Origin of the sequence: Microcoleus sp. MON1_C1, from assembly GCF_036701945.1 — a bacterium.
Classification (GTDB): Bacteria; Cyanobacteriota; Cyanobacteriia; order Cyanobacteriales; family Microcoleaceae; genus Microcoleus.
In genome coordinates this window covers 1-57,671 of sequence record NZ_JAUBRO010000043.1, presented here as the reverse complement: position 1 = coordinate 57,671, position 57,671 = coordinate 1, and the positions used below count along the sequence as shown (strand labels likewise).

Below are 57,671 nucleotides of genomic sequence, written 5' to 3'. Positions count from 1 at the left end.
ATTATAAATCAATGGGTAGTTGAACATTTCACTACTCAATAAATGGGTAGAGATACGGAAGTCTCTCGATATCATCTCAAATCAGGTGACATCTGGAGACTTTCCGTATGTCATCCGCTTACAGAAACAGCCTTGGACGCATCAAAATCCAAGCAACGGGGTTTTAGCCGTTGAGGCGGGCTGTAACGAATTATTCTCGCAAAAAAACCCGGTTTCTGGCCACCCGGGATTCCACTACTAAGAAAAAGTTGCGGAAACTTGATGTTATATTTTAGTTGTTGGTATATGAATTACCTAAATTTTAGCTACATAACGGGTTGATTACGAGAATGCTTACCAAAACCCATTTATAGCAATCATTTGCGTAAACGATATTAGAGGAGGAGGGAAAATGCGTGACTCAGCCTTCGACGGGTTAGACGAAAAGAGCTTTTTTGAGCGAGTACAAGCGAAATTTGTGGAAAAAGCACCTGATTTATCGCAATCTCTCAACATTGCGATAATCGGCAAGGTAAGTTCCGGAAAAAGTTCCCTCATTAATGCTTTGTTGAAACTGAGCAGAAGAAAAGCTTTAGAAATTGCCAAGGTAGGAGCAGTTTCGGGCGTTACTAAAGATTTAACAATTCTAAAACTTGATGAAAAGGTTTATTTAATTGACTCACCAGGTCTTGACGATGTGCGTGCAGAGAATAGTGAAGTCACCAAGAATTTTTTGAGGCATATTGATGTTGGCATATTTGTAGTAACTGGTTCCTCAGATGCTTCACAAAAGAAAAGCCTAGATGACTTGAGGCAGCATTGTGATGAATTTTTTGTCGTTCTTAACAAAATTGATGAGTGGGATGATCTCGCTCCAACGGTTGTAGACGATGTAGTCAATCAGTGGAAAAACCATTTAAAGGTAGACAAGATTTATCCAACTTGTACGAAGGGTTACGATCCTAAAAGCCGTAATCCCAAGATGGATATTAGAGGAGTTTTTCCGCTACGCACTGACATTGAGGAATTTCTAGAAAAAAAGGGAAAAGACCTGCTGCTAGCAAGACACATGGCTGAAAAGCAGTCTTATGGAGTCAAAATAATTGCGGTAGCTTTGATAGCAGTGGCAGGTCAAGCATTTATTCCGGGCAGCGCAGCATTTATTACCGCCACACAGGCAGTTGCCATAGGGTCTTTGTATTACTTATACACTGGCAAAGTTTTGTCTTCTAAAGCTGCGCTCGCTATCCTGCCAACATTTTTAGCTGAAACAGCGGGTTCCAGCCTCTTTTTGTTTGTTAAATCATTTCTTCCACCTACAGGTGTTTTTGATGTGGCGGCGGCTGGGGTCGCAGTTGTTATCACTCTTGCACTATTGGCAACCGTTAATTCTATCCTTTCTAGTGATGCTAAGCTTGAGCAGGAAGAGCTTCTACGTTCAAAATTTAGAAGCTACCATGAACAAGCTAAAGATGTGTTGAGGGATTTAGCATTGACTGACATACGCGATCTGCCTGAATGGAAAGTGCTTGTTAGCAAATTTTTGGGTGGTCTCTAGTTTCCGCCTAGTCCAGCGAGAAGTTGTGGCACCCACTCCACCCCCATCAACGACTCCTAATATTCCTTGCCCTTTCCTAGAACTCTCCTAACAAGTTCCGCAAACTCTTTGCCTATAATTAAATTTAAACATCGACTCCCAGCAGCGCTCAAAGGTGCGAGGAAATAAAGGGTCGGGCGATCTGATATGTCAAAACCAGGACGATGGGGACGAGAATCGGAATAGCAACTAGCAGTCCCCATTTGCCAAACCTAAGTTTTTGACCGTCCGATTTGAACAGGAAAATCACAGCGGCAATTCCCATAAGTATCCAGAGACCCCCGAACCCCATGAAGACTGTATAGCCTGCATCTTGCATTTTTTTTGACCTTTAATAGTAGTCCATCTTTAATGTTAGTTGCAGTCTGTTTCTGCTGACATCTTCTGATAGACCGATCGAACTTATTAAATATGACTCATTTCGAGTTGGGTCGGCAGCGGCCTTGACTTTCGCACTCGATCCGCTGAGTTCGATCGCTCATAATAGTTGCTAAATCCGGCCTTCCTGTCAGCTTCAGCCGCCAGTCTGCCCAAATTCCGTACAGCCAATTGGCGATCGCCCCGATCACTGGTAACTTAGTCACAGCATAAACCCAGCCCATACCTAAAATCTCGTAGGTGCGGCGAAAAACCTCGACATTTTTAACCGTCGTACCGTCGGGTAACACCGCGTGAATCCGCCCCATCGCCGTTTCGTAGTCGATTCCGCCGTGAACCTCCGGGTTGTAGCCATCATCCGCAATATCCACAAACGACACTAAACCTCGCCCCGCGTCCTGTTTTTTCAAGAAATTAACCTCCCGCACGCACAGAGGACATTCACCGTCGTACAGTAACTCAATCTGCCAAGCAGGCGCAAAAGACTCGGGTGAGGGCGCAACAGATTCGGAAAACTCAGTTTTAGCAGCAGACATAGGGAAATATATTTTAATGTCGTCGATCGCACACAAACATTTTACAAGCATCAATAGTTATCAGGTACGCCTTGGGTACTCCTAAAGCAGTTATTTGTGGTGTGAAAAATAGTCCCAAAGGTGAATCCTGTCTTGCCCGCCCGCAATGCTAATATCATCAAGATGCCTTCTAGTGCCTTGCCGGAGACTTTCGCCCGATGGCTCGTTAGCTCCGCGATCCGAAGGAAAGCCCTCGAAGAGGATCGCGTATTATCAAGTAATTCGAGGCAAAGCACCTGCCAAGCACAAATTTTAAGTCGGCAACAAAATATAATAAAATTTGAAGTCTTAAACATCAGCTATTCCCCCAACCCGTAAATCGCCCAATCTAAAAGCAAAAATCTACATGAATGTCAGAGTCCGTCTAGCCCCCAGTCCCACCGGAAACCTACACATCGGTACCGCCAGAACCGCCGTATTTAACTGGCTGTTTGCCCGCAACCAAGGCGGAAAATTCATCCTGCGGGTAGAAGACACAGACGTAGAACGTTCTAAAAGCGAATACACCGATAACATCCTCGAAGGACTCACCTGGCTGGGTATGAACTGGGACGAAGGCCCGAGTTTTCAGTCCCAACGTCTGGAAATATACCGCCGAGCAGTCCAAACCCTTCTAGACAATGGACTCGCCTACCGCTGCTACACCACGTCGGAAGAACTCGACGAAATGCGGGAAGCACAAAAAGCCAACAAACAAGCCCCCCGCTACGACAACCGGCACCGCAACTTGACAAGCAAAGAGCGCGCAGCTTTTGAAGGCGAAGGGCGACAAGCTGTGATTCGGTTTATCATCGACGACGATCGCACGATCGCGTGGAACGACATGGTACGCGACACCGTAACCTGGAAAGGTAGCGACCTCGGCGGCGACATGGTAATTGCCAGGGCATCCAGCGGCGGCGTCATCGGCCAACCCCTCTACAACCTCGCAGTAGTTGTCGATGACATCGACATGGGCATCACCCACGTCATCCGCGGCGAAGATCACATCGGCAATACTCCGAAACAAATATTGCTCTACGAAGCTTTGGGCGCGACAATCCCAGAATTTGCCCACACGCCGCTGATTTTAAACTCCCAAGGGCAAAAGCTTTCTAAACGCGACGGCGTAACCTCGATTTCTGACTTCAAAGATATGGGCTACCTGCCCGAAGCTTTAGTTAATTACATGACTTTGCTGGGCTGGACGCCGCCGGATTCAACGCAGGAAATATTTACACTGTCGGAAGCAGCAGAATTATTTACATTCTATCGAGTCAACAAAGCCGGTGCAAAATTTGATTGGGATAAACTCAATTGGCTTAACAGTCAATACCTGCACAAAATGCCAGTGCCGCAATTGACAGATTTGCTGATACCTTATTGGTGGCAGAAAGGCGGTTATGAGTTTGACTTGCAGGCAGACCGGCCCTGGCTCGAACAAATAGCTGCTTTAATCGGCCCGAGTCTCGTTCGCTTAACCGATGCTGTGGATATGTGTAAGGTATTCTTCTCCACCACGGTGGAATACGAAGAAGAAGCACTCGCACAGTTGCAGCAAAAAGGGGCTGCACAGGCTTTACAAGCAGTTGTAGAAGCTATGGAAAGTCATTCCTCCCTGACATCAGCGGAAGCTCAGAAAATCACTAAAAAGCTCAGTAAAGAGAAAAATCTTAACAAAGGGCTAATTATGCGATCGCTCAGAGCCGCTCTGACAGGTGCAATGCACGGCCCCGACCTGATAGAATCTTGGGTAATCCTTCACCAGCGAGGAACGGCTAAAACCCGTTTGCTTGATGCCATTAGCAACTTGAATGGGCCGGCTGTTGGTGTCGCGGACGAAACTCCTACCCCAGAACAACCACACGCAGAAACAGTCGCCGAAAGTTCTGCTACAGAACAGTCAGCAGTGGAGGTTTCAAAAGTCGAAACACCGACTCTTGAAACAGTAGAAACCCCGGTTGTTGAACCATCAGCAGCAGAGGTTTCAGAAGTGGAAAAAGTTGCGATCGAAACAGTCGAAACGCCGACTGTCGAACAAGCAGTGGAAGTTACAGCAGTCGAAATACCGACTTCAGAAACAGGCGAAGTGTCGGCTCTTGAACCAACCGACGGGGAGGTTGCAGCAGTCGAAATACCGGCTCTTGAAACAGTCGCAGCAGCAGTTGAAATACCTGCCGCCAACCAGCAAAAAACTATTGCGAGTGGAGAAATGACTTCATCAAACGAACCAGAAACAACCGTTATCATCACCGAAATTCCTGCCGGAAATGAAGCAGAAAGTTCGATGGGTACAACACAAGTCATAATTACCGACGAACCGCCAAGTCAGACCCAGCAGATCAAAGAACAAATTATCTCAATTTTGTCCGAGTTTCCCGCTTACATCGGCAGCTTTTACGAGCAGTACAAAAGTCCCCTGACTGTTATCGGTGTAATTGTAGCCTCGATTATCTCTTTGAAAGTGCTTTTGGGGATAATAGATGAACTCAACGACATCCCCCTGCTAGCACCCACATTCGAGCTAATTGGTATCGGATACACCGGGTGGTTTGTCTACCGCTATTTGCTGCGATCGTCCAACCGGCAACAATTAGGTGAAGAAATTAAAGCCTTGAAAGAACAAATTTTCGGCAAAAAGTCCTAAACTTTTGTTGGTAATTTGTTGAATTTGTGCCCGGCACTGACAATTTTAAATAAGTTGTTAGTGCCGGGTTTTTAAATGACTAATGACTAATGACTAATGACTAATGACTAATGACTAATAACTAAACCCCAGTCGCCGTAAAAGCCGCCCAATAATAAGGATTGGCAAAAGGATAGGGTTTGCGGTTGCGAATTTGCTGCAAAGATGCCTCAGCAATCAGGCGAGAACTTTGAGAAAGCCGATCGAACATTTGCGAAATTTGAGGTTGAAAATCCGCCAGCAACACCTCCAATTCCTCGCCACTCAAATCCCGCAGCCACCTTTGAGCGTCCGCCAGCGCGATCGCCACATCTCCCACCTGCAACCGAGAAAACCGTCCCAGATTTTCATAAAACTTGCTCGTCAGCAGCAGCGTAGAAACATCGTTCACCTTCCAAAGACTGCTAACCACACTAGAGGTGCCAGCATACAACAAACCCGCCGACAAACCCACAAAATCTCCTCCAGCACCGCTAACTCCGCCAGCGGCAATTTCGCAACCCGATAAAGTAACTAAAAAATATTGCCGAAAATCCAGATTAAAAATTTCCTCCAAACTCAGAGAATCATTCCTCAAAAACACTGCCGATTTCAGCGGCCAAGCCAAATTAAGCAAACTCAAACAAGCAAAATGAGCGCATTTTTTCTGCTGCAACTGCCCTATTTGCTGGGGCAAATTCCCATTATTAGCAGAGATTTCTTGCGAAAAAGCCTCTTTAATTGCCGGCTTATGGCGCACCACTTCTGCACTGGCAAAATACTGGGAAATATTGCCGATTTCAATGTTGCTGTAGAACGAATCTCTGGTGAAAGTTGGAATTGCCAAAAGGTGCTGCAAACCGGGTCTGTACCGACCAATAGCTGCTCCGCGTGCACTTTGTCTCAACAGCAATAGCTGACAGCTAGGAGCATAGCGAATTCCTCCGGCAAATCGATCGATCAAATAAGCAGCAGGCGCTGCAACGTCGCCAAAAGACGAACTTTGAGAAAAATCCGAAAGGCTGTAGGTTTCCACATCAAAACCGCTGCGATCGCTCCACCCAGACCTAAAAATTCCCCCACCGTCCTCAAACCCGTCTCTCCCCGCCACAGGCAAAGCGTGGAGTGGCAAAGCGTGCAAAAATCGGTGCGGCACAAAAATCAGCCGATCGCAATTCTCCGGAATCAGCGCCACCACTCGATCAATTTCCAGTATCGCAGCCAAGCGTTTGAGGCGAGCCGGGAGATGATTGATCCAGCGACCTTTTTGTTCAGAATAAGCGCTGAGGTACTCCTGGGCCCAAGTTTCGGCAGCCAAAGCATTTTGCGGGGAACACAGGTGAACGGCGGGATATTGTGCGCTCTTTACCACCACAAAAGCAACCAGCAACTCCCCCAAACTCGCCCACACCACAGCAGCGCAATTGTCATCAGGCAACAATTGGCGAATTTGCTCGAAAGCGATCGGTTCAACTTTGTGAGCTAGGCTGAAGAAAGGATCGTTTGCCTGCACCTCCCGCGCAATCAACCTATCAAACTGCTTCCACAATCGATTTAAGTGCATGAAGTCCGAGTTCGGCAGCAGAGAACCGCTGTTCCAACCTTGGCTATCGCCCTCAGAAATCAAGGTCGTGTTCGGCTCAGGTTCTCCCTGTTCTTGGTGCCGCTGTTCCCCCGCTATTTCCAGTCGCAGCGACTCCAACTCGCTTCGCACCGCTGCAGGAATTTCGGCTTTCGGAGTCAACTGGCATTTAACCAGCAGTTCTACCAAATTCCGATTTTTGTGGCGTTCGGCATATTCCAGAGCCTTAGCGTAATATTCAGGTTGGCTGGCGCCGAGTTCCAAGCAAACTTGCACCAGGCATTTATAGAGTCCAGTCCAAGTGCGGGTTAATTTGACTTTTTCGGTACTCGTCCGATCGCCAAAATCGACTGTATCAACCCCAACTTCGCAACGCAAGAATTCAACAGTATCGACTGCAGCAGTAAAAACCCCGTACGCGCGAAGCAAGTCGCCTCGAACTCGGTAAGCTTGACCCAAATAAAATAAAATTTCAGCCCAGCGGTGGGGATAGCTTTCGCGAGTGTAGACTTGACAGGCGCTGTGATAGCAGCCGATCGCACTTTCCATGTGGGACAAGTTTTCCGCCTCGGTCAGTTGCGAATAAGCCCTGCCGAGATAAATTTGCAGCATTGCCCAGCGGTTGGGATAGGCCTGCCTGGTGTAGACTTCGCCCGCATTTTGATAGCAGGCGATCGCGCTTTTGAGGTTGCGGTTTTTTTCCCCTTTCACGTGTTCGCAGAAAGCGCGGCCGAGGTAAGCACACAGCATTGCCCAGCGTTCGGGAGTTTTTTGGCGGTTGCAAAACAGCAAAGCATTTTGATAGCAGACGATCGCCATTTCCATATTTTCGGCTTTTTCCCCTTTCACCCGCCGACTGTAGATCCTACCGAGGTAAGTTTGGATCGAAGCCCAAGCTTCGGGAAATTTAATGCGGGTGTAGACTTGTAAAGCATTTTGATAGCAGGCGATCGCCATTTCCAAATTTTCCACCGGATCGCCTTTGATGCGATCGACAAACACCCGGCCCAAATTCCTTTGAGTAGTCGCCCACTGCTGCGGAAAAGCTTCCCGAGTCCGCACCTGCAAAGCTCTCTGATAGCACGTAACCGCGTATTCGAGATTTTCAGCTCGGTTGCCCCGCAGCAACTCGCAGTAAGCATTTGCCAAATTATTTTGAGTTGTAGCCCAACGCCGGGGAAACACCTTGCGGTTGTAGACTTGCAAAGCATTCTGGTAGCAAGCGACTGCCTGTTCCAGATTTTCAGCTCGGTTGCCCCGCAGCCGCCGGCTGTAAGCACGGCCGAGATTGTTTTGAGTGCTCGCCCACTCTTCCCCGAAAGTTTCGCGGGTGCGAACTCGCAGCGCGTTTTGATAGCAGGCGATCGCCTGTTCTAGATTGTCTGCCGAATCTCCCCTGAGACGCTCGCTGTAAGCGTTGCCCAGATTGTTTTGCAGCGTCGCCCACTGTTCCGGGTACTGTTCGGGCGTGCGTACTTGTAGGGCATTTTCAAAGCAAGCGATCGCCTGTTCGATATTTTGAGCCTTATCACCTTTGGGACGATCGCTATAAGCGTTGCCCAGATTGTTTTGCATCACCGCCCATTCTTGGGGAAAGTCTTTGCGGGTAAACACCTTGGCAACTGTTTCGTAACCGGCAATTTCAATTTCCAAGTTATGAGCCTTGCTGCCGAGGGGAAACCGCCCAATTTTGTTGCTCAGATTGCCGATTAACGCTGCAATGCGCCTAGTCTCGGATTCTTTGGCAGCAGGGATCACCAAAGTGGCCCAGTGGCGCAGCAGTTGTGCGAAATTTTGGTCGAGTTTGTCTAAATTGTTTCTCAGCAGCGAGTACAGGTGCTGCGAATCAGCGCCGCGCGCGACTGCCTGCAATACTTCTGCTAAAAAAGCCAGATAGGCTGCCCCGGTTGCGGGCAATTTATAATTCCCTTTTGCAGATTCTAAGGGTGCGATCGCCTTTTGGAAAAATTTTGCAGCTTTCAGCAAGCTTTCTCGCGTCAGTGCCACTTCTTCCACATAAAGCGTTTGCACGAACCCAAAGTCGATCGACTTTGGGTTCGTCCTCAAAATCAAATCTATTCCTGAGTCGCCAGGATTTTCCAGCAGCGCTTGGAGCATATTAACATCAGTTTTGCGACGCTGTTCGTCCATCGTGCATTCCGCCAAACTATTAACCATAGGAGCGCTGCTTCCGTGCAACCAAGTGAACTACCCACCGCTAAATCGCAGTACCGAATATAGTAGGGGCTTCTGTACTCATAGGCGAGTGCCTTAGCTTAGACTTTCGTCCTAGCTTGGGTATTACCTCGCATCCTAAAGCAGAAACAACTGAACCTTCCGCCTTTAGTATTTTGATACCTTCTGCTTTCATATTTATCGCTGCTTTCTTGTCGCGCTCCCGATCGCGATCGGTAGCACAGTGAGGACAAGTCCCTTCCCTCATATTTAATGGCATCTCGGCCATTTGATGGAAACAATTAGAACCAAGTTTGGAACGGGAAACCCCTCTATCAATCTCGACTAAGTTCCCGCTTTTGCGTTCCAACTTGTAGGCTAAGAAGTTGGTCAAACTTTCCAAAACCTCATCCGATCTTGCTTTCGCCACATTTTGATTGCGAATCCTGTTCCACAAATGAAAGTTTTCTACTATGACAGCGAGGCGATCGCTGACCAACTTATAACTAAGTTTATGTAGAAAATATTGCCGCGAATTTCTAAACTGTTCGTATAGCTGGGCAACAACTTTTCTATATTTGTACCGAAAATTATTTCTTGTCTGCTGGCGCCTTAACTTTTGCTGCTGGCGCTTCAAGTTCTTCTCGTGCTGGGCAAAATGTTTAGCCTTGTCATATTTAGATTTTTTTTCGCCCTCGTTGACAATAGCAAAGTGTTTCACTCCTAAATCAATGCCATAAATCCTACCTTCTTTTGTTGTCGGGTTCTCACACTCTATTTCATTCACTCTAATAGATACCAGAGCTTTTTCTGAATAATTTTTTTTACTAATAATTACACTCTTATTTTTACCCTCAATTAATCTAGGTATTTTGGGTTGACCTATTCCACTATTGCGACTAACTTTGACACTATCCTCAACCATCTTGACGTTTTGACGATACTGAATAGACTGTTTTTTATGGGGCATTTTGAACTTAGGAAACCCAACAAGTTTATGGAAAATAATTTGGTAGGCAGTGGTTAACTTGAGCGTAGTAGCTTGCAAAACTTGGCTGTAACACTCACCTAGCCATGCACTTCTATATGATTTTTTGAGAGCGGGTAAAAGTGTGTTGAGTTCGGAGCAGCCAAGTTTCTTACCAGTTTTTTTATAAAATTCAATTGATTTATTTAGACCATAATTCGAGCACCAAGGCGCACAACCCAAAGCGGGAGCTAATTGTATTTGTTGCTTTTGGGTAGGATACAAACGAACTTGGATAGCCCTGTCTAGCACTCAACATCACCTCCTTGGTTCTTCTATTCTCTCACAATATACAGTTGACGAGCACAGCATTAGGGAAAAATTTGGTGATGACGATTGCATCTTGTATGTCTTGAAAGCTGTCCCAAAAACTGCTCAAAGATGCGATTGTCGTCACCCGCCCTTCCCACTATAGCGGTACTTCGTTTAGTGGGAAGGGCGCGAAATAGTTCAACCAGGATTCACAAGTCCCAACAGACACGCAGATAGCGAAAGTAGCACCTACAATCGCTTAAAGGCGCCGTGTGTCTGTCGGAGCGGGTTTCACAGACAGTTCTAAACTTGACAAACCCGCCCCGACAGATTTGCAGCGGGACGGGTTTACTTTTACCCCGATCGGACTTAGGCTAAGAAACCCGGTTTCTGGGAAACTATGGGGTTTAGTAACGAGAAATCTCGAAATAAACCCGGTTTCTGAGGAAGAGTGTGTCCTGGACTAAGTGAGTTTAGGATATTGGGCGAGCTTCAGCGCTACAGCTAACAAAAATCAACTCAGTAGATTTTACTGTACCGCTTGAGAGCGCAAGGCTGACTCCACTGCCAGCAGAGCTCGATCGACTTCAGCGGCGGTGACAATCAGCGGCGGGACAAATCTCAGCACTTTCGGCCCTGCAGGAACCAAGAGCACTCCTGCGGCGATCGCAGATTTGACAATATCGCCCGATGTCAGTTCGATGTCAGCTTGCAATTCCATCCCGACAATCAAACCCCAGCCGCGCACTTCGGCAATTAAATGCGGATATTCGGCCGCCAACTTGTTGAGGCCTGCTTTCAACTGTTCCCCGCGCTGCTGCACGTTTTCTAGAAGGTTTTCCCGTTCCAAAGTTTGGCAAACGCACAAAGCTACAGCGCAAGCAAAAGGATTGCCACCGAAAGTGCTGGCGTGACTTCCCGGTTCAAATACATCGCAGAAAGATTTGCACAGCATAGCGCCGATCGGGATACCGCCGCCCAATCCTTTGGCAGACGTAAAGATATCCGGTTCAATGCCGAGGTTTTCGTAGCCCCAGTATTTGCCGCTGCGTCCCATCCCGACTTGCACTTCGTCGAGAATCAGCAAAATGCCTTTTTCGTCGCAAATTTCCCGAATTCGCTGGAAGTAGGCAATATCTCCGGGGCGAACTCCGCCTTCGCCTTGCAGCGCTTCCAGCATAATTGCTGCTACTTGGCGTTCGTCTTTGTCGAGTTGCTCGATCGCACTTTCGATCGCACTAATATCGTTGTAGGGCACGTAGTGAAATCCGGGAACCAAGGGGCTAAAACCCTTTTGGTATTTAGGCTGTCCCGTTGCCGTAATTGTCGCCAAAGTCCGCCCGTGGAAACTCGCAACGGCGGTAATGATTGTCGGATTCGAGATATTTAATTTTTCGTGGGCGTACTTGCGGGCGAGTTTAATTGCCGCTTCATTAGCTTCCGCGCCGGAGTTGCAAAAGAAGGCTCTGTCCGCGCAAGAATGGTCTACAAGCCACTTCGCCAGCTCCCCCTGTACGGGGATGTAATAAAGATTAGAAACGTGGTGCAGGGTCTGAATTTGCTGAGTTACCGCTGCAATCATTGCCGGGTGGGCGTGTCCCAGAGTGCAGGTAGCAATACCAGCCACAAAATCGAGATATTCGCGGCCCTCGGTATCCCAAACGCGGCAGCCGAGGCCCCGTTCTAGGGCGATCGCAAAACGCCCGTAAGTTGTCATTACATAGCTGTCGAAGCTCTCAGAACTGAAGGGACTGGCTTCGGCTTGCACGTTTGGTTCTTTTAGTAAGGTTTCTGGACTCACGAATCGCTCCTTAACACATAATATGCAGACCTCGATTGTACGGTAAAAATCCAGGTTAGCGGTGCAGCCTGTTAGTTTTGTCATAAAATCATAACAGTAAACTCAATTAATCCCTCACAAATCTACTGATGAGTTATTACATTTCTCCTAACTTTCTCGATAAAGTTGCGGTGCACGTCACTAAAAACTTTTTAAATTTACCCGGAGTAAGAGTTCCCCTAATTTTGGGAATTCACGGCCGCAAAGGAGAAGGCAAAACTTTTCAAACCGAACTGGTTTTTCGGCGGATGGGCTTTGAACCGGTGATGATATCTGGTGGGGAATTAGAAAGCCCGGATGCCGGAGATCCGGCGCGTTTAATTCGCTTGCGCTACCGGGAAGCGGCGGAGCAAATTCGCGTGCGCGGCGAGATGTGCGCCATCTTTATTAACGATTTGGATGCGGGTGCTGGCAGGTTCGATACTACTACTCAATATACTGTCAATACTCAGATGGTCAATGCCACTCTGATGAATATTGCTGATAATCCAACTAACGTGCAGTTACCGGGAAGTTACGACAGTACGCCTCTGCACCGAGTGCCGATTATTGTCACCGGAAATGATTTTTCTACGCTGTACGCGCCGCTGATTCGCGACGGGCGGATGGAGAAGTTTTATTGGGAACCCAGCCGGGATGATAAAATTGGCATTGTTGGGGGAATTTTTGAGTCGGACAAATTGTCAAAAACCGATATTGTCGCGTTAGTGGATAATTTTCCCGATCAGGCGATCGACTTTTTTAGCGCTTTGCGATCGCGCATTTACGACGAACAAATCCGCGAATTCATTCACAAAATAGGAATTGAGCGAGTTTCCAAGCGTTTGGTAAACACTTTGGAAGCAGCGCCAGATTTCCAGAACCCGAATTTCAGCCTCGCTCATTTAATAGAAATGGGCAGTTTGATGGTGGGTCAACAAAAGCGGATTAAGGAAATGCGCTTAGTAGATGAATACAACCAATCGCGCCTGTTCAACCTTCAAGGAACCCCCAATGCTGCGGCGGCTGGGCCAACGCAAAGTCAATTAAACGACCCGTCATCCAAATATTATAAGGCTTACGTTGAGCCAACTTCTGAAGGTGGTAACGGTCATGCGGCGCGGCTGAGTTCCGAGGTATTGGAACAAGTGAAGCAGTTATTAGCAAGAGGCTGCAAAATTGGCATGGAATATGCAGATAATCGCCGATTTAAAACTGGTTCTTGGCAAAGTTGCGCGACGATTAACAGTGCACAGGAAAAAGATGTGGTTGCATCTTTAGAAACTTGTTTGGCGGAACACGGCGGCGAATATGTGCGGCTGATTGGTATCGATCCAAAAGTCAAGCGGCGGGTAGTTGAAACAATTATTCAGCGGCCGCAGGGTTAAAGCTAAAGTAGTTAAAGTTATCAAGGACACAACAGTGTTCATAGGTGTCAACTTAAGCTGTCAGCCGGCCCACCCGGTAGTCCGCCAGTCCGCCAGGGAATGAATTCCCTGTCTAATAGCTAAAGTCCTCTGAAGAGGACTAATGAGTTTAAAAATTTTTATTCTCATATCATGTCCGGTCGAGCGACTGCGATTGTTGTAGGGGCGGGTTCACCAACAATACCTGCCAATAATTGACCATCTCAAAAACCCGCCCCGGCCGGGATATTATGGTTAATCGATCGGACATGATATAATGAGTTTAAAAATTTTTATTCTCAGTCCTCTTGAGAGGACTTTAGCTTTGAGGCAGGGGTTTCAACCCCTGTCGGACTATCGGACTATCGGTTTAACGTTAAGTTGACACCAATGAACACTGTTGTGTCCCTACAGGCAATATCTTCTTACTCTCGCCGTAGGCTACATGACAGACAGAGATTATGCAAACCAGCGGCGAATTAATTCAACTTGGAAACGGTAGCCCTCACTAACTTCCTCAATCAATTCGCGTTGCAGAAGTAAATTGAGAGCATCAGATTTATCGGGAAAGTGTTGCAAAATAGTTAATCTGCTGACTATTGCCCCTTCTCCTTGTGCTGCCAAAAACTGCAAAATAGCTAATGCTGCTGCATCTGCTTGATTGCTTTGAATATCGGCAAAAAAGAAACTGCCAACACTTAAAGCCTCTGGTATTGCTGCTTCTACATCGGCTAAAGTTGCGAGTCGGCGGATAGATGGATCTTGCTCGTTTTTTAGAGCGATAATTTCAGTACAGAGGAGTTGTATTAGGAAAGGGTGACAGCGGGTGAGTTGCAAGACTCGCTCAACCCCATTGGGTTCGTAACGCAGGGTAAAATCTTTGACTGGTTGCTCAATTAGTTGACGCGCTTCGGCTTGTTTCAGGTAGCTGATATGAACGACTTGGACATTGATTAAATAGCTAGCCCAACGCTGAAATTCTTCTATTGTATGGGAACCAGCTAGCAGGACTTTGAAGCGGGGACGATGTTGAATCAGGTGACGCAACATTCCCAGAACATCTTGCTCGTCGAAACGTCCTTTTCTGATGGCATCATCTAGCGCCTCGAATTCATCTAAGGCAAGCAGGGCAATATTTTGTTGTAGCACTTGTTCTACTTCGTCCAGCCATTCATCAAAGCGGGTGAAAGGATCATCTTGCAGTGTTTCGCGGTCAAGAGATGGAAGAGTTAACGCACTTTGGCGCTGGGCTGACTTTGCCATATCCCGGGCGATATTGTAGAGAAAACCAGCATAATCAGTCGTTGATGAAACTGGGCCTTGGAAGTCTACAAACATGGGAATGATAGTGCTGGGTAGCAAGCGTCCCAGGTTGTTGAGGAGGGAAGTTTTGCCCATGCGTCGCTGACCGTAAAGTAGCAAGGGAGGGCGGCGGCGGTCTAGGAGTAATTGCTCGATGCGCGTGCCGATATCAGTACGCCCGGTGAAGATTTCCTGCTGTTCTGTAAGGGGTACGCCGGTGATATAAGGGTTGTCGATTTCTTGGCGTAGTTCGACAGCTTCTGCTAGTTCTCGTATCTGGTTGGTGACAATTTCAGACCAATAGGTAGCAATAGGGCGAAAACGAACAGAATATTTATCGCTGCTGCGGGTTAATTCTCGTATTAAATTGTTTAATTTTTCTGCTACCGCACAGAGGGCTAAACGCTGGTTGTAAGGACTTTTCTGGTTGAGGGCTGCATCTACGTCTTGGCTGATATAACTGAAGCTACTGAGTAGGGCGCTGACTGGACTGTTTAATTCGCTAATTGGTATACTGCGGTGAGCGTTACTGATGGCTCTTACATCTGTACAGTTTTCTAACTCCCTTGCATCTAGTTCAATTTGTACCGCTTGTGCTGCCCAACGCTGGAGGCTTGTACTTACATAGGTGAGTGCAGCTTTGCCCTCTTCTGGATTACGCTCTATTACTAAGAGAACGTGCTTGTCTAAGCCTTGTAGGGGAAGGGGCTGCCACTCATCCCAAAAAGCGGAATGCCAACGTAAGAAACTAAGTTTAGTAGCTGTGCGTCCTTTGTCGAGTAGGTAGAGCAGAATATTCCATCCCGTGAGGAAAGGATACAGTAACACTGGCAGCCATAAGTTGATACTTATTCCGAGGCTCGACGCCACGGGCGACACCACGCCCGACGGCAGGCCCGACGCCACGCGCAACGCCATGACCAACGCTAGGCCCAACGCCACGCCCAACGCCACGCTCAACGCCACGGGCGACACCACGCCCGACGTGGGGCGCGACGCCACGGGCGACACCACGCCCGACGTGGGGCGCGACGCCACGCCCAACGCCACGCTCAACGCCACTCTAAACGCCACGCCCAACGCCACGCCCGACGCCACACCCAACGCCGCGCCCCACACCACGCCCGACGCCACTCTAAACGCCACGCCCGACGCCACGCCCGACGTCACGCCCCACACCACGCCCGACGTCACGCCGAACGCCACGCCCGACGCCACGCCCGACGCCACGCCCCACGCCACGCCCAACGCCACGCCCAACGCCACGCCCCACGCCACGCCCAACGCCATGCCCGACGCCATGCCCGACGCCACGCCACGCCCCATGCCTGACGCAATCTTTTCTACTGGCGCACCTAGTAGCCAAAGCACTAAGGCAACAACAATTGAATTAGCTAGGACAGGCAAAACCAGGAATGCTTGTATTAGTAGCTTCCACAAAGCTGGATTTTGCCATCTTAAACCTCTGTTCCTGTTAGATTGGGTGTCTAAAGCAGGGTCAATACGCTTGAGATGATTTTGCCAAGCCGAGGGATGAAAGAAAATCCAGAACAGCAGTTGCAGGCTACCCAGAATTAGGTTGGGATGCTGTTCTGGTGAATCGGTGTAGGCGTTGCGCGGTACATTTGGCGAGATCATCCGATTTTAGATTTTAGATTTTAGATTTTAGATTGAACCCACAGATAAATGCGAGGGCTTGCGATCAAATTGCTTTACGTACTTAATTTTGAGTAGTTTCATAAATATAACGATCGCTAGACAAGTTTCTCAAATAAATGAGTGAAGGGCTGCATCTGTTGTAACCCTTCTTCATGCCAATCATCCCCCATTTCCCCATGTTCCAGACTAAATAATCGTTCTCGACAAAGAATTTGCAGCAGCAGAGGCCAGCATTTACTTTGAGTCAAAATCCACTCGACATCCTCAGCCGGAAAAGGCATGGGCGAACTGGCTATCAACTCCCGCGCTTCAGCTTCAGTCAAAGCACCCAGAGTTGTGGTATATCCAAAGATATTGAAAAAAGGCGAACTATGTCCCGTACTGCGCGCTAATTCGATCGGCGATTCAGGAGTTGCCAAGACAAACCCTAAATTCCCATTGGTTTGGTTAGTCGCCAAAGAGCGCAAACTCTCCCAAAACCCATCATCTAATTCGGGACAGCGTTGCAATCCTGCGCCAATTTCATCTAATAGGATGACTGTAGGCTGACGTAAATTACTGCTAACCACATCCATAAATCTATCTAAGTCGCAAGGGCTGGGAACTGACATTTTTAGGGATTCTAAAATGTAGCGCAGCAGCCCTTCCCGACTCTGCCGTCGCGCATCTTGAAAATCTACGAAAATCCAACGATAGTTTTCTGGAGAGGGCAACCAGTCAGATTTTTGACCGGGACGCAACTGTTCTGTTGGGGTGGTGGTAATATTTTTCAAGTATTGCAGCAAAGAAGTCTTGCCACTTCGTCGCTTGCCGATAATCGCAGCATTTTGCAGGGGACGGCGTTTCAGTAAGTCGAATAGGCGTTTGAGTTCCTTATTCCGCCCGAAAAAGTAGCGCGGATGGGTGATGGGAGTACCAGTGATGAAAGCTGAGGTTTCCTCGAAGATAGGCGTAGGGATAGTTTCGTCTTGATGCGCGATATTTCTCCACTCATACCCCAATCTCTCGCTAATTTCCAGAAAATATGAGTAATCAACAGGTTGTCCCGTCAGAAATTTCTTGACTGTGGATAGCCCAATGTCCAATTCTTCAGCCACAGCCTTCTGACTCGGAAAGCCGTTGCGTGCTAAAGCCGATTTGACTTGTTCGATACACCCTGGAGAAACTTTGAGCGATCGCCCCATGATGCCTCTACAGAAAATTACTCATCAGAATTATAGATTTAATCTCAACTACAAGTCAACCAACAAGTCAACTCGCTCAACCTTCTCGATCGACTCTGAACTCAACCTTGCTTGATTTTTAATAGGATTGTAGAGTTCAATTTAGAGAAATGTCGGACAATAAATTACATCCCAAGCAAGCACCATCCTCCGATGATTCTGCCAAGCTCGATCGCAAGATTATTGAAGACAGTTGGCGTCAACAAGCGCGTTTGAGTTCTCACGCAACTCTTGGATTCATCATTGTCAGCACTTTTGTCAATATTTTAGGCATCGGATTGTTGTTTTTTGGCAAAGTTCCAGAAGGAACAATTACCGCCACTAGCGGCTTAACAACAAATATTGTTAGCTTGCTGGTCATGTTTGCGAAAGAAAATAACGCTCGACTCGATCGCTTAGCCAAAGAGTTCAAAGACGACGATTAAATAAACATAGTTAAAGTAGGGTGCTCTGCGGCGCACCTTACAAATTCAAATTAAATTCTGCAAAAATTTATCAAAAGTTGCCCGATCGCACATAGCACCTTGAGCACCCACTTTAGTTGTGCACAGAGCACCCGCTGCTGCGCCCCACCGCACCGCCTCTGACAAGGACAGACCGGCATCTAAGGCGGAGGCCAACCCGCCGTTAAAAGCATCGCCAGCAGCTACAGTGTCGATCGCCTCCACAGCAAAAGCCGGTACAAAAAACGTTTCATCCGCAGTAACAGCAACAGCCCCACGATCGCCCAATTTGACAATAACATTCTTGACCCCGCGCTCCTGCAAGTGTTTGGCAGCTACAATCGCTGTTTCCGTGTCATTCACCCGAAAACCGACTAACTGGCCCGCTTCCACTTCATTCGGCGTGATAATGTCAATGAGCGGATAAAGTTCGATCGGCAAATCCGCCCTAGCCGGTGCTGGATCGAGAATAACTCGCACCCCCGCTTGACGAGCAGCTTTCGCAGCTTTTTGGACAATTTCCAGGGGAATTTCTAACTGTAACAGCAAGGATGTAGCTGCTGTTAACAGTTTTTGGAGACGTTCTATATCTGCTTCACCGACATTATTGTTCGCGCCCGGAATCACAATAATATTATTTTGACCTGTCTCGTCTACAGCGATAATTGCCACTCCTGAATGAGTGTTTTGGTCTATTAATACATTGTCTGTATTTACACCATAAGATTGTAAACTTGTCAATAATTCTTCAGCAAATTTATCGTTGCCGACGCGACCGATGATGTGGGTAGAAGTGCCGAGACGGGCGGCCGCGACGGCTTGATTTGCTCCTTTGCCGCCGCCGGCTGTGAAAAAATTGCTACCGATGATTGTTTCCCCTGGCTGCGGCAACCGGGGAGTTTTTGCTGCTAGGTCGATGTTGATACTGCCGAATACGATGAGGGTCATAAATTATTCAATTTGGTAATTGGTAAGCTGTAGCGCATTTAATTTGTAAGCTACTTTTTACTTAAACTCTGGTGGGGCGGGCAGGATAGCCCGGCGCGAGCAAGCTTCAATTTAAATGCCAAATAGCTTAATTGGTAATTGGTAATTCTCCCATTCTCCCACTTTCCCCCTCTCCCTCTCTCCCCCTCTCCCTCTCTTCCTTAAGACGTGCTAGAACAGTTATGGTCTTCACAGGTCAATTCAATGGCAGCAATTACTCTCGATCGCAATCCCTGTGTCCTGCTAGTTGAAACAGACGAAGTTCTCGCCGGACACTTGAGTCTAGACTTAAAATCCTCCGGCTATGAACCCGTAGTAGCTTCTAACACCGCCACCGGCCAAAATTTAGCTCATGAATTGCAGCCTGCTTTGATTGTAATTGACCGGATACTTGGCGCTGAGTCGGGGCTGTCACTGTGTTCTTACCTCAGAAGTATTGGCAATCGGGTGCCGGTGCTGCTACTCGTCGGTCGTGATACAGTTGACGATCGCGTAGCTTGTCTGGAAGCTGGCGCGGATGATTATTTTCTCAAACCTTACCGCACTGAGGAGTTTTTGCAGTTGGTGCGCTTGTATTTGCAGCCGGATAACAGCAGCAACGAACAATTGAGGTTTGGCGATTTAGTTTTGGATTTGGCCTCTAGGCGGGCTCTACGCAATGGACGGGCGATCGACCTGACGATGAAGGAATTTGAGCTGCTAAAGTATTTGATGGAACATCCCCGCGAGGTTTTGACTCGGGAACAAATTCTCGAAAATGTTTGGGGTTACGACTTTTTGGGCGAGTCGAATGTAATTGAGGTTTACATCCGCTATCTGCGGCTCAAGATTGAAGATGAGGGCGAAAAGCGCTTGATTCAGACGGTGCGCGGTGTTGGCTATGTGATGCGGGAAGCTTGAAGCAGTCAGTTGACTGTTGACTGTTAACTGTTGACTGTTGACTGTTGGCTAGTTCCAATGTCCAATTGTCAATTACCAATCTAAAATCTAAACTCTAAAATCTAAAATCATTATGAGTTATTTAACTAATTTGCTCGGTATTGGAGTAAGTATATTTTTGCTGGGATGTTCGCCGACTTTACCTGTCGCGAATGCTGGTGCTACTGGTATTGTGGCGGATCGGTCTCCGACGGCGACAACATCGGGTCAAGTGCTGCCTGTTTCTGCTAGAGCTCGGATAGGCGATCGCCCAATCGAACTCGAAGTGGCGAAAACAGTGGAACAGCAGGCTATGGGTTTAATGTACAGAACTTCTTTGCCGGATGACAGAGGAATGCTGTTTGAGTTTAAAGCGGCGCGGCAGGTCAATTTTTGGATGAAAAATTGCAAGATTTCTTTGGATATGATTTTTGTCCGGGATGGGGTGGTTGAGGCGATCGAAGTTTCTGCACCTCCTTGTACTGCCGAGCCTTGTCCTACCTACGGGCCCGATACTGTTGTCGATCGAGTTATTGAACTCCGGGGCGGGCGGGCTGCTGAACTCGGTGTCAAAGTGGGCGATCGTCTTGCAATCGAGTTTTTTCAGTAAAACTTCGGACTGTTTCCGTAAAACCTGCAGACAGACACAATCCCCCGCTTTCCCTCGCCCAGGGAGCCCCCTACCTTCGGAATACCGCAGAAAATTTAGAAACTTTACAAAAATTGATTAAATCTATTAGAATATTAATGTAAGATTCAGTACAAACACCGAAAGATTTGCTACGATGTCGATCTCAGCCAGTCAGGACTTGAGCTTGTTTCCGGAAGCTGTAGATTGTTGGTCGCAGGTATGAGACGAGTCAGCGACTCGTTACCAATCCTGAGAGACGATACTCAGCCTCAAGGTATAGCAACACGAAAAGAAATTCTCTGGAAGTTCTGGCGAGCGAGGTAAATCTACTAAACCTATCTAAAGTAATATGCTACGAGCCAAGTTAATTGGCGGTAATTGGCAAACTTAACTTCTGGTAGCAGTTTCGGGTTTGATCGAAATATCTAACTAATTTTGCCGAAGTAGATTTGCGGATTCTGCATTTCGGCAGATGAAGTTAAACTCTGAACCTGGTTTAGTAGTTTTAGGTAGCAGAATAAATTCTGATTCGCGCTGCAAAGATGCCGAGGTATTCAGTTTAAGTTCGATCGCGATCGCAAGTCGATCGGGCCGACATCAGTAAAATTGCAAAACCTTTCACTTTTTGGGAAAGGTTAGCTTTACAGTCGCACTCAGCATTACGTTTGGCAGTTCAACCGCTAATACTGTTTTAACAGCTATCGACGGTTAAAAGACAAATTTAAAACTGGCTTATTACTCATCAAAAACATCAGGTTCACATCAGAAAATGGTGTCCTATACTTAGAGGTGAAATCACATGGCACCCGCTACATACACTCGATTAATTCGATTTTTACAAGAAGATTTGGCAATTTCTCCCGCGTCAATTGCTGTCGCCGAACGTGTCGGCGGTGACAAACAGCGGCAGCGCGATAAAGACCCGAATTCCTTGCCGATGGTTCTGTGGCAATACGGTTTAGTCACTCTCGACCAGTTGGATAAAATCTTTGATTGGTTATCCCAAGCATATTAAAAGGATTTTAGATTTTAGATATAAATAATCAAAAATCCAAAATCCTTTCATAACTGGGATTAAGATTCAGCCAAAAGCTTCGCAGCAGCGGCAACGCCGGCACCAGGAGTGTAGCCTTCATGACCCAATTCTCGCAACACCACTTCTAAAGAGGAAATTGCTGCTAGAATATCGCGATCGGACACAAAGCCCAAATGGCCGATTCGGAAGATTTTACCTTTCAAATGGTCTTGTCCGTCGGCGAGAGCAATGTCAAATCTCTTTCGCATCAAAGTCCGCACTTTTTGAGCATCTACGGATTCTGGTGGCATAACCGAAGTAATCGCAGGACTCGCGGCTTCATCAGCGGCAAACAACGGCAAACCTAAAGCTTTGACAGCACCCCGAGTAGTTGTCATTAAGCGTTTGTGCCTTGCGAAAACATTTTCCAACCCTTCTGTTTTCATCATCTGCAGCGATGCTTGCAGGGCAAAAAACATATTGACCGGTGGAGTAAAAGGAGTGGTATTTTTGGCAGCGTCTTTGCTATATTTACCCAAATCCAAATAATAGCGGGGCAGTTTCGCAGTTTTGTAAGCTTCCCAAGCTTTGGGACTGACGGCCACAAAACCTAAACCGGGAGGAATCATGTAAGCTTTCTGAGAACCCGAAGCAATGACATCGATTCCCCAAGCGTCCATCGGAATATTGACAGCGCCTAAGCTAGTGACAGCATCGACCATAATTAAAGCTTCACCGTGGGCTTTAACGTGGCGGTTGATGGTTTCGAGGTCGTTGAGGACGCCGGTAGAGGTTTCCGAGTGCGTGATGATGACAGCTTTGATTTGCTTCTCTGTATCTGCTTCGAGTTTTTCGCGGAAGTTTTCGGGGTCTAAAGGTTGGCCCCACTCGGCTTTAATAATCTCGGCGTTTAAACCGTAAGCTTCGGCGACTTCAGCCCAGCGTTCGCCAAATTTGCCGTTGGTACCGACTAAAACTCGATCGCCCGCACTCAAGAAATTAATTATCCCAGCTTCCATCGCGCCGGTACCGGAAACGGTTAAACTCAGCACGTCACTTTTAGTTTGGTGCAGCCATTTCAAATTTTCGGTACATTCTGCAAAAATCCCGTCAAATTCCTTGCTGCGGTGGCCCATCGGGTGTTTTGCCATCGCTAACAAGGCCGCTTCAGGTACCGGCGTCGGGCCGGGAATCATCAGCATTAATTTGTTGTCCATGATATTGTCCTAAGTTTTTCTGTGGGAGTTATATAGAATAAATCAAATACGATACGTCACGTCGCTACTCTAACTTTTTTAACTTTTAACTCCCTTCTGGTTAATTTCATTGAGAGACCAGCGGTGTTCTACCGCTAAGTTCGATCGCTCGCAGCTTTGTTCTAATTGCTTTTGAATGGCCAGGGCTTTACGCAGTGTAATAATAAGTTGGTGAACTTGTTGCTGCTGCGGCGATTGTGGACTGACAGCAAACATCGTTTTGCGTTCTAACAATTGAAGTAGCAATTCATAATGAATGTACGAAGGAAGGGGAATTGGCTCCATGAAAGCTAATATACCTCAGCGAACCGACACCCCATGGCAATTGCATGAGGCATCACAGGTGAACATTAGATGCCCGATTTTTTATTTGTTTTCTAACCGTACAGCAACCCCTGCTTTGCCGATCGAATTTTCGGGGCTGGGTGCGTTGGACACGCTAAATTTTGCGATCGACAGGCTTACAGAATAGATTTAATTGCTTTCTGGCAAAATATTTCTATGCAATATAGCTTTGAGTGCTATTTTTTTTTACAGTCAAGCGCTTGAGTCGATGCAGGCTAGAAATTCTCATTATTTACCTACTTAATCATTTTTTATCAGAATTAAGGGTGGTTTGTCAAGCGGTCTCGCCTTTCACAGGCTGGGAGGGCGATCGGCAAGCGAGGCTAAAGCTGCACCCGGATCGGGCTGTTTGACTAGAGATTCGCCGATGAGGACGGCTTGGGCACCGGCGCTGGCAACTTGATTTAAGTCGTCGGGAGTGTGGATTCCTGACTCGCTGACGATGAGGATGCCTTTTGCTTGGATTTCGGTTTGTCGATCGGCTAATAGTTGACCCGTAGTTTCTAGGCTGACGGAAAAGTCTTCTAGGTTGCGGTTGTTGATGCCGATTAGGTTGACGCCTTGTAGGGTTAATACTCGATCAAGTTCTTCGAGAGTGTGAACTTCTATTAAAGCTGTCATGCCCAAGGTCTTGACAATTTTTACAAAGTATTGTAAGTCTTTGTCAGATAGAATAGCTGCTATTAACAATACAGCATCGGCGCCGTGAATCCGGGCGAGATAGATTTGGTAGGGATAGATAATAAACTCTTTGCAAAGTAAGGGTAAATCGACGGCGGCACGGATTTTAGCGAGGTTGTCGAAGCTGCCTTGAAAGAACTTTTCATCGGTGAGTACGGAGATGCAGCTAGCGCCGTTTTGTTGGTAAGCTAGGGCGATCCCCACTGGGTCGAAATCTTCGCGAATTACGCCTTTGCTGGGAGAAGCTTTTTTAACTTCGGCGATGATAGCGGGTGTGGTTTTGCCGTTTTTGAGGGCGGCAAGAAAGTCGCGGATGGGCGGTGCGAAGGGGAGTTTTTTGTGAAGATCGGCTAACGGGGTGCGATCGCGTTTTTGGGCGACTTCAGCTTCTTTTTCCCAGACGATTTCTTCGAGGATGTGCTGGGGTTCGGCGTCGGGTACGGCGATTTGGTAGCTGAGGTAGAGGACGGAGACGGATGTGCTGGGGGGACGACGGCGGATTTGAAGCATTGTTACTGGTTGATACTAAGGATTATTGTAGGGGCGATCGGGCTTTTTGCAATTGGCGAGTAAGGATTGAAGTCGCAGCGATCGCAGATGCAGCGATTGAAATCGCCCTTACAAAGGCAAAACCCGCCTGCGCGGGTTAAATTGCACAAGTCTGGCGTTGCGCGGACTTTAATTGTGTAGCGACAGGTGGAAACCTGTCGCACCGATTGTTATGTGAAAATTCCCAAATTGCATTTGTAGAGACACGAGCGATCGCGTCTCTACAAGATGCGATGGTTAGTGAGACTTTTTGTTCAGAACAATGACAACTTTCTGGGAGTCTTGTTTTTTAACTTCCCTTCTGCGTTGACTCCGGATCTTAGTTCGCGATGGGGGAGAATCATAGTAATTTTTTTCCTCGCCCCAAGGAAGACTAAGTTGCACCGCGACGGGTTGATATTCAGAGACTTTGTATCCTTTGGAATTAGCCATCTTTTTTCTGTGTCAAGTAGTGGTTTGGATTGAGGAAAAGTTAGTTGGCCAACCTCGCTTCCTACATTTCTACAATGATTGATTTGTCATGCTTTCACTAGATCGGCTTCCGATCGTGCATATTTCGATCTAAAATCGATCTTGACAATTGCTTAATTGAGGTGTAATCGTGGCCCAGCTCAAGGCTTCTCAGCAGGGAATAGCAAAAATTAAGCAGGCAAGGAATGAAAAGGGGTGGACAGTAGATGACCCCAGATGCCTTGTGGAAGCTAGTAAAGTTTTGGAACCAAAGAAAATTTGGCAAGAAGGAGGCCCTTATGCTGACGGTTGCTCCGAAGGAAATTGGAAACGTTTTCTGTACGGAACAGCAACCGTTAACACTGAAGTTTTCAAGGCTTTCTGTAGAGTTTTAGGGGTATCTTGGGAAGAGATTGTCGATCGCACTGTTGTCGCTCAAGATTTCGCTGTTGAGCACACTCCCGACAAGTGGCAGGAGGTTTGTCGCCGGATGCTGCTAGAACAGAAGTGGCTAAGCAGCAATAAGCTAATGCGTGGTCAGAGGAAACGCGATCTGATTGAGGAAAATATCTATGTAGATTTGACCTTAGTGCAGCAGGAGCAAATCCAAAAGGTTGGAGGCGACTCATCACCTGAACAGGGTTCGCTGTTGTATGAATCAACGGGGTACAGCAAAACCGAAAGATTTGAATACAACCAATTTCTCACAACACTCCTCAGCACTAAGAAAAACGATCGAATTGCCATCATTGGTGAACCAGGAGGAGGCAAAACCACGCTTTTACAGAAAATCGCTTTCTGGCTGTTAGATAATACAGATGATTTGGTGATTTGGGTTTCTCTAGGACGTTTAGCGACGAATCTAATTGATTACATATTTAATGATTGGCTGCGAGATGCAGAGGGAACCGTCACTGAAAAGTTGCAGGCAACTTGGAGAAGTCAGTTGGAACAGCGGCAGGTGTGGTTGCTGTTAGATGGGCTAGATGAAATGGCAGCAGAGATGCAGGAAACCTTATCTGCAAGAGGTTTGCTGACTCATGTGCGGATAGTAACAAGTTGTCGGTTGAATGTTTGGCAGGCTAACCCCCGCATTTTGGATGGCTTTGAATTTTATATTACTCAACCGTTCACATTTCCCCAGGTACAGCAGTTTATCGAGAAGTGGTTTAGTAAAGATAACGCATTGGGCGATCGCTTGTGGCAAGCAATTCATCAACCAGGAAAGGAACGGATTAAGGATTTAGCCAGAAATCCTTTAAGGTTGACGCTGTTGTGTGCAATTTGGCAAGGGCGAGACGGCGATTTGCCTGATACAAAAGCGAAATTATATCAAAAATTTGTCGAGAAAATCTTTGATTGGAAATCAGAGTATTTCCGCCTGGACTCTAATAATCAAGAGCGGCTGAATGCTAAGCTGGGAGAGTTGGCGAGAGAAGCGATTGATAAAGAACCTACTCGGTTTCGCTTGCGACATAAATTTGTTTGTCAGCTTTTGGGCAAGCCAAAGGATAATGATTCTCTGCTGCAATTGGCTCTGGATTTGGGTTGGCTGAATCAAGTGGGAATGGATGCAGATGAACCTGAAGAACCCGTTTATGCTTTCTGGCATCCCACGTTTCAGGAATATTTCGCGGCGTGTACAATTGAGGATTGGAACTTTTTCCTAAATCACATTCCTGACAACCCCAAAGACTCTAAAGCAAGTTACCGAATTTTTGAGCGCCAGTGGAAAGAGGTTATTTTATTGTGGCTGGGGCGCGAGGATGTACGAACAGAGAATAAGGAAGCGTTTATTAAGGCTTTGGTTGAATTTCAAGATGGATGTCGGGATTGTATTTTAGATCGCAAAGGTTTTTATGAATACCGAGCGTATTGTTTAGCAGCGATAGGTATTGCTGAGTTTAAGGAATGTAGCTGTGCTGATGCAATCCTTTCGCAATTGATGAGATGGGCATTTGGTTATTTCAATTTAGAGATCCAGATGTGGGTTGGAGAGAGTTGTCCAAGTTCAGAAGCAGCGAGGGCAGCATTCCAAGAGAGCGATCGCAGCCGAACCATCCCTGCTTTAATTAACCTGATGCTTAACAGTACCAACGCTCCTAGCAATGGTTCCTTGGCAGATATGGCTCTCAGTTTGGGAAAAATTGGAACGGGCAACCAACAAGCTATCGATGCACTTATTAACTTAATTCGTACAACTTTCGATATCTATCCTTTTGGCCAAGGGAGCTATATCATTGATAAAGCATTTAATAGCTTAGAATTCATTGGTCAGAACAATCAGCAATTGATAGATGAGCTGAATAATATCATGCAAAACAGTCAGCATGAGTACACTTGTGTAAAAGCGGCTGAGTGCTTGGGGAAAATCTCTCCCGGTAATGAGCAAGCGATCGCGAGGTTAGTCGCTCTGATAGAAAAAAGTGCTGATGAGTTTATTCCTAGTGAAGCGGGTTTGAGCTTGACAAATATTGCCCCCGATCATCCTCAAGCTTGCAGAATGATTCAACCCACCATATTTGATGTTGTTTGGCAATTACTCCACTGGCTGCTTGACGAAAAAGAATCGAGTAAAGACGAATTAAAACGTAGATGGGCAGAAGAAACATTCGAGCATATTTGCTATAAATCTCCTAAAGCAATTCAGCCACTTATTGATATAATTCACAATAGTCCTAATGAGGGTATTTTTCGGGATGCGGTCAGGCTTTTAGGTGAATTTGGTACTAATGATAAGCAAGCAGTTGCGCTACTGATTGAGTTGAGTCGCCACAGCAATTTTGTAATTAGTAATTTTGCCATTCAATACCTAGGTAATACTAACGTAAGGCAGGAAGAAGTAATCAAGGTATTAATAGACATAATTTACAACGCTCCAGATATTCCTACTTACACAGCTTATAGTTTGGGAAAAATACTTAAAAAATATCCGCTGTCATCTGCCGTCTCAAATTTAAAACATCCTCTGCAAAATCAGATATATACCCAGGAAGATTTCGATATTTATCATAAGTGTTACGAGGTTCTTTCGCAATGCACTCAAACTATGCCTTTCCCAGACTATTATGAAGCTTGGCACAGTTAAGCAACTAATTAATTATTGTTGACTGCATTGATGTAATGTCTCAATTTAGTGAAATTATATTAACATAGTAAATGTCCGATCGCCCTCCAATTATTTACTACAAATATGATCGTTAACGATAAGCTTAAGAACATACTGACGCAATTACGATCGCACTTCGAGCAACTTTACGGCGATCGCCTCACCCAAATGGTACTCTACGGTTCCCAAGCGCGAGGCGATGCACATCCCGACTCAGATATAGATGTTTTAGTAGTTCTGAAAGCGCCAGTTCAAGCAGGCGAAGAAATTGATAGAACTCTTCAGATTGTAGCCGATTTGTCCCTACAAAATGATGAAGTGATTAGCTGCCAGTTTATGAATGAAGAAAAATTTACTAATTATCAAGGCCCTTTGCTCAGAAATATCCGTAAAGAGGGAATTTTAATATGACATCGGCTCAATTAAACTTACTCGCAAAAGCTCCTTAAAGCCTTTCAGCGGCTAAGTTAATGTTAGATGGCGAATACCCAGATTATGCAGCCTCTCGCGCCTACTACAGTATGTTTTATATTGCCGAAGCATTTTTAGAAGGGAAAGGACTATCTTTTTCTAAACATTCCCCAGTCATTAGCGCCTTTGGTCGAGAATTTGCTCGTACAGGAAGAGTTCCTGTTAAGTTTCACCCATACCTCATCAGAGCTCAGGAATTGCCAAATGCTGGAGATTACGGCGAACTTGATGCCGTTACGAGCGATCAAGCCGCAGATTCGATCGCCCAAGCTGAAGAATTTCTCGAATTAGCCCAAAATGCGATCGGCACTCTACCACCGCCCTAAAACAGAATACCGAAATCCCCGACTTCTTCAAGAAGCCGGGGATATAAAACAAGAAAACAGCCCTACAAATTAATGACTACCCGCTCCAGCCGCCCGTTTAAACGCCTCATCCAACACTTCCGAAAGCGTCGGGTGAGTGTGAACTCGGAATGCTAAATTGTTAACAGAATCGCGCTGGGCGATCGCATTTGCCGCTTCCTGAATCAAATCCGAAGCGTGCAAACCGAAAATGTGAACTCCCAACAACTCTCCAGTATCTTTCCGGTAAATCACCTTAGCCGTACCGTCGGTTTCCCCTTCAGCAATAGCCTTAGAATTTCCCTTAAAATAAGTCTTGACAGAAGCTACCTCAAACCCTTCTGTTTTTCCTAACTCTTTCGCCGCAGGTTCCGTCATCCCCACATAGCTAATTTCCGGGTGAGTAAACGCCGCCGCCGGGATACTCAAATAGTCAACTTCGCGGGGACGGCCGCAAATATTTTCCACTGCAGCAATTCCCTGAGCAGACGCAGAATGCGCTAACATCATTTTGCCGTTAACATCGCCGATCGCCCACAAATTTTGCACCGGTTCTCCGGCCGCCAAAACCTGCATCTTATCGTTAACTGGGATATAACCGCGCATCGTTTCCACGCCAACAGTTTCTAACCCCAAATTCTTACTGACAGGAACTCGCCCAGTTGCTACCAAACAAGCATCTACTTCCAAAACTTCGACAATTTCCTTAGTCTTGAAATCAGCTAATTCAATAATCACCGGCGAACCAGGAGTAATCTTCTTAGCCAAAACACCCACTTTTGTTTCAATATCGCGGGGTGCAATTAACACCCGTTCTGCTAACTTAGCAATATCTGGATCGAAAGTCGGCATCAACTGATCTAGAGCCTCAATCATCGTGATTTCACAGCCCAGTGCGGTGTAAATATCGGAAAACTCCAAACCGATATAACCGCTACCAATAATTGCAATCCATTTCGGTAGCGATTCCAACCTGACAGCATCGTCGCTGGTAAATACAGTTTTGCCGTCAATTTCTATCCCGGGGGGGACGAAGGGAACCGAACCGGGAGCGAGAATAATATCCTTGGCGGTAATAGTTTTCTCGCCTTTATCGGTTTCGACGGTAATTTTTTGAGCACTGGCAATTTTGCCCCAACCTTGGATGACATCGACATTCAAACGTTTGAGGCTGTTGGTCAAGTCGCCGCGAAGTTTGCTAACAATAGTGTTAGCGTGATTGGCGATCGCCCCGCGATCGAAATCCACATTCCCCAACTGAATTCCCAAAGTCTTCAGGTGGTGGGCATTCCGCAACTCTCGCACTCGCCCCGAAGCCGCCAAGAGCGCCTTCGAGGGAATGCAGCCGCGGTTGACGCAAGTCCCCCCCATGTCCCCTGCTTCGATAATTGCCACTTTCAGCCCGCAGCTAACCGCGTGTATGGCCGCGCCGTGTCCGCCCACGCCAGCGCCGATAATTGCTAAATCGTAATCAAATCCCTGAGTCACCTTAAAATCTCCTAATGCCTTTGAAATCTTAGGACTCAAGCAAAAAACACCGTCTCTCCGTCCTTCGAGGTGGCGCGTTGCCATCGCAACCTTTGAACAGCGGTAATAGTTGCATAAGTCCTGTCTCCTTATTCTCGACTAGACTAGGGTTAATTAGACAACGAAAGAGCCGTAACTGAGATTTTTTCAGGGTCAATGATTTTGAGCTGGGTCTGCACCAAGTCTCAAATCACTCAGTAGGCGGCTGTAGAGTTAAATATAAGTTTGAAGGCTGACAATGGTCGCTGCAGGTTTTATATGGGGCAGCAAGTTCAGCAACAGGCATTCCACCGTCCGGTTAAATTGTGTGCGCTTGCTTGTTTTAGTCGGGTTTTCATGTCTGCACGCGCCGGGGGCGGGCAGAGTTTATTGGCAACTTTTAGAGTCTATGGAGTGGCTTATGACAGATGACGACCAGAAAGATTTACGCCGGGCCTCGGCTCAATCCTTTTTTGAGTCCCTGGATGAATTGTTCGATTCTATAGAATCGAACAGCACTCAAGCGGCACAACCTAAATCTCCACCGCCTCCGGCTAAGTCTGCGAGTCAGTCTTCGAGTTTGCCGAAGAAGACTAGACCGGCGAAAATTAATTTGTCGGATTTTGAAGATGCGATCGCCGATTTGGAACAGTTTATCCAGAGCAAACACCAGAAACGCCCTGAATCCAATCAATAGTGCGATGACAAATTTTCAAGTAAGGACTGTTGACTGTTGACTGTTGACTGTTGACTGTTGACAAGCGAAAAATTTTAGACCGAAGTTCCAGCTCCCAGATTCATCTGTGGAGTCAATTTTTAAATCTAAAATCTAAAATCTAAAATCTAAAATCGACTGGCTGTTAACGGTGCTTTAAGCTTAAGGTGCTTATGTCGCCGCCTACAATATATTCATATTTCGTTGAGGATGGCTTTACAAGAATCAAGCCAGATAAATTAGCTCAATTTACTATTAATAGCCTTGTTTTTAGGCTTTGACGGCTGCGGTAATTGCCTCGATCGCACTTCGATCGCGCGATCGCCGATCGCACTCAAAGGCAACTCCAATTCATCAAGATCATTGCGGAACTTGACCGGAATATCAGCACCGTTAATAATCGCTCCCAACAGCCGCGGCCCGGATTTATTCGACTCGTCCTCCTCAGATTCCAGCAACTGATCGGCAGCCTCAGACAACATACTAGACAAAGTGTAACCAGGCCGCGCCACCAAAATCATACCGTCCGTGTACGGTTCCAGCGTCAGCGCGTCGTTGCACTCGCTCAAAGCCGGAGAATCCACAACCACAAAATCAAAGCGGTTGCGAACATCCTCAAACAATCTCCGCATTTCGCTCGATTCGAGTACGGCCGAGGCTTGCCGCAAAAAGCCGGGACTCGGCACAACGTATAGATTCTCTACCTCTGGAACCAAAAGGACACACTCGCTAATATTGCCGTAATAGTGCAAAGGTTCCACCGTCGCCAAAGGATCGGCAGCAATTTTCAAAGATTCAACGTTAGAAGGCGATCGCAAATCTGCTTCAATTAGCAAAGTCCGTTTACCCGATCGAGCCGATGCAATTGCCAAATTGTAAGCACTAAAACTTTTCCCCTCCAAAGGCGCCGCCGAAGTCAGCAACACCACCTTCACCGGTTTGTTCCCGATCCGGCGCAAATTAGTACGCAACCGCTCGTAAAATTCCAAATAGGGAGAATTTGCCTCCAGGGCCAGAGGCATTTCATCGCCGTAGGAATCAAACACCGTCACTTCAGGCAAAACTGCCAGTATCGGCACCTCTTTTTCCACCAAAGCCGCCCGCACTTCTTCCCAACTGTAAAACTTGCCGTTGAGCATCCCCAACAAAAATATCAACCCCCCACCCAGCAGCAATCCCACAAATCCGCCCACCGCCAGCATCACGGGCAAACCTCTCTTGTTTGACTCAACGTCATCAGTTTTCGGAAATTGGGCGATTGTCAAACTCCCCGTTGTCTCAGCTACCGCCGCCTCAGCATCTACCAAAGCCGACTGCATCTTGTCGTAGAGAGCTTGTTTGAACGCCACTTGTTGGGCCAACCGCGCTTGTTCTAACTGCTTGTTGGGGATTGTCGCGTGTTCCCGACGCAATTCTTTTTCAGTTTTCTCGATTCCTTGAAGTTGCTGTTGCACCGTATCGTGCTGCGTTTGCAAAGCAATCAAAGTTTGAGCTAACTGCTGTCTGGCCGGATCTAAAGAAGAGTCTACCCGAATTCGATCGGCACTTCTGAGCGGAGCCGCCACCCCGTTACCGCCGAGTACCTCAGATTGCCGCTGCTGCAACTGCTGCTCAAAAGCAAGTTTTTGTTTAAGCAATTCTACAATTTTCGGGTGTTCCTCCTGCAAGTCGCTGCGGAAAATTTTGAGCTGAGATTCGATCGAAAACAATTGCACTCGCAGTTGGGCAATAATTGGATCGGCAGAGAGTGCTTGAGCGACGTAAGCTTGCTCCACATTCAATCCCAAGCGAGCCTGCAAACTGTTAATTTGAGCTTCAATTCCTCCCAACTGCACGCGGAGTTGCCGCTGCTGCTGTTGGATGGTGGTAATCGCTTGCGGCAAAGCACCGCTCTGAGCTGCTAAAATTGAAGTTCCTTCTCGTTTTGCGTAGGCTTCAAGTTTTGCTTCCGTCTCTCTGAGTTCCTGAGTTACTTTCGGCAAACGCTTGTTAATTTGGGCGATCGTCTCACGCAGTCTAGAAGTATTAAGAGTTTCGCTGCGAGCCACCATTTCGAGCATCAGCCTCTCTACTACCTTTTCTGCTTTTTGGCGATCGGCATTTTTGTACACTACTTGAATCAAAGCGCTGGGGTCATTATTCTTAGTGGGCATCTTTACTTGCACATCTTTTACCAGCTTTTTAGCCAAAGCTTGTACTTCTTTTTGCTCTTCTTTTGGGCTTAATTTTTTTGCGGGTTTGATGAGTTGTTTTGCGGCTGCTTCAACCACCTTTGTATCCAGCAGCATATCTTTAGTTATTTCTTGTCCTTCCTGTTGAATTTTAGTAGTAGTCGATGAAAAAATCACGCTCGGTCTGCGGTAGGCCAGCGTACCTGTAGCAACGTAAACTGGCGCCGCCTTTGGCTGCAGGGCCACTACTCCCGACACCCCCACAGTCACCGCGAGAGTAGCCAGTCCCACCCACTTGTATTGGTCGAAAGCAATTAAATAGCGTTTGACAACGGATAAAGTCATGACGATTTTAGATTTTAGATTTTAGATTTTAGATTTTAGATTGCTAAATGTTAACGATAACTAATGATTGCTGACAAATGATACCCATTTCCCAAGAAGCTGCAACTGTAGGTAAGTGGTAAACGCATATCGCATAAGTCATTCCCCATCGAAAATCTAAAATTTAATTTTGAAAATGGTATGACTACCTATCATTACGTGACGGGCCGAATAGATCTGTTACCCCATTTCTCAACTGTTCAAAGAACAGAATAAATCCCAAAGTATCCCGGAATGGTCGAGTAAAAGTATTGATTACATAACCAATGCGCTCTACCAAATTCCTACCAATCACAATCACATCATTATCTTCGAGCATCGGGTTCTGAGAAACATTGCCCTCCAAAGCAGCTTTAGCATCTATCGAACGGTTGATTGCTCTACCTTGCTTTTCGTCGAACCGAATCAGGGCTATTTTCCGCAAGTCAGCTAGATTAACAGGCAAGTTGTTGAGAGCATCCAAAAACCTGCTGCCATTTTCTACGTAGAACGAGGTCAAACCACCACTAGCGTAACTCAAAACTCGAACGTAGATCCGGGGCTTAATCAGGGTAGACCGCGCCACCAGAGCTTTGTCGTAGTTTAGGTTTTTGGTACTAGCGTCCAATTCCGGGATGACAATCACATCTCCCGAGGCCAAAGGAAAATCGAACAAATCGTTAGCGTTTGCTAGGGGAGTGTAGAGGTCGATTGGTTCCTCCACCGAGGAGCCGTCCATCAGCGTCCGCCGCACTCGCACCTCCCGCAAATCGGCTTTTCCCGTCACTCCCCCCGCAATCACCAAAGCAGCCGAAATTCGACCCGAACCCGCCGGAAGCGTGTAAAAACCCGGTTTGCTGACTTCTCCGGTGACAGTGATTTGGACGGGGACAGCAGCAGCAGCGAGGCTGTACCTGGATGCTAAATCTTGATCGGATTTGCGATCGGGCGTAACCTGTTTATACGGTACGACGATCGCATCTCCATCTTCCAAACGCAAATCCGGCGGAGCAATACCAGTTTGCAACGGTGTCAAAATATCAACAACTTGCTCCGCGACAGCGCCTCCCGGCAGAGTCCGCCGCACCCGCACCGCCCGCAGTTCCGCCGTAGGATTAGTCCCAGCAGCAGCCGCCAGAGCCGCAGGAAGCTGGGGGGTTTGCAGCGGATAAAAACCCGGTCTGGCCACTTCCCCCGTCACCGTCACCACTACCGGGCGCTGAACCAGCAAAGCAGCCGAGACTTGAGGATTTTTGATAAATTGGCCAAAGCGCTCCCGGAGGCGCTGCTGTGATTCTTCGACGGTAAGACCGCGCACATTTACTGTTCCGATTAGCGGCAGTACAATTACCCCTTCAGGGCTGATTGGACCTGTAAAACCTAGCTCTGGGAAGCGCTGAACTTGAACAGAAATCTGGTCTCCCGGACCCAGACGGTAGGGCCGATTCCGAAAAGCTGGGTTAATATCCCGGTTGAAATTGGCAGGCGGCGGTGGCGGTACACGCAATAGCGGTGGCGCCACGAGTCGCTCGTCTCTTGGAACAACAGATTGAGCTAAAGCCGTTTCCGAAAAATTTTTGCTATTAAAACCCCAGAATACAGCAGCAAAAGATAGAGTCCAAGCAGTTGAATACAGGCCGGCAAAGGAAAAAGCGAGGCGATTTTTAATTGTAGATTTTTCCCGCATTTTGAGAGGATTTAAAAAAGTAATATTGTGAATAATAGCCTGACTTGTAAGTTTCATCTAAATAATATAGCGACGAGAAAAAACAATAAGATATTTTAGGGGCGAGTTGAATCCGGATATTTACTAGGAAGCAGTTGATTTTGGCAAAACCTCCCCACGCTCTAGGCCTATTTATTTGCACCTACCTGCTTACTCAAAGCGAAAAGTTTCTGTAATTAATTTAGCCTGGACACTTTCGGCAAGAGATTCCAGCAAGGGTTGAGCTATCTTAATGTCGCCCTGCGGTTGAATGGGAAGGATGATACTGACAGCAACCCAAGAGGCGCGGCGGTTCGACAGTCTAGCAATGCTGTCTTCCCAAAACCAACGGCTGGTTGCTGGAGAACCACCGTTAGGCCAAGCGTACCACTGCATGACAGCAAAAGTTTGTTGGGGATTCCAGCTTCGGAAAAACCGGGCCTCGACGGTAGAGGGCGGCTTGTCGGGTATGGGCGCTAATTTAACTGTAAACCTCAAAGTGCGATGAGAATCTGTTTGCCACCGGTGAAATCCATCGATATCTAACCATTCTACCTGGGGCTGGTTTTTGGGGTCATTTTGAGGCAACAGCAATAAAATGGCAACTGTTCGATCATTTTTAATTTCTTCAGCTAACCATCTGTGACCGCCAATTTGGACGTTATTCTGGACCCGCATCACCTGCCACCCGGGAAGTGTCATCCCGTTTTGGCGCAAACTTTTCAATTGCTTGAGGTTTGCAACAGTTGGCGGGTTTGTCCAAGGCCACCTTCCTGTCGCGTAGCCTGGAATTGCTACTACCCCAACCAGTATCAGCAAAAACACCAGTATCATAATTTTAGATAATTGATACCGCCGCAGTAATTTCCGTGCTGAAATCATCTGTTTCATTAATTGCTAGACTGGCTTGGAAAATACTTTTCCACCCCGTTGAGGAGAAGTACCAATAAGCCTAGTATACAAGCGGAATACAAGTCTCCGCCCCATCCGGCGTGCAACCAAGTAAAAAGCCCCTCTCTGTCGGTTCCGTGAAAGTAAGTGAGCAAAGTGTTGCGGACAATGTTGGAAGTGATGCTAATGATGGATGTACTAACTAAAAACAAAATGCTTCTTTTGTGAGAACTCCAAACTCCCGTCCAATCTAGCAGAATTAAGCTGACGTAAAGACTGGTAAACAGCATTTTCAAGCCTGCACAGTGCGGAGCAACTTCTACAATGCGATCGTTTACGTACAGATAAATTTCTTCCACTCTCACGTTGAGACCAACCTTAATTAATATCAATCCTGATGTTTCAGCAATGAATTTCTGCAACGGCAAGGCGTAGGGTTCAATGAGGTAAGGAATGTGGTTGGGCGAGGCGAAAAATACGAATAAAAGCGGCATCGCCTGCAATTTCAAGCCGGGAATTCCTTTTAAAGATAAGCAAATGCTGACCAGCATTACGGGCAGGGATAAATTTACTAAATCGCTCAAGCGACTCAGATAAAAAAGCGTGGCTAGTACCAGCAAAAAGCCTCCCAAAGGATGCGGTGAGTTGGGCAAGCTGCGCCAGCACTTTCGGTTCATCCAAGCAGTATAAGCTGCGTAGGGCAAACCAATTAGTCCGTGGCTGAAATATTCGTGTTCGAGGCTGATGCTTTTGTTAAACCAGCCGTCGTACCAGTGTAATAGCAGGGGGGCGTACAGCAGCACTAGGAGTACCGTGATACCTTCCGCCAGGAGGTATCGCTTGAAAACAATGCGAATTCTGCGCTGGATGTGCATGGTTTGAGAAGTTTTAAGATTGCCGCGCTGGATTCGCAACGCTTTCGGGTTTTAAACTGTGAGTTAAAGATTTATTAATTCCCCACCAAAACGCTTTGAGAACCGCACCTTACTGCTTGAAACACCTGTCGCATAAATTTTATGAACAATTAGCAATTCAATGATAGTACGATCGCCCGAACAACTTGCTCGATCTGAGTATTGCTCAATCCGGGATACATTGGCAATGATAAAATTTGTTGGCACAGGGTTTCTGCGCGGGGGAAGTCGCCCCGATTGCCTAAGTTTTGGTAGGCGGGTTGCAGGTGGCAAGGTAGGGGATAGTGTATGCCTGTTTGAATGCCGTGTTGGGCGAGTTTTTCCTGAAGGGTGTTGCGGTCGATCGAGCTTTCCTCAGTAATTTTGATCACATAGAGGTGATAAATGTGACCGCTGCTGCTGTGGTTGGCGATCGGTACAATGCCTTTGTGTTTCAATGGTGCTAGTAGAGTATTGTAGTGTTGGGCGGCGTCGGTGCGATCGCTATTCCATTTTTCTAAGTAAGGCAATTTAACATTGAGCACGGCAGCTTGCAAATTGTCGAGGCGGCTGTTGGTGCCAATTTCTGTGTGCAAATATTTACTGGGTGCTCCGTAATTGCGGAGAGTTCGCATTTTTTCTGCTAGTTCTGGATCGTTAGTAATTAACATCCCGCCGTCGCCAAAAGAACCGAGGTTTTTGCTGGGATAAAAGCTGAATGCTGCTGCTTTACCAATGGAACCCGCGCGGTATCCTTCTCTGTGGGCTAAGTGCGCTTGGGCGGCATCTTCAAATATGATTAAATCGTGGCGGTTTGCAAAATCTAAAAGCTGCCGGGGCGACACCATTTGACCGTAGAGGTGGACGGGGATAATTGCTTTAGTTTTCGAGGTAACTGCTGTTTCGGCTGCTGTGAGGTCAATCAGGGCGGTTTCCGGGTCGCAATCTACAAGAATAGGTATAGCTTTGGCTTGGAGGACGGCGATCGCGGTGGCGATAAAAGTGTTAGCGGGTATGAGAATTTCGTCGCCCGGATTAATGCCGCAAGCTTGCAGTCCCAGAGCGATCGCATCTGTTCCACAAGCCACTCCTACGCCGTATTTTACTCCTGAAGCTGCTGCAAATGCTGTTTCAAATTCTGCGAGTGCATGGCCTAAAATAAAGTCTCCTTCCTGGATGATTTTTCTAATAGCTTCTGCTATTTGCGATTGAATTGGTTGGTGTTGCAATGAGAAGTTTACAAACGGAACTTTTGGCGGGCGGTTACTCATAAACTATCGAGGCATAATTCTTTATATTAACATTTTAGTGCGGATAGCATTTGATTTTTTTTTAACCGCAGAGGACGCAGAGTAAAAGAGGGAAAAGGGAGATTTTTTACGGAATAGCTGCGCTTCACCTACTTTTTTTTGAGCGCTCAACTAAAGGAAAGTTTTTCGGTAATATAGAAGAAGATAATTTTGCAGCAATCGCAATCATGGAATACAAAAAACTCGGCGACAGCGACTTATCAGTATCTGAAATCTGTTTGGGTACGATGACTTACGGCCAGCAGAACACCGTTGAGGAAGCGGCCCAACAGCTCGATTTTGCGATCGATAGAGGCATCAACTTTTTCGATACGGCAGAAATGTATCCCGTCCCTGGAAAGGCGGAAACTCAGGGGAAAACAGAGGAATATATCGGCGAATGGTTGGCGAAACAGCAGCGGGATAAAGTCATTATAGCGACTAAAGTGGCGGGCAGAAGCACTCGATTAAAGTGGATTCGGGAAGGGAAAAATCAGATCGATCGCCCAAATGTCGAAAAAGCCCTGAATGACAGCCTGAAGCGCTTGCAAACTGACTACATTGACCTCTATCAGATCCACTGGCCCGATCGCTACGTCCCGCTATTTGGCGCGCCGGATTACGACATCGCCCAAGAGCACGAAACAGTACCGATTTTGGAACAGTTAGAGGTATTTGCTGACTTAATTAAAGCTGGCAAAATCCGCTATTTGGGTTTGAGCAACGAGACGCCTTGGGGAGTTTGCGAGTTTTGCACGTTGGCTGAAAAACACGGCTTGCCGAAAGTTGTTTCGATTCAGAATGCTTTCAGTTTGAGCAATCGGACATTTCACCTAAATTTAGCAGAAACTTGCCGTTTTAAGAATGTGGGATTGATGGCTTATAGTCCTTTGGGATTTGGGCTGTTAACGGGTAAATACTTGAAGGGAATTCCCGAAAATTCTAGGTTGGCTTTATTCGCGGGATTCGGCCAGCGTTACGATAAAACTAATCTGAACGATGCGGTGAAAGCGTATGTTGAGATTGCGGGGAAACATGGGATAAGTCCGGCGCAGATGGCTTTGGCGTATGTGCGATCGCGCTGGTTTGTAACTAGCACAATTATTGGTGCAACAAGTCTCGAACAGTTGGAGGAAAATATCGGTAGTTTGGAGGTCAATTTGGATCGGGAGATTATAGCGGAAATCGATGCGGTGCACGCTAAGTATCCGAATCCGACACCGTAAGTTTATTAGTAGGTTGGGTTGAGGTAACGAACCCTACGTTTCACTTCGCCCAACTTACCGTTTTTTTAATATGTAGGTTGTGGTTATCCTATAGTTGACCGCTCGACAATGAGATTCCCAACTGGAATATTTATCAGCAGCAAGAACAGAAAAGAGAAGTAATTGCGATCGGCGATTTGAATTCAACTCATTGGTCTGGTGGATTTCGTCAGTTTTAAGCTGACAGTCATTTAGTCAATTCTTAATTAGGTTTGGGTTTGCAAACAACCTAGCCTTCTCGCGGGCCTTCATTGTTGAGGATTCCGAGCGAGCATTGTTTGCACAGTAAATCAATTAGAATTGTTGAGCGTGTAATTGGTTCGGATATTGGTTCTGATCATCTACCGTTATTGGTCAAATTGCTGTGAGGATATTTGCTCTTGACGCAGAGGAAATGGAAGAGAGAGAGGCGATCGTGGCTATAGCATCCCGAACTCAACAATCTTGCAAGTCAGGCATTTTTAATGGGGAGATGTAGACCCCATGAAGCTTGGTCAACCCGTGCGCTATATACCGGGAGTAGATGCCGTTATTCTTGAAGACGAAATGGTACAGCAATAAGCCTGGCTAATACATTTACCATCCGCGATATTTTACTGGTTGATTTCCCTCCTCTAATGACTTAACCGTTGATCGCGCAAAAGCTTAAGGCGAGCGCACTTTTTGCTGCTTTTCCTGCAAAAACTCGGCAAAGTTGCAGACTTCAGCTAGTAACTCGTCAGATAAATTATCTCCAATAGACATCAAATTAGTTAATCCCAAGTTAGGGGGCAGAAATTTCCCTTACAAAAATCTTTTCAAACTCCCAATTGCAGATTATAATCGTAGAAGGTTCAGGTTGCTTCGACTGAGCAGGCGGAACAGCACAAACAGAACCTAGAAACATTTCAAATGTGGCGCTGCACCGATTAATGGGTAGCGTTGCCAAAAGGAGATAAATAAATGACAAAACGTACTTTTGAGAATCGTCAAAGTCAGCAAATTGCTGGACAAACTAGCGAGGACACCCGACTCCCAATGATTCAGACGGGGCAAGCTTTGCTGTCCCTTCGCGACTCCGGCCATAATTTGCCTACAGCCCTTGGCGAGGTAATCGACAACAGTATCGAGGCTAAAGCGAATAAAATTCAGATTCGGTTAGACGAAGACGATACCAAGGGCCGTAAAAAGCGCGTTCACCAGATTGCCATTGCAGACGACGGCACTGGGATGAGTGAAGAAATTCTCCACCGCTACCTCGTGATTGGTTTCTCGACTCGATACATGAGTACCAGCACAATGGGCAAATATGGAGTCGGAGCCAAGCTAGCTGCTCTAAATTTTGCTCGCCGGATAGATGTTTGGAGCCGTGAAAGTTCAACAGAATCGTGGTTGCACGTTTACTTCGACCTTGATGAAGCGCTTGCACAGGAAAAAGTCGGTCAAACTGTGGGACTAGAACCCCCCTCAACTGAGTCCGTACCCTCTGACTTGGCTGATTTATTACCAGAAGACACAGGCACCTTGGTGGTGTGGTCAAAAGTTGACCGACTTGAAGATGGACGGTTAGCTCCCAACTTCGATCAACTTCGGCTTGAAGTTGAGAAGGAACTGTCTCGCATCTTTCGCTACTTCATCAACGGTGGTATCAGCATCGTCGTTAATGAGAAGAAACTGCTGGCACACGACCCGCTGTTCTTAATGGAAAATACATGGGGTAACGAGATTTTGACCAAGCATTGCCATGAAGCAAAGTCTGCTAACAAGCGCGGTAAAGAAGTCCTCCAACACTATGAAGCTACGCTCATTGCTGACGAGCAAATCCCCTTTAGTGATGGGGTTGGTACGGCAAGGCTTCGGGTTACTTTATATCCACCAGAAGTTACACGCAGGCGCGGAGTCGGAGGCGACGATCTGGCGAAACGATTGCGCGTACCTGACAATCAGGGTTGTATCAGCTTCGTGCGGTTGAATCGGGAAATATCATATACAAATGTGCTGCGTATGTTTCCCAGGGGTGTTGACGAACCCGACCGTTTTATTGGGATCGAAGTCTCATTCGAGCCCGCACTCGACGAGTATTTTGGTGTTCGGAATGTGAAACGCGGTGTTGAGCCTCACGGCGAACTCCGCGACAAAATTCGCGGTCGTCTAGATCAGTACATAAAAACAGCGCGGAAACTTCTTGAAGATGCTTGGGGCAAGGTTGCTAAGAAAGATCGTGACAACAACGGGGAACACGCAGCAATTACCTATCGCGTCAAAGATGCCGATCGCACTATGCCAAAAGGTCGAGCAATCGGCCCACAGGACAAAGAGGAAGAAAACCAAATCCTTGATGACTTAGCCTCGGATGTTGTTGGAGACTCCGACGAGGCTACCAAGGCTAAGTATCTTGAGAAGATCCAGGAGTTGCCTATTGTCCTTGAGTCAGTAGACTTTCCCGGCAATATGTTCGTTGATGTCAAACACCTTGCAGGTAAAGTAATTATCCGACTGAATACCCGGCATCGCTTTTACCGAGAAATGTGGGAACCACTTAAAGACATTGCAGATCGAGATGCCGGGAGTGTTTCTAGCGAAGAAGCCGTCAAAGCTGCGCGGCGCACTGTCGAAGCGCTTTCGCTGCTAATTATTGCTTACGGAAAAGCACAGTCAATGGATCCAAACCCAAACGAGCTATACGACGATCTCACCACATATTGGGGACAGTTCCTCAACACTCTTATGGGTAAGGTGAAGGACGTTATTTAGCGTCATTGAGTGGAAAGTGCGGGAATTTGCACAGCACAAGCATTCCCGCACTCGCGGTTGGACAATTATAATGGGATTGGGTTCAGGTCGTTTCGACCAAAAGGCGAAGTGGCAGAAACAGAACTCAGAAACATTTGACACGTAGCGCTATACCTCAATGGGTGGTGCTGCGAAAAAAAGGAGAAGTTTAATGAATAAGTATAGCTTTGATGATCTTGATAGCTCCGACTATCAATCATTAATGCAACAAACTGATGGTAATGTCAGAAGTTCTCAGAGTAAGCAACTGAGCGAGAACATTGCGCTCGCGCTTTCTATGCTCGGAGACTTTTTCAATAGTCTGCTTAAACACATAGAAGCACAGGACAGAACTATCCAAGAGTTGCAACAAGAAATAGACGACTTGAGGAAGAAAAATCGGGAACTGCAAGGAAAGGTAAAATTTTGGGAAAATAAAGTCCGTGCATATGAGTGGGAGCCAAATGCCTGGGATAACGATGGTTCATCAAACGCCGATTGTCAAGATCGCGATTATGGATCGTACCGACTAGGCAACTAATAGAAAGTACGATCGCCCTGCCAATTCATCCCTAAAATAGGTAAATCAGGACTTACGCACTTCGCTCGAAGAAACCGGGTTTTCTACCGATTCTTCGGGCTGGAACAAAGTGTTTTCGTAAAAAACCCGGTTTCTGGGTTCCCATGCCTAAGTCCGAAAGGAACAATCGCACTGTTTCCCAACATTTCAACCGCCCATTCTTCAACCCGCGAAGGCGGGTTTTGTTTGTGTAGTTGGGGGTGCAAAATCGAATGACAAATGAAGTACATTCGATTTGGCACCCCCAAAGCGGTTTCAACCGCCGAGTCCTTCATTCGATTGTACTTAATGTCCCAATAGCTTATCCCGCAAATGCTTAATCCGATCGCGCAATTTACCCGCCTCCTCAAACTCCAACTTCTTAGCCGCCGCCTTCATCTGCGCTTCCAACCGCCCGATTAACTGAGGAATCTCATCCAAAGATAACTCGTTTACCTGTTCGTAAACCTCCTCCAACTGCTGAGAGTTCAGCTTGCGCGACACATCCAAAAATGCCAAAATCGCATTACTCGATCGCTTTTTCGCAATCGGCTGTGGCGTAATCCCGTGCATCTTATTGTACGCTACCTGAATCCCCCGGCGTCGATCCGTTTCGTCGATCGCCTTAACCATACTATCCGTCAAATTATCCGCGTACAAAATAGCCTGTCCCTGAACGTGCCGCGCCGCCCTTCCAATCGTTTGAATCAACGAACGTCCCGATCGCAAAAACCCCTCTTTATCCGCATCCAAAATTACCACCAGCGAAACTTCCGGCAAATCCAAACCTTCCCGCAGCAAGTTAACACCAATCAATACATCAAACTTACCATCCTGCAAATCTTGGATAATTTCGATGCGTTGAATCGACTGGATTTCCGAGTGCAAATACCGGACTTTAATAGCCCTCTCCTGCAAATATTCGGTTAAATCTTCCGCCATCCGCTTCGTTAAAGTCGTCACCAAAACTCGCTCGTCCCGACTTACTCTCTCCTTGATTTCCCCCAACAAATCATCAATTTGTCCTTCCGTCGGGCGCACAAAAATTGTCGGATCTATTACTCCGGTAGGGCGAATTACTTGCTCTGCAACTCTGCCTTCAGATATTTCCATTTCCCAATCCCCAGGCGTAGCAGAAACAAAGATGCACTGATTCTCTTTTGCCCAGAATTCCTCTGCTTTTAAAGGCCGGTTATCTGCCGCGCTGGGCAAGCGAAAACCATGTTCGATCAATACTTTTTTGCGCGCTTGATCGCCGTTGTACATTCCCCGAATTTGCGGCACTGTGACGTGAGATTCATCTATCACCAACATCCAATCTTTCGGGAAATAATCAATCAAACATTCTGGCGGTTCCCCCGCATTTCTCCCTGCTAAATGCCGCGAATAATTTTCGACTCCGTTGCAGTAACCTACCTCGCGCAGCATTTCCAAATCGTAGCGAGTGCGCTGTTCCAACCGCTGAGCTTCTAATAGTTTACCTTGTTTTTCAAATTCTGCCAGTCGGTCTTCTAATTCGAGTTCTATTCCTTGGCAAGCAGCCTCTAATTTATCTTCGGCTGTGACAAAGTGGCGCGCTGGATAGATATTTAAAGCCGTTGAACTTTGCAGGATTTTACCTGTTACGGGGTCAACGTAACGAATGGCATCGATTTCGTCGCCGAAGAATTCGACGCGAATAATTCTATCTTCGTAAGCGGGGCCAATTTCCAAAACATCGCCTTTGACGCGAAATTTGCCTCTGCCTAAATCTATGTCGTTGCGGCTGTATTGGACGTTAACTAAATCGCGCAAAATTTGCCGCTGGTTGACTTGCATTCCTACTCGCAAAGGGATAGATGCTTTCAGGTATTCTGCGGGCATTCCCAAACCGTAGATGCAGCTAATTGAAGCAACTACAATTACGTCGCGGCGTTCAAAGAGCGATCGCGTGGCTGAGTGCCGCAACATATCGATCTCGTCGTTAATTGCTGCCGTTTTCTCAATGAAAGTATCGGTGACAGCGATGTATGCTTCAGGTTGGTAGTAGTCGTAATAACTGACAAAGTATTCGACTGCATTGTTCGGGAAAAAATTTCGCAGTTCGTTGCAGAGTTGAGCTGCCAGGGTTTTGTTGTGTGCTAGGACTAAGGTGGGTCTGCCGACTTTTTCAATCACCGAGGCAATGGAGAAGGTTTTGCCCGTACCTGTGGCACCGAGTAAGGTTTGAAATCGATCGCCCGCTTCGATGCCTTTGACAAGTTGCTCGATCGCTAGCGGTTGGTCGCCTGTGGGCTGGAAGGGCGCTTGCAATTGAAAAGATGCTGCCGCAGTTACCATAGGAAAATGTAGCTATTACCCATAAATCTTAACAAAAATGCAGAGATTCTGCAATTTCTCTCAGAAAATAGTTAGACTTTGTAATATTATTTTAATCATCGGCCCAAATAGAAAGCAGAAAGCCAAGAAAAGCAGTTGTCCGAACCCAGCAATCAATAGCAATAAGCGAGGAAAAGAATTATGGATACGAGGAGCACAGGTACAGGCAAAGGCAAAGCACTCGCCCGCCGTGGCAAAGCAGGTTCCAAAAGCCAAGCGACAGAACCCACGGATGCCAAAGCAACAGGAATTCAACTTTATCGCCCGCAACTCCTGCATGACAACCGCCCCGTCGGCCCAGACGATTTTACCATCAGCGAGACCGTCTCGATTTCGGGGAACCGCCCGATCGGCACTAGCACCCTGCACCTCAGCGAAACCTACGGCACTGTAGGCAATCGCCCGGTCGAATCCAGCGACTTTGAAGTGGTTGCTACACTCGGCAATCGCCCGATCGGCTCCAGCGCCATGCAAGTCAGCGAAATGTTCAGTATGTCCGGTGCCCGCCCTATTGGCATGAGCACTCTGCACATTGATGAAGTTTACTCCACAATGGGAGGAAATCGACCAATTGCCTCAAACGAAATTGACGATAGCTCAACATTAATGGGCTTCTTAGATTAATTAGTCAGTTGTTAGTTGTTAGTTGTTAGTTGTCATCTGCTACCAATAACTAATAACTAATAACTAATAACCACTGCCAACAGTCAACTAACTACTTCTCGATACCCTGATATTTACTCAATAAAGCAGCAAAGCGCTTGTAATCCACAGGCTTCCTCACATACTCCGCCACTCCCAATTCCCAACCCTGATTTTGGTCGTCCAAAAAAGTTATCATAATCACTGGAATATCAACCAAATCTCGATCGGCTTTCAACGCCGACAGCACCGCCCAGCCGTCCATACTTGGCATCATCACGTCTAGAATAATCGCGTCGGGCAGCAACTCCTTAGCCAACAGAAGCCCCCCTTGACCGCTAGCCGACGATCGCACCCGAAATCCCTGTTTCGACAAGCAGCGAGTCATCAAATCCCGCGCGTCCGGATCGTCGTCAATCACCAGCACAGTAGCAGCATCGGGCAGATCCAGCGGTTGCGCTCCCACTGCTTTTTGCTTCGCTTCTGTCGCTTCTGCACTCGTGTCTAAATCCTGGGAAGGCTCGGCCTCAATTTCTGGGATTTCTCGCTCGTCCTGCGGTTCTTTCGGGCTTGTAACCGCAATCGGCAACCGGATGGTAAAACTAGAACCGCAATTAAATTCGCTCTCAACGGTAATGTCTCCGCCCATCATCTGGCAAAATTTCCGGCTAATTGTCAGCCCCAAACCGGTGCCTCCGTATTTGCGGGTAGTAGAATTGTCCGCTTGAGCGAAAGCTCCGAACAGCCTCGACACCTGATCCTCAGTCATGCCGATGCCGGTATCGGTTACTTGAAAGACGATCGAAGGCTGTTGACACCGAGAAGGATCTGCCGAGAGTTCTTCGGAATTGCCGATCGGCAAAACCTCCCCTTCTTCTTTCCAAACATTAATCGTAATTTTGCCTCGATCGGTAAACTTAGTAGCATTGGTCACCAAATTCAACAGCGCTTGCCGCAGCTTTGACAAATCGGAGTATATCGTGCCAATATTGCGATCGCAATTGACAATCAAAGTATTGCCATTTTTCGCTAGCTGGGGTTGAACAGTAGTGACAACCTGCTCCAGCAAATTCAACACATCAAAAGTCTCCAAGAAAAGAGTCATCTTTCCTGCTTCAATTTTAGAAATATCCAGGATGTCACTAATAATGGTGAGCAACTGCTTGCCGGCCATATTAATGCTTGCCAAATCCATCACAAACTCTTCTTCGCCGAGTTCCAGAGCCTCTTCTTGCAGCAGCTCGCTGTACCCAATAATCGCATTCAAGGGCGTCCGCAACTCGTGAGTCATATTGGCCAAAAAAGTGCTTTTCGCCCGGTTGGCAGCTTCGGCAGCATTCTTAGCGACTTCCAATTCCTCCGATCGTTCCTCTAGCTGCCGCTGCCGCACTTCCAAACCGTTGAGCAAACTGTTAATTTGCTGAGCCATGGTATTGAGAGTAGAAGATAGCACCCCGATGGCGTCATTAGAAACAACAGGCGAGCGAGCCGTCAAATCACCGCTCGCCATCTGTTCGGCAGTTTCCCGCAGCAAGCCGAGATTCCGAATAATTGCCGACACCGACACAAAACCCACTGTCCCCGCGATCAAACTCAAAACCAAAGCCCCCATCAGCCAGTGCTGAGTTCGACTCGCCACAAAGAGAGTTTGCTGCACCAGCACCGCCTTTGCTGCCTCAGAAACCCCCGCCGCCGGATCTGAGGCAGCCTCTATTGCCAGCAAATAGTTCTTCATATCCACAGAACCCATCCACCCGACTCCCACCGCCATCCAAGTTATGAGTACCAAGATGACAAACAGCCCGCTCAAAGACGCCCGAGTTCCCAGAGAAATCCCCCTCGTAGCAAGTGCCGCCGCCCAAGGATAGCCCTTGAGAAAAGGATCTGGCTGCACCGGTGCGCCCGAATTCCAAATCTCCTCAATTTGACCGTCTGCCCTCACCTTGCCAATCCTCACTGTTTTCCAGATATGCTGAGTTTGGGCATCTATTTTTACCTTGCCCGAGGGCGCTGCAAACTCAATATTTTTAGCAGCCGCCCTGACTTTAACCGCATCTGTCGAACCAGCTTTTTCTACTGCTTGCTTCCACAGGTAAACGCCCAAATAAGCCGCTTCGATCGGGTCATCGGTGACTCGATTTTCCCCGTATCGGGCTTTATAAGCCTTGACAAATTTACGATTTTCCGGTGTATCCACCGTTTGAAAATAGTTCCAAACCACCAAATGTCCAGCAATATTGGACGGCCCGATCGCCCGCACTTCTTCTTCTGCTACGCTGACCGACATCACGGGCAAATCCTCGGGTTTTACGCCAGCTTCCCGCAGATGAAGGAAAAAAGCCACATTGCTGTCCCCGTTGAGAGTGTTGAGAATAGCATCCGGTTTCACTGCTAAGATATGTGCGATCGCCTCGCCCACTTCCCTCGATCCCAGCGGCAGATACACTTCCCCCGCCAACTCTCCCCCCTGTGCCGCCAGTTGAGCTTTCACAATCCGATTTGCCGTCCGGGGAAAGAGATAGTCCGAACCCAACAGGAAAATTTTCCGCTTCCCCTGTGCCAGCAAGTAATTCACCCCAGGCACAATCTGTTGGTTCGGGGCAGCACCAGTGTAGAAAATATTCGGACACTGTTCTAGCCCTTCATACTGCACCGGATAGAACAGCAACCCTTGGCCCTGCTCGAAAGCAGGCAGTACAGCTTTGCGGCTCGCCGAAGTCCAACAGCCAAATACCACCGCCACCGGCGCTTCTAAGAGCAATTGCTTAGCTTTTTGAGCAAAAGTCTGCAAATCGCTGCCTCCATCTTCTATAACCGCTTCCAAGGGGCGTCCGAGCACCCCTCCCGCCGCATTAATTTCCTCAACAGCCAACAGCGTCGCATCTTTAACAGAAATTTCGCTGATGGACATCGTGCCCGTCAGCGAATGCAACACGCCTATTTTTATCGGCTTACGAGTCGGGCCGGCTGCTTCGAGGGGGTTACTGCTCCTTGCTCCCATAGGGTTTTAGATACTTTTTACTAATAACAGAAATTTTAGTTCGCTCCGGCAGGAAGTTAGCCTTGAGGCTAAGTCTTGTTTAGCAGATTATTTAACCCGAGCGTCACACAACTTGCCAATTGCGGCACCGTGTTGATTTTAACGGTCAAACTGCTCTACATCTGACTTAAGTCTGCACTAAATCTGTCGCCTATTTCTCTCTTCATCTTTTACGGATCTCGAAACAGCCTCATCAAACAAACCACAAAAGGTACTTATGGCGATCGCGCCGCAGAAAAATTATCCCCCCTCCTCCCATTTCCCCAACTCATTCACTGCCCGTGCCTTGCGACTCACCAAGCAATCTCACGCACTATTCCCCTTCCCCTATCTCCTTTGGGGCTAATGGAAGTTTCCGTAATTTATCTTAACTATAAAACTCAAAACTCTTCACCATCCCCTATCTCCCTTCAGACAGAGGGAAATCTTCGTGATTTCCCTTATAATAAACATAAGGTTAACTTCTAAGTACCTTTGTTAAAAATAAATTTTGCAAACAATAAGGGAAAAAGTAATGAATACTGAAGAAAACGCGACCCACACTGGTAGCGAGAATCAAGTCACCCTACCAAAGTCCCGGGAAATATTGCTCGGGGAGGAAACAGAAAAAGCCCTCGGTCAGCAAAAAAAAGAAGATGCTCAAACTATGCGCGCTGTCGAACAGTTGAAAGAAGAACTTCAGCACAGAATAGATGAAGAATGTCATCACAAGGTAGATTAAAACTAATACGAATTTTTTTCTGGTGTGGGTAAGATGCGGTCTTGCCCACACCCGCTTTTTTAAGGCAGAATTAAATAAAATTTAAAAGTTATAAATTATTTTGGGTTTAAAAAAATAGTCTTGGACGCACGGGCGACCATCCAGCAGTTTTTTACAAAAATACTTGATTGCAGCCAGCAGAAACGGTAAAAAAAGCCGGTAAGTATGAAAGTGGCAGTCCCTCTAAAATTGAAAAATTATTTTTCCATCTTCCATGTTCCCTCTTCGTTTTTTCTTCATTGTTTCTTCCTAGAGGTAGAGTGCAACGCAGCTCTTAGTTACCTATGATGAGTTTATTAAGTAAAAAATGTCTGATTAGATAAAGATAGGGAGAAACCCATGAGCACTGAAGATAGAGCAAAGGCAACTGGCAACAACATCGCAGGCGCTGCTCAAGAAGCCCTAGGCAATGTTACTGGCGACCCGAAGGATAAAGCAGAAGGCAAAGCCAAGCAAGCAAAAGCTGAAGCTGGTCATGCGATCGAAGATGTAAAAGATGAGCTCAAAAAGAAACTAGACTAAGCCTAATACTAATTGAGAGGGTCGAGCAACCTGACCCTTTCAATTATGCCAAATGTTTTCTGAACGGAGGAAAAAAGGTGAGTTTATTGCAGCATAGTCGCAAAATAATTGCGGGCTTAGTCTTGGTTTTAATGCTGGCTGTTACGACTGCCTGCGCGCCCAGCGTTTCAACCCAAAAACCGAGTGATGTACCTGTAGCAATTGGCGACAGTCAGGGTTATTACGCGCAGCTAGAACGTGGTAACACCGCCGCAGGTCAAGATTTTGGTAAATGGGTAACATTGACGGCTCAGGGCCTGGTTCAGGATGCTTACGTGCGCGACAATAACAAATTGGGAGTTGTAATTACCCCGCAAGTTCGCCCCACTGAAGTGAAAGATTTGGCGAAATCTTTAGCACAAGGTTTTCACCGCAATTTCCCAAATCAGGATGTAAGTGTTTTGGTTTACGCTCCTGACAAAAAACTGATTTTGACGGCTAAGTACGACCAGCAATCAAATCAAATTGAATACAAGTCTTGACCTGGTTAGAAAGCTTAAATTAAAGCCGCGCGACGGTTTAATATTCCGCAGTTTTTTGAAGGCGAAACAATATCAAATAAAGACAAAACTGTTGTCTAGAGTGGAAAAGATTTACCATGAGTAGCAGCGATAATTACAAGAGTCAAATCATGAAAGATTTGGCCCAGGGAGATCGAGAAATGATGCCCGAGACAACGGGTGAAGATTACGAAAACTTTGACGATTTTGCTCAGAGAACTTCCCCCGCTCAGCGCAAACAATTATTCGGGCGTTCTCTGAATCACGACTCCCTCCCGCCGGCTCAGTTGGAACCGGAATTGCAAAAGGCGATCGCCCAAATTAAGCCAAACGAACGCGACGAGGTAGCGCGGGAATTCTTCAAGCATTTGGGGAAGAGAGGATTGGACGATCGCAAATTGGAAAAGCAGCTAGGACTTTCTACCCACCACGCCAGCCGCATGAATGCTGACGATGTTACCAAGCTGGCCTCGTTTACCTATCACAATCATCCGGATATTTTCCAAGAAGTGCTGGCCGAACAGCCGAGTTTGATGAAGTTTTTGGGCAATCCAGTTGTTGCGGGTATTTTGGGAATAGTTGCGGCTAAATGGCTCAACAACCGCAAATAGTCTCGGATTCAGACCAGTTTAAAAGCTGATAATACGTGCAGTATATAAAAGGACGATCGCTCTGGCGATCGCCCTTTTATCTTTTATATTTAGTCTTGTAGTAAAATAACTGCGATCGCGTTTTTAGGGAGGATTTTAGTCATCATAAAACTCACTCAAACTTTAGTCCTCACTACCAGCATCTTTGATGGCGGTCGTTCAACGTAACATAATATTATAATACTAAATCCCGATTGTTTAAATCTTAATTATTGGGGTGGTAGCTGTTCGGGTAAGTAAAAAACCTTGCCAATTACCGATTACGAATTATTAATTATTGCTCAAAGCTAAAAATAGCTGCACAACAGTAAACTGCGGTATACCTGACACTCCGCAAAATTAAATGTAGGATTAAGTGTTGCCGTGAATCAGAAAAAAAGATGAACGTATCCACTATTTGGCGAAAACTCCGCAGCCAGCAAGCTTTCTGCTTGGCTGTACTCCTGGCAAGTTGCCTGGTATTTATCGGTTGTTCCCCCGCGCAGTCAGCGGCTGGCAATTCAGCCGATCCCAAGTTGAAAGAGCAAGTATTGCAGATTATCCGCGAAAACCCGCAAGCAATTATAGAGTCGGTACAAGCGTACCAGCAACAGCAGCAGCAGTCTCTTAAAGCAGCGCAGCAGTCATTTTTGCAGGAGATGAAAACTAATCCCAAATCTGCGATCGGGGATTCTCCCAGCACCGGCTCAGCTTCCCAGCAAATTGTACTTTTAGAATTCTCTGACTTTCAATGTCCGTTTTGCGCGCGCGCTCACGATACTGTCAAGCAGTTTATGGCAAAACACCAGGACAAAGTTACTTTAGCTTACAAGCATTTTCCCTTGACTTCAATTCACCCTCAAGCGCTGCCAGCAGCTAAAGCAGCTTGGGCTGCCCAACAGCAGGGCAAATTCTGGGAATATTACAGCGCTTTGTTTGAAGGGCAGAAAGAGTTAGGCGAGCCATTGTACGGATCGATCGCCCAAAAGCTCAATCTAAAATTAGATAAATTTAACACCGATCGCAACAGCCCCGCTGCCGAAGCCGCCATTGGGAAAGACGTGCAACTCGCTCAACAACTGGGCATTGAAGGCACTCCATTTTTTATTATGAACGGCCAAACTTTCTCCGGCGCGATCGAGCTTTCTGAGATGGAAAGCATTCTCGCCTCTGTCTCCAAATAAGTAATTCATGACTCTTGGAAACTGAGTCTAAAAAATCGTTCCCAGCCAAAGCAGGCTGGGAACGAGAAAAACCAGAAAAACTCGAAAAATCTTTGATTAAACCGCAGCCAACTCAGGAGTCGGACGCTTGCTGTGGCGGATACCCTCGATCGCGGCTGCGTAATCATTCGCCTTAAACACAGCAGAACCAGCGACGATCGCATTTGCGCCTGCTTCCAGAACCTGCCAAGTATTGTTCCCCTTCAAACCGCCATCTACCTCAATCCAAGGATCGAGGCCCTTGTCGTCGCACATTTTACGCAACTGGCGAATTTTCGGCAAAACAGCCGGGATAAAACTTTGACCGCCAAAGCCCGGATTGACGCTCATAATCAGCACCAAATCGCAAAGTTCCAGCACGTACTCGATCAACTCCAGCGGCGTCGAAGGATTCAGAACCACACCAGCCATTTTGCCCAATTCCCGAATTTGGCCGAGGGTGCGGTGCAAGTGAGGCGAAGCATTGTGTTCCGCGTGAACCGAAATAATGTCAGCACCAGCCTTAGCGAAGTCCTCGACGTACTTCTCGGGCTCCACAATCATCAAGTGGACATCGATCACCTTGGTAGTAACAGGGCGAATTGCCTCAACAATCAGCGGCCCGATAGTAATATTAGGAACAAAGCGACCGTCCATCACATCTACGTGAATCCAGTCAGCCCCAGCTCGATCGACAGCCTGAATCTCTTCTCCAAGACGGCTAAAATCGGCTGATAATATGGATGGAGCAATAACGATGGGTTTTTGGGATTGGGTCATGGCTAAGTCTGTTCTCCTGACTGCTGTGCTGTATCCAGTTTATCAAAATACGGGTCTCCGGGTCGAAAAGTTGCCAACGATCGGTCGCGAGATTGGGAGGGCAGAAAAATTTTGCCTCTGACAGACAAGTTTGGCGATCGCACCACCCCAGGTCTCCGAATTTTGGTTTAGGATATAAATTTTCCCTCTAACAAATAACTTTTGTGCAAAATCTGACCTTCTGCCAATTTTGAGTACCGAATTATGAAAAGAACAGATCCCTTAGAAAATCCTGAACTCGATCGTGCCAGTCTGTTTGTATTAATGATCCCAGTCATCGGCTTTTTCCCCGCCCTGTGGACTCTTTACCGCCGTCAGGGTAGTCCCGAACGCAAAGCCGTCAGCCGCTTGGCAATTGCCCTTGCTTTTAGTTGGCTCTTAGGACATATTCTTTTAGAAGCTGGAGCGATTTCTGCGGAATCTCCGACACTTCCCATGTTATTAATGAGTAGCCTGCTAACAACCAGCTATTTCATCGTTGCTCTGGGGCTGATGATTCGCCTCTGGAAGCGTCAACCACTATGGTTGCCCGGAATTAGTCGCGTAGCCGAGCAAGTAGTAGGCAAACATTTATCATAATTTAGGGTTATTTTAAGCTCCTACCCTATTGATTGATTGCGTCTTCAGCTTGATACTACATATTGCCATTATCTTTTTTATTTTTGTTGTGTGTGAGGAAGCCAGTGCCAGCTCAAAAAATTCCTAATCAAGACCCTATCCAACAATCAACTGCTCAACCTGCAACCAAAAAATCTCCCCAGCCCCATCGAGGCCGCTGGCTGGGTTTTGGTTTTGGTTTGGCTGGAGTAGCCATGCTCTCAGCCACAGCCGGAGCCTTGCTAGCCGTCTCCCTTTCTACAACGCCGCTTCAGCAACAAAAGTTGAGCCCTGAAGAAGCGGCGGTGTTTTCTCAAGGCGACATGGCAAAGCTCAGCATGAAGATGCCCGAGCTGACTCGCCCAGTTAATATTTTAGTTTTAGGACTTAAAGTTCTGACCTCTGACATCGAAGGAAGTGCCAACAAACAAGTCGGATACGAGGTTTGGGAAAACTCATTTAAGGGGTTAACCGATACCATGCTGTTGGTTAGGTTTGACCCTCAAAATAAAAAGTTAAGCGTGCTTTCCATTCCGCGAGACACCCGTACCTATGTTGAAGGCAGGGGCGAGGTGAAAATCAACGAAGCTAATTACTACGGTGGCCCGGCTTCGTCAGCGAAGTCAGTCAGCGGACTCCTGGGCGGTGTGGGAATTGACCGCTATGTCACAGTTAATATTCATGGCATAAAAAGTTTGGTAGATGCCCTTGGTGGCATTACTATTAATGTCCCTAAAGACATGAAGTATACCGATGAAAGCCAGCATTTATATATAGATTTAAAGGCGGGCAAGCAGAAACTAAACGGCGAACAAATCGTGCAATATTTGCTTTACCGGCACGACGATTTGGGCGATATCGGGCGGGTGCAGCGCCAACAATTGTTGATGCGGGCTTTTGTGGAACAGGAAGTTAATGTAGGTTTGCTGTCTCGACTACCGAAGATTTTGTCGGTGATTCAATCTCACCTTGACACGAATTTGAGTATAGAAGAATTGGTGGCTTTGGCTGGTTTTGCTACTCAAACCGATCGCGCTGGCGTGCAGATGTTGATGGTTCCCGGTAAATTTAGCGATTCTAAGGACTACAAGTCAAGTTTTTGGTTGCCAGACCAATATGGCATCGAAACTCTGGTGGCAGAACATTTTGACTTCGGCCAAAATACTTGGCAAATTGAGAATGCTGATTCGACTTTTCTGAAGGTGGCGATTCAAGATGCTACCGGAGATCCATCGGCTGTTGAAGCTTTTGTCAATAATTTGACTCAAGCCGGTTATCGGAATGTTCAGGTTTATAAAGCTTGGCCCGAACCGCTGGAGGTAACTACTCTAGTAGCTCAACAGGGCGATATTAAAGGTGCTCAAGCAATTCGCCAGTTTTTGGGTTTTGGAGATGTGTTGGTTGAGAGTACCGGTTCTTTGCAGTCGGATGTGACAATCAGATTGGGTCAGGATTGGTTGGAGAAAAAGGATCAGTCCGGCGGTGCGGCTAAGTCTTTTTAAACTGGATTATAACTGGGGTATTTGTAGGGACACAGCAATGCTGTGTCCTCTTATTTTCTGTTGGTAGAGATGGAGGCGATCGCTTTTTTGTCGATTTACTGATACTATATTTTTTGGTGATGAATCACGATCGCAATAGCGATACTTCCCTCCGCAATCTCAACTGAAACAATAATCAACGAGGGAAAGCTTAAGATATTTTATAAAGGTAGCGTTGATGAACAAGGGTGCTAAAATAGACCGACAGCGGGAACATCAGGCAAATGAACGCACGTTTCTTGCATGGCTACGAACTTCACTCGCTTTAATTGGTTTTGGGTTTGCGATCAGTCGGTTCAGTTTATTTCTCCGCCAATTTCAAGCTACAGTGACTCAGCAAGAAGTTTCCTCCCCTCCCTTCTTCAACTCCGAAACTTTAGGGCTAAGTCTGGTCGTTTTGGGGATTGCGGTGATTGCCTTAGCAGCATGGCGTTATAATCGAGTATTCTGGCAAATTGAGCGAGGTGATTATCGCCCAAATCGTGTGCTAGTTTGGATATTGACTGGAACTGTGATGATTTTAGGAACGTTAAGCATTCCGTTGTTGCTATGGCGCGATCGCGGAAATATAGCTCCCACTTCAACTCCTAAAAATTCTCAATTCTAAGTTAACCAGATCGCTTAGAATTGGGTGAAAATAATCGCAACCATATCATTAAGCTTTTGTGCATCTAGATTGTCTATGGCGTTCGAGAGATGGGGATAGAGTCCGATGGGGAGAGGATGTGACCCTTTTGACTCTGGTCAGGGAAATATACAATTTAAATGCAGTACAACTTACAAGCGGAAACAAGTGAAATGAAGCCATCGCACCCACAACCAACCTAAAAAACTCCCCACAAAATAAGAGATAAAATCTGACCAAGTAAAGTGATTTCCCAAAATCAGCCTTCCGGGTAAAGTAGCTCGCATTGCTTGTAAAAACGGAGGTGTCCACAGTTGGAGAAACTCTAGTCCGCAGGTAGCTAGACACACAGCTACAGCCGCCCTAATTTGCGAAAATCGCGGCAAGATCAGAACTACCAGCAAAATCCAAAATACCTCATAAGCTATGCTCCCAAAAGAGTCGTTGAACCATTCCGGTGCAGGGCCACGAGAAAATCTCACTATGTAACCTAAAGGGATAATCACGATTATACTGATGAGCAGGGCAATTCGATATTTTAAAAAACGGCGATCGGGAGAAATTGGGGCAGCCATTAAATTTGAGACAGGTTTTTTTGTTCACTTTAACGCTTTTGCTGTAGTATGGATTCTACTAGCACAAGGAAGAAGGAAAATGCAATAGGGGGACTTAGACAAAAGTTATCTTGAAAATAGCCTCAAAGCCAGTCGTAAAGGCAAATTAAGGTCTCTTCGTCTTTTTCCTTCCTGCGACTAGGTTTGAACCTCATTTACCCCGATCCAAATCCCTTTCCCATAGTGGAATACCAGCCGATTTTAGCCCATAATTTGTTTAAGTCCCAATAGCAAAGTATTCTCGCTACGGCTAAATTTTTGCTTTCGGTTTACCTCGGCACCCTCGGCATGACCGGCATGATTGCTTGGGTTGGGTTGAATTTGGTAGAAGTCAAAGCCGACGACATTAATTTTATTTCGGCAGCCACCGGCGCTGTGGGAAGTGTGGCGGGGCAAATAGTTTCATTGCGGGGGTGTTGGGTCATCGGGTCTGGCGATTCAATTAATGTCTAATAGTTTCTTGTGATCTCGTTTACACTCATCAATGTTGCCTTCTATATCAGCTTCTCCAACATGAGATTTAGCTTTATCAAACACTTCTAAGTGAGCGGATTTCCCGGAATGTAAATTATCTACATACCAATATCGGTCTGTAGCTACTTCGCGGTAGATAGCTCGGCCATGAAATCTGAGTGAAATTTTTTCAAATCTTTGTTTGTCTCTTAGTATAGTTTGCTCATCTCTGGGAGGATCATTAGAGAGTTCATCATATACTGAACAGCTTAAATTAAATGTATGTTCAAGCCAATCTTCAAGCGCAGATTTATTATCCAGAGCATCTAATTGGAGTTTAGACTAAGCACAAATTTACTCAGCGTTAGCTGAGTAGAAATTCTGGTGAATTTAGAGAGAGCTTCC

Annotated in this window: 46 protein-coding genes and 2 pseudogenes; 26 read left to right on the top strand and 22 right to left on the bottom strand. The window is 46.8% G+C overall.

From position 1 onward, the window contains the following. Nucleotides 1-391 precede the first annotated feature (391 nt). Nucleotides 392-1,537 (top strand): GTPase, encoded by a 1,146-nt coding sequence (locus tag QUA62_RS22085; protein ID WP_333406704.1) that lies wholly within the window; start codon nucleotides 392-394, stop codon nucleotides 1,535-1,537. Nucleotides 1,538-1,685: 148 nt separating this feature from the next. Here the strand turns inward: QUA62_RS22085 and QUA62_RS22080 are convergent, their stop codons facing one another. Continuing rightward, the gene (locus tag QUA62_RS22080; RefSeq protein ID WP_006632034.1) at nucleotides 1,686-1,895 is read right to left on the bottom strand and encodes a hypothetical protein; all 210 of its coding nucleotides are present in this window, start codon (nucleotides 1,893-1,895) and stop codon (nucleotides 1,686-1,688) included. A 97-nt stretch (nucleotides 1,896-1,992) separates the two neighbouring features. Then, entirely contained in the window at nucleotides 1,993-2,541 is a 549-nt protein-coding gene (locus QUA62_RS22075; RefSeq protein WP_333406702.1) for a DUF393 domain-containing protein, read from the bottom strand. Between the two features lie 334 nt (nucleotides 2,542-2,875). Between QUA62_RS22075 and gltX the strand changes: the two are divergent. Then, nucleotides 2,876-4,318, top strand: a pseudogene (gltX, locus tag QUA62_RS22070) (glutamate--tRNA ligase); the annotation flags it as partial. 402 nt (nucleotides 4,319-4,720) lie between these two features. Beyond that, the gene (locus tag QUA62_RS22065; RefSeq protein WP_333406716.1) at nucleotides 4,721-5,155 is read left to right on the top strand and encodes a CAAD domain-containing protein; all 435 of its coding nucleotides are present in this window, start codon (nucleotides 4,721-4,723) and stop codon (nucleotides 5,153-5,155) included. A 121-nt stretch (nucleotides 5,156-5,276) separates the two neighbouring features. Here the strand turns inward: QUA62_RS22065 and QUA62_RS22060 are convergent, their stop codons facing one another. From QUA62_RS22060 to QUA62_RS22050, 3 genes are all read right to left on the bottom strand, one after another. Continuing rightward, entirely contained in the window at nucleotides 5,277-8,933 is a 3,657-nt protein-coding gene (locus tag QUA62_RS22060) for a CHAT domain-containing tetratricopeptide repeat protein (protein ID WP_333406701.1), read from the bottom strand. Between the two features lie 40 nt (nucleotides 8,934-8,973). Next, complete coding sequence (locus QUA62_RS22055) at nucleotides 8,974-10,209, bottom strand: transposase (RefSeq protein WP_333406699.1); 1,236 nt, start codon at nucleotides 10,207-10,209, stop codon at nucleotides 8,974-8,976. A gap of 529 nt (nucleotides 10,210-10,738) precedes the next feature. Next, the gene (locus QUA62_RS22050) at nucleotides 10,739-12,010 is read right to left on the bottom strand and encodes an aspartate aminotransferase family protein (protein WP_333406697.1); all 1,272 of its coding nucleotides are present in this window, start codon (nucleotides 12,008-12,010) and stop codon (nucleotides 10,739-10,741) included. A gap of 128 nt (nucleotides 12,011-12,138) precedes the next feature. Here QUA62_RS22050 and QUA62_RS22045 point away from each other — a divergent pair, with 128 nt between their 5' ends. Beyond that, nucleotides 12,139-13,416, top strand: coding sequence for a ribulose bisphosphate carboxylase small subunit (locus tag QUA62_RS22045; RefSeq protein ID WP_333406695.1), 1,278 nt, complete (start codon nucleotides 12,139-12,141; stop codon nucleotides 13,414-13,416). A gap of 477 nt (nucleotides 13,417-13,893) precedes the next feature. Here QUA62_RS22045 and QUA62_RS22040 read toward each other — a convergent pair whose 3' ends face one another. Both QUA62_RS22040 and QUA62_RS22035 read right to left on the bottom strand, forming a co-directional pair. Beyond that, nucleotides 13,894-16,374 (bottom strand): AAA family ATPase, encoded by a 2,481-nt coding sequence (locus QUA62_RS22040; protein ID WP_333406693.1) that lies wholly within the window; start codon nucleotides 16,372-16,374, stop codon nucleotides 13,894-13,896. 116 nt (nucleotides 16,375-16,490) lie between these two features. After that, nucleotides 16,491-17,579, bottom strand: coding sequence for an ATP-binding protein (locus tag QUA62_RS22035; RefSeq protein ID WP_333406692.1), 1,089 nt, complete (start codon nucleotides 17,577-17,579; stop codon nucleotides 16,491-16,493). Between the two features lie 149 nt (nucleotides 17,580-17,728). On the opposite strand from QUA62_RS22035, the gene QUA62_RS22030 reads away from it, so the two are divergent. Further along, nucleotides 17,729-18,043, top strand: coding sequence for a TRADD-N-associated membrane domain-containing protein (locus tag QUA62_RS22030; protein ID WP_333406690.1), 315 nt, complete (start codon nucleotides 17,729-17,731; stop codon nucleotides 18,041-18,043). A 45-nt stretch (nucleotides 18,044-18,088) separates the two neighbouring features. Here the strand turns inward: QUA62_RS22030 and rbsK are convergent, their stop codons facing one another. Continuing rightward, nucleotides 18,089-19,009, bottom strand: a complete 921-nt coding sequence (gene rbsK / locus QUA62_RS22025; RefSeq protein WP_333406688.1) for a ribokinase — start codon at nucleotides 19,007-19,009, stop codon at nucleotides 18,089-18,091. A gap of 243 nt (nucleotides 19,010-19,252) precedes the next feature. Between rbsK and nblR the strand changes: the two genes are divergently transcribed. The 4 genes from nblR (at nucleotide 19,253) to QUA62_RS22005 (ending at nucleotide 21,612) form a co-directional block, all read left to right on the top strand. Next, entirely contained in the window at nucleotides 19,253-19,948 is a 696-nt protein-coding gene (gene nblR / locus QUA62_RS22020; protein WP_006632044.1) for a response regulator transcription factor NblR, read from the top strand. Between the two features lie 112 nt (nucleotides 19,949-20,060). Continuing rightward, a complete protein-coding gene (locus QUA62_RS22015; protein ID WP_333406686.1) occupies nucleotides 20,061-20,576 on the top strand; it encodes a DUF192 domain-containing protein in 516 nt (171 codons plus the stop codon). A 493-nt stretch (nucleotides 20,577-21,069) separates the two neighbouring features. After that, nucleotides 21,070-21,201: a hypothetical protein gene (locus QUA62_RS22010; RefSeq protein ID WP_333060593.1), complete on the top strand. Its 132-nt coding sequence runs from the start codon at nucleotides 21,070-21,072 to the stop codon at nucleotides 21,199-21,201. A 195-nt stretch (nucleotides 21,202-21,396) separates the two neighbouring features. Beyond that, nucleotides 21,397-21,612, top strand: a complete 216-nt coding sequence (locus QUA62_RS22005; protein WP_190662748.1) for a DUF2949 domain-containing protein — start codon at nucleotides 21,397-21,399, stop codon at nucleotides 21,610-21,612. Between the two features lie 59 nt (nucleotides 21,613-21,671). On the opposite strand, the gene QUA62_RS22000 is transcribed toward QUA62_RS22005, so the two are convergent. From QUA62_RS22000 to trpC, 3 genes are all read right to left on the bottom strand, one after another. Next, nucleotides 21,672-22,829 (bottom strand): alanine--glyoxylate aminotransferase family protein, encoded by a 1,158-nt coding sequence (locus tag QUA62_RS22000; RefSeq protein WP_333218297.1) that lies wholly within the window; start codon nucleotides 22,827-22,829, stop codon nucleotides 21,672-21,674. A gap of 78 nt (nucleotides 22,830-22,907) precedes the next feature. Next, nucleotides 22,908-23,153 carry a DUF5340 domain-containing protein gene (locus QUA62_RS21995; protein WP_006632049.1) on the bottom strand — a complete coding sequence of 82 codons (246 nt, stop codon included), beginning with the start codon at nucleotides 23,151-23,153 and terminating at the stop codon, nucleotides 22,908-22,910. A gap of 351 nt (nucleotides 23,154-23,504) precedes the next feature. Then, complete coding sequence (gene trpC / locus QUA62_RS21990; protein WP_333406683.1) at nucleotides 23,505-24,404, bottom strand: indole-3-glycerol phosphate synthase TrpC; 900 nt, start codon at nucleotides 24,402-24,404, stop codon at nucleotides 23,505-23,507. A gap of 640 nt (nucleotides 24,405-25,044) precedes the next feature. Between trpC and QUA62_RS21985 the strand changes: the two genes are divergently transcribed. From QUA62_RS21985 to QUA62_RS21975, 3 genes and pseudogenes are all read left to right on the top strand, one after another. Beyond that, nucleotides 25,045-27,981: a HEAT repeat domain-containing protein gene (locus QUA62_RS21985; RefSeq protein ID WP_333406681.1), complete on the top strand. Its 2,937-nt coding sequence runs from the start codon at nucleotides 25,045-25,047 to the stop codon at nucleotides 27,979-27,981. A 105-nt stretch (nucleotides 27,982-28,086) separates the two neighbouring features. After that, nucleotides 28,087-28,413: a nucleotidyltransferase domain-containing protein gene (locus QUA62_RS21980; RefSeq protein WP_333406679.1), complete on the top strand. Its 327-nt coding sequence runs from the start codon at nucleotides 28,087-28,089 to the stop codon at nucleotides 28,411-28,413. Between the two features lie 53 nt (nucleotides 28,414-28,466). Next, nucleotides 28,467-28,799, top strand: a pseudogene (locus QUA62_RS21975) (HEPN domain-containing protein); the annotation flags it as partial. A 69-nt stretch (nucleotides 28,800-28,868) separates the two neighbouring features. Here the strand turns inward: QUA62_RS21975 and lpdA are convergent. After that, complete coding sequence (lpdA, locus tag QUA62_RS21970; RefSeq protein WP_333406678.1) at nucleotides 28,869-30,305, bottom strand: dihydrolipoyl dehydrogenase; 1,437 nt, start codon at nucleotides 30,303-30,305, stop codon at nucleotides 28,869-28,871. Between the two features lie 439 nt (nucleotides 30,306-30,744). Between lpdA and QUA62_RS21965 the strand changes: the two genes are divergently transcribed. Further along, complete coding sequence (locus tag QUA62_RS21965; RefSeq protein WP_333149812.1) at nucleotides 30,745-31,020, top strand: hypothetical protein; 276 nt, start codon at nucleotides 30,745-30,747, stop codon at nucleotides 31,018-31,020. Between the two features lie 257 nt (nucleotides 31,021-31,277). Here QUA62_RS21965 and QUA62_RS21960 read toward each other — a convergent pair whose 3' ends face one another. The 5 genes from QUA62_RS21960 to QUA62_RS21940 form a co-directional block, all read right to left on the bottom strand. Continuing rightward, nucleotides 31,278-33,554, bottom strand: coding sequence for a lipopolysaccharide biosynthesis (locus QUA62_RS21960; protein WP_333406677.1), 2,277 nt, complete (start codon nucleotides 33,552-33,554; stop codon nucleotides 31,278-31,280). Between the two features lie 184 nt (nucleotides 33,555-33,738). Beyond that, the gene (locus QUA62_RS21955; RefSeq protein WP_333406676.1) at nucleotides 33,739-35,316 is read right to left on the bottom strand and encodes a polysaccharide biosynthesis/export family protein; all 1,578 of its coding nucleotides are present in this window, start codon (nucleotides 35,314-35,316) and stop codon (nucleotides 33,739-33,741) included. 132 nt (nucleotides 35,317-35,448) lie between these two features. Then, complete coding sequence (locus QUA62_RS21950) at nucleotides 35,449-36,168, bottom strand: cyanoexosortase B system-associated protein (RefSeq protein WP_333406674.1); 720 nt, start codon at nucleotides 36,166-36,168, stop codon at nucleotides 35,449-35,451. Further along, on the bottom strand, nucleotides 36,168-37,043 hold the full coding sequence (gene crtB, locus QUA62_RS21945; protein ID WP_333406714.1) for a cyanoexosortase B: 876 nt from the start codon (nucleotides 37,041-37,043) through the stop codon (nucleotides 36,168-36,170). The genes QUA62_RS21950 and crtB overlap by 1 nt, the downstream gene beginning before the upstream one ends. 149 nt (nucleotides 37,044-37,192) lie before the next feature. Beyond that, on the bottom strand, nucleotides 37,193-38,332 hold the full coding sequence (locus QUA62_RS21940; RefSeq protein WP_333406672.1) for a DegT/DnrJ/EryC1/StrS family aminotransferase: 1,140 nt from the start codon (nucleotides 38,330-38,332) through the stop codon (nucleotides 37,193-37,195). A 206-nt stretch (nucleotides 38,333-38,538) separates the two neighbouring features. On the opposite strand from QUA62_RS21940, the gene QUA62_RS21935 reads away from it, so the two are divergent. After that, a complete protein-coding gene (locus QUA62_RS21935) occupies nucleotides 38,539-39,576 on the top strand; it encodes an NADP(H)-dependent aldo-keto reductase (protein ID WP_333406670.1) in 1,038 nt (345 codons plus the stop codon). A 684-nt stretch (nucleotides 39,577-40,260) separates the two neighbouring features. On the opposite strand, the gene QUA62_RS21930 is transcribed toward QUA62_RS21935, so the two are convergent. Beyond that, nucleotides 40,261-40,359: a DUF2281 domain-containing protein gene (locus tag QUA62_RS21930; RefSeq protein WP_333406668.1), complete on the bottom strand. Its 99-nt coding sequence runs from the start codon at nucleotides 40,357-40,359 to the stop codon at nucleotides 40,261-40,263. A 198-nt stretch (nucleotides 40,360-40,557) separates the two neighbouring features. Here QUA62_RS21930 and QUA62_RS21925 point away from each other — a divergent pair, with 198 nt between their 5' ends. After that, nucleotides 40,558-42,348 (top strand): ATP-binding protein, encoded by a 1,791-nt coding sequence (locus QUA62_RS21925; protein ID WP_333406666.1) that lies wholly within the window; start codon nucleotides 40,558-40,560, stop codon nucleotides 42,346-42,348. 190 nt (nucleotides 42,349-42,538) lie between these two features. Continuing rightward, nucleotides 42,539-42,907 carry a hypothetical protein gene (locus QUA62_RS21920; protein ID WP_333406664.1) on the top strand — a complete coding sequence of 123 codons (369 nt, stop codon included), beginning with the start codon at nucleotides 42,539-42,541 and terminating at the stop codon, nucleotides 42,905-42,907. 324 nt (nucleotides 42,908-43,231) lie between these two features. On the opposite strand, the gene uvrB is transcribed toward QUA62_RS21920, so the two are convergent. Continuing rightward, on the bottom strand, nucleotides 43,232-45,244 hold the full coding sequence (gene uvrB / locus QUA62_RS21915; protein WP_333406663.1) for an excinuclease ABC subunit UvrB: 2,013 nt from the start codon (nucleotides 45,242-45,244) through the stop codon (nucleotides 43,232-43,234). 180 nt (nucleotides 45,245-45,424) lie between these two features. On the opposite strand from uvrB, the gene QUA62_RS21910 reads away from it, so the two are divergent. Continuing rightward, on the top strand, nucleotides 45,425-45,907 hold the full coding sequence (locus QUA62_RS21910; protein WP_333406661.1) for a hypothetical protein: 483 nt from the start codon (nucleotides 45,425-45,427) through the stop codon (nucleotides 45,905-45,907). Nucleotides 45,908-45,998: 91 nt separating this feature from the next. Here QUA62_RS21910 and urtA read toward each other — a convergent pair whose 3' ends face one another. Then, the gene (gene urtA, locus QUA62_RS21905; RefSeq protein ID WP_333406659.1) at nucleotides 45,999-48,926 is read right to left on the bottom strand and encodes an urea ABC transporter substrate-binding protein; all 2,928 of its coding nucleotides are present in this window, start codon (nucleotides 48,924-48,926) and stop codon (nucleotides 45,999-46,001) included. 553 nt (nucleotides 48,927-49,479) lie between these two features. Here urtA and QUA62_RS21900 point away from each other — a divergent pair. From QUA62_RS21900 to QUA62_RS21880, 5 genes are all read left to right on the top strand, one after another. Beyond that, on the top strand, nucleotides 49,480-49,686 hold the full coding sequence (locus tag QUA62_RS21900) for a hypothetical protein (RefSeq protein ID WP_333406657.1): 207 nt from the start codon (nucleotides 49,480-49,482) through the stop codon (nucleotides 49,684-49,686). Between the two features lie 378 nt (nucleotides 49,687-50,064). Then, nucleotides 50,065-50,247: a CsbD family protein gene (locus QUA62_RS21895; RefSeq protein ID WP_006632074.1), complete on the top strand. Its 183-nt coding sequence runs from the start codon at nucleotides 50,065-50,067 to the stop codon at nucleotides 50,245-50,247. A 77-nt stretch (nucleotides 50,248-50,324) separates the two neighbouring features. After that, nucleotides 50,325-50,768: a hypothetical protein gene (locus QUA62_RS21890; protein ID WP_333406655.1), complete on the top strand. Its 444-nt coding sequence runs from the start codon at nucleotides 50,325-50,327 to the stop codon at nucleotides 50,766-50,768. A 116-nt stretch (nucleotides 50,769-50,884) separates the two neighbouring features. After that, nucleotides 50,885-51,397, top strand: coding sequence for a hypothetical protein (locus QUA62_RS21885; RefSeq protein ID WP_333406653.1), 513 nt, complete (start codon nucleotides 50,885-50,887; stop codon nucleotides 51,395-51,397). A gap of 419 nt (nucleotides 51,398-51,816) precedes the next feature. After that, nucleotides 51,817-52,599, top strand: a complete 783-nt coding sequence (locus QUA62_RS21880; RefSeq protein ID WP_190662721.1) for a DsbA family protein — start codon at nucleotides 51,817-51,819, stop codon at nucleotides 52,597-52,599. 96 nt (nucleotides 52,600-52,695) lie between these two features. Here QUA62_RS21880 and rpe read toward each other — a convergent pair whose 3' ends face one another. Beyond that, nucleotides 52,696-53,397, bottom strand: coding sequence for a ribulose-phosphate 3-epimerase (rpe, locus tag QUA62_RS21875; RefSeq protein ID WP_006632078.1), 702 nt, complete (start codon nucleotides 53,395-53,397; stop codon nucleotides 52,696-52,698). Nucleotides 53,398-53,640: 243 nt separating this feature from the next. On the opposite strand from rpe, the gene QUA62_RS21870 reads away from it, so the two are divergent. From QUA62_RS21870 to QUA62_RS21860, 3 genes are all read left to right on the top strand, one after another. Further along, nucleotides 53,641-54,015, top strand: coding sequence for a hypothetical protein (locus tag QUA62_RS21870; RefSeq protein ID WP_190734789.1), 375 nt, complete (start codon nucleotides 53,641-53,643; stop codon nucleotides 54,013-54,015). Between the two features lie 104 nt (nucleotides 54,016-54,119). Beyond that, nucleotides 54,120-55,535 carry an LCP family protein gene (locus QUA62_RS21865; protein WP_333406649.1) on the top strand — a complete coding sequence of 472 codons (1,416 nt, stop codon included), beginning with the start codon at nucleotides 54,120-54,122 and terminating at the stop codon, nucleotides 55,533-55,535. Nucleotides 55,536-55,752: 217 nt separating this feature from the next. Then, entirely contained in the window at nucleotides 55,753-56,181 is a 429-nt protein-coding gene (locus tag QUA62_RS21860) for a DUF202 domain-containing protein (protein WP_190662718.1), read from the top strand. A 170-nt stretch (nucleotides 56,182-56,351) separates the two neighbouring features. Here the strand turns inward: QUA62_RS21860 and QUA62_RS21855 are convergent, their stop codons facing one another. After that, the gene (locus tag QUA62_RS21855) at nucleotides 56,352-56,774 is read right to left on the bottom strand and encodes a DUF2809 domain-containing protein (protein WP_333406647.1); all 423 of its coding nucleotides are present in this window, start codon (nucleotides 56,772-56,774) and stop codon (nucleotides 56,352-56,354) included. A gap of 297 nt (nucleotides 56,775-57,071) precedes the next feature. Between QUA62_RS21855 and QUA62_RS21850 the strand changes: the two genes are divergently transcribed. After that, nucleotides 57,072-57,266, top strand: a complete 195-nt coding sequence (locus QUA62_RS21850; protein ID WP_333406645.1) for a hypothetical protein — start codon at nucleotides 57,072-57,074, stop codon at nucleotides 57,264-57,266. Nucleotides 57,267-57,671 lie beyond the last annotated feature (405 nt).

Excerpts from the sequence above, each read along its gene's own strand:
- QUA62_RS22085 (WP_333406704.1), top strand. The coding sequence starts at position 392 with ATGCGTGACTCAGCCTTCGACGGGTTAGACGAAAAGAGCTTTTTTGAG.
- QUA62_RS22080 (WP_006632034.1), bottom strand. The coding sequence starts at position 1,895 with ATGCAAGATGCAGGCTATACAGTCTTCATGGGGTTCGGGGGTCTCTGG.
- QUA62_RS22075 (WP_333406702.1), bottom strand. The coding sequence starts at position 2,541 with ATGCTTGTAAAATGTTTGTGTGCGATCGACGACATTAAAATATATTTC.
- QUA62_RS22065 (WP_333406716.1), top strand. The coding sequence starts at position 4,721 with ATGACTTCATCAAACGAACCAGAAACAACCGTTATCATCACCGAAATT.
- QUA62_RS22060 (WP_333406701.1), bottom strand. The coding sequence starts at position 8,933 with ATGGTTAATAGTTTGGCGGAATGCACGATGGACGAACAGCGTCGCAAA.
- QUA62_RS22045 (WP_333406695.1), top strand. The coding sequence starts at position 12,139 with ATGAGTTATTACATTTCTCCTAACTTTCTCGATAAAGTTGCGGTGCAC.
- QUA62_RS22040 (WP_333406693.1), bottom strand. The coding sequence starts at position 16,374 with ATGATCTCGCCAAATGTACCGCGCAACGCCTACACCGATTCACCAGAA.
- QUA62_RS22035 (WP_333406692.1), bottom strand. The coding sequence starts at position 17,579 with ATGGGGCGATCGCTCAAAGTTTCTCCAGGGTGTATCGAACAAGTCAAA.
- QUA62_RS22030 (WP_333406690.1), top strand. The coding sequence starts at position 17,729 with ATGTCGGACAATAAATTACATCCCAAGCAAGCACCATCCTCCGATGAT.
- rbsK (WP_333406688.1), bottom strand. The coding sequence starts at position 19,009 with ATGACCCTCATCGTATTCGGCAGTATCAACATCGACCTAGCAGCAAAA.
- nblR (WP_006632044.1), top strand. The coding sequence starts at position 19,253 with ATGGCAGCAATTACTCTCGATCGCAATCCCTGTGTCCTGCTAGTTGAA.
- QUA62_RS22015 (WP_333406686.1), top strand. The coding sequence starts at position 20,061 with ATGAGTTATTTAACTAATTTGCTCGGTATTGGAGTAAGTATATTTTTG.
- QUA62_RS22010 (WP_333060593.1), top strand. The coding sequence starts at position 21,070 with ATGAAGTTAAACTCTGAACCTGGTTTAGTAGTTTTAGGTAGCAGAATA.
- QUA62_RS22005 (WP_190662748.1), top strand. The coding sequence starts at position 21,397 with ATGGCACCCGCTACATACACTCGATTAATTCGATTTTTACAAGAAGAT.
- QUA62_RS22000 (WP_333218297.1), bottom strand. The coding sequence starts at position 22,829 with ATGGACAACAAATTAATGCTGATGATTCCCGGCCCGACGCCGGTACCT.
- QUA62_RS21995 (WP_006632049.1), bottom strand. The coding sequence starts at position 23,153 with ATGGAGCCAATTCCCCTTCCTTCGTACATTCATTATGAATTGCTACTT.
- trpC (WP_333406683.1), bottom strand. The coding sequence starts at position 24,404 with ATGCTTCAAATCCGCCGTCGTCCCCCCAGCACATCCGTCTCCGTCCTC.
- QUA62_RS21980 (WP_333406679.1), top strand. The coding sequence starts at position 28,087 with ATGATCGTTAACGATAAGCTTAAGAACATACTGACGCAATTACGATCG.
- QUA62_RS21965 (WP_333149812.1), top strand. The coding sequence starts at position 30,745 with ATGACAGATGACGACCAGAAAGATTTACGCCGGGCCTCGGCTCAATCC.
- QUA62_RS21960 (WP_333406677.1), bottom strand. The coding sequence starts at position 33,554 with ATGACTTTATCCGTTGTCAAACGCTATTTAATTGCTTTCGACCAATAC.
- QUA62_RS21955 (WP_333406676.1), bottom strand. The coding sequence starts at position 35,316 with ATGAAACTTACAAGTCAGGCTATTATTCACAATATTACTTTTTTAAAT.
- QUA62_RS21950 (WP_333406674.1), bottom strand. The coding sequence starts at position 36,168 with ATGAAACAGATGATTTCAGCACGGAAATTACTGCGGCGGTATCAATTA.
- crtB (WP_333406714.1), bottom strand. The coding sequence starts at position 37,043 with ATGCACATCCAGCGCAGAATTCGCATTGTTTTCAAGCGATACCTCCTG.
- QUA62_RS21940 (WP_333406672.1), bottom strand. The coding sequence starts at position 38,332 with ATGAGTAACCGCCCGCCAAAAGTTCCGTTTGTAAACTTCTCATTGCAA.
- QUA62_RS21935 (WP_333406670.1), top strand. The coding sequence starts at position 38,539 with ATGGAATACAAAAAACTCGGCGACAGCGACTTATCAGTATCTGAAATC.
- QUA62_RS21930 (WP_333406668.1), bottom strand. The coding sequence starts at position 40,359 with ATGTCTATTGGAGATAATTTATCTGACGAGTTACTAGCTGAAGTCTGC.
- QUA62_RS21925 (WP_333406666.1), top strand. The coding sequence starts at position 40,558 with ATGACAAAACGTACTTTTGAGAATCGTCAAAGTCAGCAAATTGCTGGA.
- QUA62_RS21920 (WP_333406664.1), top strand. The coding sequence starts at position 42,539 with ATGAATAAGTATAGCTTTGATGATCTTGATAGCTCCGACTATCAATCA.
- uvrB (WP_333406663.1), bottom strand. The coding sequence starts at position 45,244 with ATGGTAACTGCGGCAGCATCTTTTCAATTGCAAGCGCCCTTCCAGCCC.
- QUA62_RS21910 (WP_333406661.1), top strand. The coding sequence starts at position 45,425 with ATGGATACGAGGAGCACAGGTACAGGCAAAGGCAAAGCACTCGCCCGC.
- urtA (WP_333406659.1), bottom strand. The coding sequence starts at position 48,926 with ATGGGAGCAAGGAGCAGTAACCCCCTCGAAGCAGCCGGCCCGACTCGT.
- QUA62_RS21900 (WP_333406657.1), top strand. The coding sequence starts at position 49,480 with ATGAATACTGAAGAAAACGCGACCCACACTGGTAGCGAGAATCAAGTC.
- QUA62_RS21895 (WP_006632074.1), top strand. The coding sequence starts at position 50,065 with ATGAGCACTGAAGATAGAGCAAAGGCAACTGGCAACAACATCGCAGGC.
- QUA62_RS21885 (WP_333406653.1), top strand. The coding sequence starts at position 50,885 with ATGAGTAGCAGCGATAATTACAAGAGTCAAATCATGAAAGATTTGGCC.
- QUA62_RS21880 (WP_190662721.1), top strand. The coding sequence starts at position 51,817 with ATGAACGTATCCACTATTTGGCGAAAACTCCGCAGCCAGCAAGCTTTC.
- rpe (WP_006632078.1), bottom strand. The coding sequence starts at position 53,397 with ATGACCCAATCCCAAAAACCCATCGTTATTGCTCCATCCATATTATCA.
- QUA62_RS21870 (WP_190734789.1), top strand. The coding sequence starts at position 53,641 with ATGAAAAGAACAGATCCCTTAGAAAATCCTGAACTCGATCGTGCCAGT.
- QUA62_RS21860 (WP_190662718.1), top strand. The coding sequence starts at position 55,753 with ATGAACAAGGGTGCTAAAATAGACCGACAGCGGGAACATCAGGCAAAT.
- QUA62_RS21855 (WP_333406647.1), bottom strand. The coding sequence starts at position 56,774 with ATGGCTGCCCCAATTTCTCCCGATCGCCGTTTTTTAAAATATCGAATT.